The following is a 55,245-nucleotide window of genomic DNA, read 5'->3' on the forward strand; positions in this document are numbered from 1 at the left end:
AGTCGTTATCGATCACATCGGCGAGAATGAGGCGACCATAGCGGTCGAACCCGAACTCGACCTTTAAGTCGACAAGTACCATGTGGTGCTTCAACCACGCCCGCTCCAACGTTTCGAAGACCGAGGCTGCCCCGAGCCGCATCAAGTTGATGTGGTTCTCGTTGAGACCCAGCGCCTCGACTTCTCGAGGGCTGAGCTTGCCAAGTTCGGTTACGGCCGAGATCGGTTGCTTGGCATCGTGTAGTGAAAACCAAGGCTTTCCGTTTTCGCCGAACTTGCAGATCATGATCGGGTCGTGCTCGGCATCATCCTTGTAGAAGAACTCGATCACGAGGTCGGGGAACTTTGTCCCCTCGGCAACATCGGGGTTTCTTTTCAGATACGACCCGGCTACAACCCGTCGGGCGACAACCTCGATCGGGACCATCCTCGCCTTGACAGCGCGAAAAGTCCGGTCATCGTGGCGAGCAAGGAAATGGGTCGGCACGAGGCCGACGCAGTTGATGAGCTCGAAGACGTTGCAAGTTGTGGTATTTGCCGCAACGGCTTTTCCTTCGAGGATGTCGTGTTTGGCGCCATCACCGGCGGTGATGTCGTCTTTTGATTCAACGAGGACAACGTTGAGGTTAGAGGTTGGCCAAATAATCTTGGTCTTGCCCTCGGCCAACTGGTCGCCACGTTTTTCTGGGGCTGAGCTGCTCATAGTGTAATGCCTCTAGGTGAAGGGTGCGGCACAAAACAGGGGTCCTGTGCGCTCAAGGAGGGATTATAAGGTAAAGCCACCTCGATGCCAAGGTATGAAGCGAGCCCGCAGGAATTTCCTGCGGGCTCGTGATCCGTGGCACTTGGCGATTTATCGCCTTGCGCCGGTGAGTCGCTGCCAGTTTTCGGCTGGCACTTTGGGCTTGAGGCGCTCCGAGCCCTGTTTGCAGAGCGGGCAGTCCTCGGGCTCCCAGGTCTCGATGTCGTAGTGGGCCAATCGGAAAATCGGCTGGCCTTCAAACTCCTCGATAGGAGAGCGGTGGACTAGCGTCGCCACGAACGGTGCGAAGCGAACCGGTGTACTGTTGCCCGCGATGATGCCGTTACGGACAGCAACGAGAGTTTTCAGCGTTGTCATCAGCTCCTCGACTTGGATGACCGTGTCTTCGGGCCTGATTTCCAGACGCTGCCAGCGTTGAGCGTCACCGTCTTTTTCGCCACAGCCGTGACGAGCACCTAGACAGTCGGCCACGCTTTTTGAGAGATCGATAGCGGCGTACGCTGAGCCGATCACCCAGACGTCCCGACCATGTAGATTCGGATACGATTGCTCGATCTGCCGAGCGATCATCGCACCAAAAAGGTTACAGATCGGGGTGTACGATAGGGCGGGAAGAACGTTGACGAAACCGTCGCTGCACTTCCCGCTAGTCAGAATGGCGTGCGGATCCTCGGGGTTGCCCGAGTGCATCCAGAAGCAGTCAGCGAGCCTGAGGATGTGAGTCACCTCCTCCTGGCTCATAACGCCCGCGATATCGTCGGGGCGAAGGTCGAGAATCTCGTCGATCGTTTGAGCAGCGAGAATTGAGGTCATAGCAGGGTTCATCATCTCTCCTCAGGTGGTAGCGATTGGGGCTCGTGCCGCCAGGGCTTGGGCGATTTCATCAGCGATCAGCGTTACCGCCGAAGCGGAGTCGCCAATCTCAGCAGGCGGTTGGGTGATCGGCCGCCCAATCACTAGATAGTCAGCGCCGAGCGAGATTGCCTCGAACGGCGTCATCACTCGGGATTGGTCGTCCTTGCTCGCCCAATCCGGCCTAACACCGGGCGTGACGATAAGAAACCCGGGGCCACAGCATGTGCGAATAGCCTCGATTTCTTTTGGCGAAGCGACCACGCCATCAGCCCCGCTGTCTTGAGCGAGTTTAGCGAGGCTCACCACCCGTTGTCGAATCTGCTCGTCGTGCCCACCGTTGCCGCGCTCCACTTCTGTAAACATACTGATTTCGACTAGGTCGTCATAACCCAGGCTAGTCAGGATGGTTACGGCCAGAAGCTTCGGTCTGGGCGGCACACTGGTTGAGGCGTCGCGCCAACGTCGTTCGTAACCTTCGTCGATGCCCTTGCGCGCCGCTTTCATCATCTTCGACCCGCCATCGGCGTGGACGTTGAGCATTGAGATTGCGGCGTCTTGCATGAGAATCCGGCAGGCTCGTTCGACGGTGTTGGGGATGTCCTTGAACTTCCCGTCCCAGAAAACCCCAGCGTTCTGTTGAAAGGCGCGGCTGGCAACACGGTGTGCTGCTCCAGAGCTGATGAGCTCGAAACCGACCTTGAATAGCCCGAGTTGGCCGCCAAGCTTTTCGATAGGCTCGGCAGCTTCGTTGTAGGTTGAAAAGTCGAGCGGCAGCATTATTCGATCCGCTGCCTCTTTTCGAAGCTGTTTTTCCATGTAGTTCTCCGTACCGTAATGTCAGGATCAATTCCTGTGCGGTCATTGTACGGTAAACAGGACTTACAGTAAAACCTCAGACCCTGTTAAAAATGTCGAGCTTGCCGTAAAATAATCCCAACGTAATCCGGGGAGGCGGGTTACTGCCTGCACCCTACATTCTGGAGATGAACTATGATAGAACGCTACGCGCAGGAAGACATTACTGCGATTTTTTCTGACAAGACTAAGGTGAAGCGTTGGCAGGATACTGAGATCGCGGTAACCCAAGCCTACACTGAGAGCCACGAGTTCTCAGAGGCTGATTTCCGCGAATTCAAGGGCGCTTTGCTCGCCCATCCTGTCGACCTGAAGTGGTGGAAGCGCCGCGACGAAAAGATCCACCACGATCTCAATGCCTTTCTGGAGGAACGTGCGCGGCGCCTGCCGACACGCCTTCAGCCGTTGCTTCATAGCAACATGACCAGCTACGACACCCAGGAAGCGGCTTTTGCCCGGACTCTCATCGATGCGAGCCACCTGGTCCTGAAGGAACTGGCGAAACTCAAAGAGGTGTTGCAGGCCCAAGCGCTTAAACACCGCTTCTCTCTAATGGTTGGCAAAACACACGGCCAGCAAGGCGAGCTGCAGACTCACGGTAAACGCTGCATCACTTGGCTACGAGCGCTTGAGGCCGACCGTCTGCTCATTGAGCAGGCGAAAGCCAAGCTGCGCTACTCCAAGATCTCGGGGGCTGTTGGCAACTGGGGGCCAATCCATCCGGACATTGAGCGCCGGGCGTTAGAGATTCTTGGCCTGGAGCCGTATTGCGGCGCCACTCAGATCATCCCACGTGAGATCTACACGCCTCTGGCGGACGCCCTGGCACAGACAGTGTTGACGATCGACAAGATCGCTCTCGATATCCGTCTCAACGCTCGGACGCCGTTGCCGCTCTATCACGAACCGTTCGCGAAAGAGCAAAAGGGCTCTTCTGCAATGCCGCATAAGAAGAACCCGATCAACACGGAGCAGCTTGAGGGAATGGGGCGGATGGCTTCCACGTACGCCGCTGGCATCAAGCAAAACATTCGGACTTGGGAGGAGAGAGCAATCGAGCAGTCATGCGTCGAGCGTGTGTTTTGGCCGGATTTGTTCCACGTCACAATGCGCGCCGTCTCGGTGCTAACCAAGGTACTGAAGGGCCTGGTCATCTATCGGCACAACATGCTGATCGAGATCATTCTCAGCCGGGGCTGCTACGCCACGGCCGGTGCCAAAGAGGTGCTGAAGCAACTCGTCGAGCCGCATGGCTTGAAGGCCGAGGACGCTTACCGGGTAATTCAACTCGCGGCGTTCAACATCTTCGAGTACAGCGGGCCAGTGCTCAGTATGCCAAAGTCACTCGACCAGGCGGAGCAGCAACTTGCCGAGTTCACGGCGACTTGGCAGTTCGAGACTCAGCCGACGACGTTAGCCGATTATGTGATGCGCGCCGAGCTGCAGCCGTCGTCACAGCTCAAGGCCTCAGCTTGGAAGATCAAGCAGTGGAACCGAGCTCTACGCAAAGTTTTTGTCTGCCCGCAGGCGAGACTTGAGTGGACGGAAGCGTTCCGGCCGACGAACGTGCTGAAGCACGAGGCCCATCTCTTCGAACAACTCTGCGCTTAACGGCGCACACAGCCGAAAGGCGACCTTCCCAGTGGAGGTCGCCTTTTCAGTCGCCTATGGTTCTAATGAATTGATTTTAGGTCGATATGGCAGTAACCGCCGGGATGTTTCTCTAAGTAGCGCTGGTGCTCCTCTTCGGCGGGGTAGAATTTATCCAGTGGCCTGATTTGAGTCACAATCGCTTCGTCGTAAGTACCTGATTTCTCAAGGTCTTCTTTGGATTTTTCCGCGGCAATTCTCTGCGCTTCGTTGTGATAAAAGATCACTGCCTGGTACTGCGGTCCAACGTCGTTACCCTGCCGGTTTTCGAGGGTTGGGTCATGAATCTGCCAAAAAATCTCTAGCAACCGCTCGTAGGAAATCTTTTTCTGGTCGAACGTAATCTGTAGCGCTTCGACGTGGCCAGTCCGGCCGCCGCAGACTTGTGAATAAGTGGGACTATCGACATAACCGCCCGTGTAACCGGCGACAGTCCCAACTATGCCCTTCCGCATACGAAAAGCGGCTTCAACGCCCCAAAAACAACCGGCGCCAAACGTTGCTTTATCCATATTTAAATTATCGCATATCGGGGTAGTAAAACTGACGCCCCACAGATTCTGTGGGGCGTCTTTGGGGAGGGTCAGGGCGATTTAGGGTCTACTAACAACCAGCAGGCCCTCGCTCGCTCGAGAGAGTTTGGAGCCAGGTCCCACCAGGCGGCCAAGGCGGTTGGCCTCAATGAGATCAGCCTGGGTAATTGGCGGCTTGTAGTTGCCGTTCAACACCACGTAGCCGGTCTCCGTTCCCAACACTACCTCGAGACGCCAGCCCTCCTCGGCCACTAGCAGCTCGCCAAGGGCCTTGGGACCGATCTGGCTGTCGAAGAACAATGCGACCTTCGACGGCCAGCCCTCGTGCTCGGCGTAGACCGAGCAGCAGCCTCGGACCAGCTTCGGCGCCATCATGGCTAGACTGTTTGTGGGAATGTGCTCCGTAGCACGAGCCAGTAGCTGCAGCTGGAACCAGGCAGCCTCTTCCGTGCTGAAGGGCGGCTGCAAAACGGTCTCAACGGCCTTATGCAGAACCTTCCAACCCGGAGTCTTCGGCGCCTGATGGGCGTTGAGATTCCTTGATTTCGACATCGTTACGAACTCTCCTTGTCAGCTTTTTAGCTGACGGGTGGGACAATACTACTCGGTTCAGCCCCTAGAGTCAAGGAGGGCGAGGAAGTTTTTATAAAGAAGTGGGCCAGCCGGAAATCCGGCTGGCCCTGCCCTTATTAGGGGCGTAGTCGTCGAGTCTAGAAGCGGAACACGGTCGTGAAGCGGAGCTCGTCTCCCCTTCCGTTGCGAGTCCCCTTCAGAAATGCCAGTCGCAGCGTGACGTTGTCCGCGATCTGGTAGGCGGCGACGGGGCCAAGCCGAAGCTGGCTCCAATCGCTCTGGGTAACATAGGAACCTTCCAGCCCAAACCTCAAACGGCGCTCCTCTCCGAGGAACAACCGCGCGGCCGGGATAAAAAGGGTCGGCCTCGCTCCCTGCTCGCCGATCAGCGAACCAGTCACGAAAAGTGACCAGTTTTTACCGCTGCCGTCGAGGGTGAAGGCCGGGCCCGTCTGGCGAACTCCTTGGGCGAACGCCACGAAGACGCCCGGGGTGAAGTTCAGCGATCCCAACTTGAGAGGCTTCTTGAGGTAGCCCTCAAGCCAAGCCAGAGGCTGGGGTTGATTCCAGCCAAACACGTAGAGCGACAGGTCCGCGTCCCTGGTGCCAAAGTCGATCCAGCAGTGCTGAGCCGTTTGAAAACCGGGGTGGTGGAACGCTGAGAAGCCGGCACCAGTTACCTGGGCCTGGGCGAGCGAGGTCGCCGCGACGACGAATGCGATTGCGAGGTATCTATTCACGTTCTATTCCTATGGTGTGTTGCCAGGGACCAGAGGACGATGCCCTCCGATCAGACGACGAGCGTCTGAACCGTCAAGGGCACGTGGGTTATCTCGCGGATCGGGCCAGGCCGAATTTTGCGCTCAGGGTTGTAAAACAACTGAGGCGAACTTAGCGGCAAGGCGGTGATCGTTATCGAATTCTCGGCTAGTGCCATCTGGGCGATGCCGACAGGCCAAGGCGGGTCGGGGTCTGTAGTGCCGAAGGCGACCGCAAGGTTGTGGCTTGCAGTGATGCAGGCCTCACCCTTAGCGGTGTCGTTGTTGGGCGTTGACGATGCGAGGCTGAGTAGCGGTAGCAACAACAGCATGACGCTGAGCGCTGTGACTAGGCTCCAGCGCGGGATGTTGCTCTGGCGCAGTTGAGCTCGCCAGGCGCGGAAGCGTCGATGGTTGCTAGCGACTTTGCGGACGAAGAGCCGGTCTGCTCGCGAGAGCGGGCCGAACAACTTCTTCCAACTCCGGCCGCTCCGCCGGAGCTCCGCTTCCGCGATGACCTCTCGCCATGTGTCGAAAGGATAACGCCATAAGTCGATCGGCCAGCAGATGATTGCCTTGATCCAGCGTCGCAACTTCTGTAGATCGCTCAGATTTCCGTTAGAGCCAAAGGCCCGCAGTGGATAAGTTAGCGCACTCAAGAAGGCGATCTTGCCGTAGCTTGCAACCAGCCAGACGGCAAAGCCCCAGATCCACATGTACCAAGGTACTGGTGGAGACTTGGGCAACTTCGCTGCCCTAGCCGCTTCAGAAGAAGCTACTAGTTGGCTAAGTTCGGATCGTAGCTTCTGGCGGAATTGCTCGGTCTTGTCCTGCTCTTCTTTCAGAACCTTCTGGACGGCTGGATTATCCCAGCCGTTTTCGATGTTCTGTTGAGCAAGACGCTGGAGTTCCAGCATGTCACCGAACGTGGTCGCGGCTTCAAACTTGATCTCGTAAACGTATGAGTCGCGGAGATCGGAGAAGTATTCTGGAATGCTATAGGCTTGTCCAAGCTTCTTAGCCCGATCAACCTTTTGTCGTAGTAGGTTGCCCCACTCCGATTGCTTTTCGAGTCGAAGATGGGCGTTAGGGTTAGTGTCGCGGATCCATTCCGAAAAGTTCCGGCCGACCCAGCTGCCAAGCCCCGTGGCCCAAAAAATCATAAATATAAAGATCACTACTTGAGGAAGCCCGCAGAGCTCCTCACGCAGCGACCGCTTGTCGTCTAACATGATTGTCTCCTTAGGCTGCCTGAGCAGCTGGGCGCAGTCTACCGGAAAACGGTCGAAAATCAAGGTGCGGCGACTCAATTTCAAGGTGAGGCTTACATTTTTTGCTCGCGGCAAAGGGTGTACGCTGATCGTAGGCTTATCTTATGTCGCCCAGAGTTGAACGGAAGTATTTTCGGGCTACGGCTCTTATCCTGATCGGATTGGGCGTTGTTGTCCTGCCGTTAGCAACTTTTCTGCTCGGATGGTTCGAAAGCACAAGCGCTGATAAAAATCTGGAAAAGGTTCAAAATGGCATAGAAGCGGATAAGAATTTTGCCAAAGATCAGACAGCAGCAACGGTTGCTGAAGGGCGAATCCCGGAACTCATAGCTAAACAAGACGTCTTGGGTCTTGTAATGGCTCTGCAAGAAGAAGCCGCGGCGAAGCAGCTAAGCACAATGGTGGCCGTTAACGACGATGGCGTTGCCCTGGCTCGTTACCCGACCACCTCCAGTCGTGGCGACTTTGTCGCTCAAACTACACCTTGGGGGCGTTCAGCTGCTCAAGGCAAAGCATTAACGACCGTCGGTCCTGGGCGAAACTTCCCATTGATAGCTCTCTCAGCGCAGCCAATATTACGCGGCGGATCTGTTAGCGGTGCAGTTTACGGTGGCTTCTGGCTCGATGACGATTATGCGCAGCATTTTAAGCAGATTTATTTTGGTGAGGGCACTAATATTGAAGTCGCCTTTTTCACAGAGCTCGATGGCGTGGTTGGCAGCAGTTTCGCTTCTGAGAACGCGCGCGAATCTGTTGCGGCGTACATTAATAGCGGTTCCGATCTTGTTCGGGCTGCGGGTCTCCAAAAGCGCGTTAGGCTTGGCGATCGGCACTTCCTGGTTAAGAAAGTTGCGATCAAAACGGCAGAAAATGAAATATATGGTGGGGCGTTTGTCTTTGTGCCCCAGAACAGGGCGGTCCAACAATATGTCCTGTCGGTGATATTCGGCCTAGTTTTTGTCGCGATTATCCTGCACGTCCGCCGCAAACCTTTACGAACAGTGACCGTGGTTGACTGGCTCTGGTTGGTACTGGCAGGGTTCATCGTTGCCGCAATGACCTTTGCGGCCTACCGTATTGTTGCGCGCACTGTTGTTACCCCTATGGATAGTCCTAAACCGACGATCTACAATTCTGTACTCGGTCTTTCGCCAAATGCTGACATCGTCGACAAAAATTTCGAGAAACGCGTTGCGGTCAGACTAGCTTCTGGCGGCGAACCAGTGAACGCCGTCCAAATTGGCCTCTCATTCAACCCCGCTGTAGTGCAAGTCAGGGAACTGGTGACGACAAACTCCTTCTGTCGTCAGGATCTAATCACCCAAAGGATAGTTGATAACACGCTTGGCACGGTTGATTTTAGCTGTGGCTTGCCCACACCTGGCTTTGGCTACGGGGTTGGCACTATTGTTGAATTAGTCCTGAAGCCAGTCGCCGACGGCGAGACAGTGATAGGCTTCAACAAAAGTAAAACGAGGGTTCTGGCAAACGATGGTCTGGGTACAAATGTTTTACGAGCCGCGGCCAATGGCAGCTACAGGGTAGTCGATCTTGCAAGCTCGAGTAGTGAACCGAGTACCTCAGAGCAAACCTCTTCGGCACTTCCTTCGCTGGATAGTCTGGCTGCGCCTTTAGTTTTCTCCTCGACCCATCCTAATAGTGAAGTGTGGGTTGCTAGTCGGCGGGCAGAGTTTAGTTGGCAACCTCGGGAGGGTTACCAAGCAATTTATCGCTTGGATCAGAGTTCAAATGGCACTCCAGAGAGCGGGACCGTTACCGCTAGCGCCAGTACGGTCGTTGTACTCCCTGCCGACGGCGAACAATACTTCCACGTCGCCTGGTTAAAGGACGGCGTCATGGGGCAGGTTGCTCACTATCGAGTGAGAATTGATGAAACAGCGCCTGAGGCGCCTGTTGTTCGGGCTAGCCAAAACCGCGTCAAGGTTGGCGAGGTCGTTCGTTTTGAGTTTGCAAGCAGCGACGCTACAAGCGGTTTGCAGGACACCTTCTATACTAAGGTTTACTTGAAGGGCCGCGAAGAACAGCTCCGCTTGCCCTCGGCTTCAACGCTCTCGGTGCCATTTGAGCAGCCAGGGACTTATTTTGTCGAGGTCAGAGCTTTTGATAACGCCGACAACTACAGTGACACTAAGTACGTCATCCAGGTTGAATCTCCTTCGCTAATCCAGAAACTGATTGATTTTGTCCGGTCGTTAGTTTAACTCGGTGCGATAAGTTTTTTGACCCGCGCAATAATCGGTGCTTCGTTGATATCTTCACGCCCGGTAGACTTAAATTGTTGCTGCATTTTTTGCATCAAAAAGTTAGGCTCATGCCATTCTAGAGTGCTGCGAGCTTCAGCGTCGCCACGACGGCGACTGTTAAGATCGTCAGAAACGTATTGGCAAAGAAAATACAGGGTGGTTTTTTCGATCTTGGTATTTTTTTGAGTGAAGTGGCACAGAATACTGCCGATATATGTCTTTAAGGTCGTCTTCATGCCAAACTCTTCCATTAAGCCGCGGCTAAGCGCAACTTCTAGCGTCTCGTTAGGCTCAACGGTTTCGCGCATTAACAAGTAAACATCGCGCTCGTAACGGGTGCCGAAAACCTCGAACGGTAACTTAGTAAAGTGATGACTGCAGATTTTACCTTCATCATTAATGACAACAGCCCCGATGCTGAGGTGGCTCTGGCCATTGTCCTTCCAGGAAAAATAATTAGCTGCCATGAGCTCATATTAGGGTTAGCGCCATATAATGTCGAGATAAGTAAATGGGCCCGGGGTATTCCCCGGGCCCACTGATGAGGCTTTCTCACACGCAAAGCCCTCGAAGCGTCTCTTCGGTGTCGGTTAAACGCTCGTCCTGCTTCGCAATGGCAAGGTCGAGCTCCCTGACTTGCTGCAGGTGTCGATCCTTATCGCGAAGGGCGGCGTCGCGGAGCTTAACGAGCGTTGCTGCCTCCCGCTGAAGCTGTTCGATCCGTTCATGACGGCGAACTTCTTCTTGGTCCTCGACATACTCGCCGAATAGAACCGTGGGCAGGAAGACCTGGTCCTTGATTCCCGGAACAGGTTCGAGTACGCCAAGCTTGACGAGCTCGTTGACCAACGCCTGGGTGATGTTCGAGTTCTCGAACCGCACATGCATCAGTCGGCTGATTTCCTGGCAAATGGCACCGTAGCCAACGCCTGCGAGGCAGTCTGAGCGATCGTTTAACGCCGCACAGAGCTGCTGCAAGAAAGCTCGCTTCTTGACAGCCCTGACGTATTGCAGTGTCTGATCGAGCCGCTGGGCTCGTTCTCGCCGCTTCCTGCCGACAATCGCTTCGGGACCGTCGGGCACCTCTTTGGTGAGGGACGCCATTGGGTCGTGCTTGCCCAGATGTAGCTGGGCTGCCGGACGGGCGCGGACGAGAATCTCGTCGATCCGTCCAGGGTCAGGGTGAACGAGGTGGCACAGCCAGTGATAGCGGCTTTGCTCGTCGGTCACTTTCCTTCCAGGTTTTGGACGAATCCTAACCTGAAGGCTTGATTGGTTATATTCAGGGCGACAGATCACCACCAGGCCGGTGAATGATCGACTACCCGGAATGCGACGGCATTCGACTTGCAACTCAAGCTCAAGCGTCTCCTCGACGTCTGGAGCAATCGTATTCAGCCATTCTGTTGCCGTCTCCTCGAGCGCCACAAGCGGCGGCTTAATGTCGTGTTGACCTTGCGGCCGACCGTTACTCACTGTGACACGGTGTTGAGGCCTCGGCTTACGACTACGATTAAAGATAGTTAGCAACTAGGTCTTCTCCGATGAAAGGATCAGCTCCTGAGTCGAAACTCAGTAGTTGTCCGCTTCATTTTACTGCCAAACGGAAACTAAATCCACCACTTAAGGGGGCATTTTAGCTAATCTCGGCCTGGATCTAACGGCAGTAATCACTAGTTTTGCCGCTGGTAGAATCGCCGCCGGGTAAGGCTTTGAGTACTGCTGACTCAGCTGCCGGGAGCCAATCTAGCCAACAAACGGCATAGATCGCCTGGTCGCCTTCTTCTTTGTGAGCAGCAACCCATGACGAATCTTCGGAAGCCGCATTCTTCTGACGCTTGTCGTAAAGACCGAAGTCAAACGACGCGTTCGGACCCTCCGGGGCGCCGGGCGGACTATTCTCAAATCCAACCGCTGTGGCAATTATTTCGCCCGCCTCAACACTGACGTTGGAAACACGGCTGGTTCTTGAGTTATCTACCTCTGCTTCGGGCAACTTGTCGGCTGCCGCTTGAAGTTTGGGCGAGAGCGTCTTCAAATGGTCAAACCGATATTCCAGGCCACAGTCGGTCTTGAAGTCAAACATATACTGCAGCTCATCCATCTCTATGTAGCGGCTACCACCCGTGACTTTGGCTGCTAACGGTGCCACAACATTGGCCAGGTTGTTGTCGGTATTATTCAACCTGAAGCCACCGTGTGGTTTGAAGTCGCCGCCGCGTACTTGCCCTGGGTAAAGAACGCTCGTAACTAACGAAACATCCACAGGTGACTTCAAAGCAGTCGGGCTGCAGGCAGCCTGAGTATTGGTTGCGTTCGAGCTTGTCTCGGGTGAGGCAGGGGAGCTTTTATGTCCGGTACTGAGGTAGATTGCTAGCCCAGCAAACAAGATCACCAAAGGCAAAGCGATGAAAATAAACATCCGTCGCGTCGGGCTCATAAAATTATCGTAACCGGCTTATGAAAAACTGTCTATTTCGCGCTGCGGTGGGCACTGCCGACAGCTTGGCTAAGCGTGCTATAGCCGTCACGTTTCAACAAGCGCACCAGGCCGCGGTTAATCTCGCCGATAAGTTGGGGTCCGTTGTAGACCATTCCAGTAATGAGTTGAACGAGCGTCGCCCCGCGCCTAATTTTTTCATAGGCGTCCTCGGCGCTGAAAATGCCCCCAACGCCTATCAGGGCGAATCTATCGCCCGACTTTTCATAGATGTAAGACAGCAAGTCGTTAGACAACTCCTCAACGACCTTGCCGCTGATACCGCCAGGCCCAGGAATCACCTTCTCGACAATTTTTGCCCGTATTTTTTTATTGTCACGGTCCTTAGTCAGGTTGGCGCAAACTAGGCCACTGACTTGGTATTTTGTACAAATCTCTAGAATTCTATCTACTTGTTCACACGCCAAGTCCGGCGGTAGTTTGACGAAGACAGGCTTTTTAGTCGGAACGGTTCGCAGCTCGTCGAGTAAGGTCTCAAGCCGGGCGACGTCATTGAACGGTTGGCCGCCGAAAGCGTTCGGGCAACTGATGTTAACAGTGGTGTAGTCGCCGATGTCGCTGAAGGCCTTAAAGCTCTTTAAGTAGTCCTCGACGCCGGCCTTATCTTGGGCGGTCGCTTGGATATTCGCTTTGGCGACGCTCGTTCCAACGGGAAGCGTAAAACTTTTGTTTTTCAGTCGTTTGGCAACGGCGGCACTGCCCGTACTATTAAGGCCGTAATTAACGACAAGAGCCTTTGAGGCTCTCAAGCGCCACAGGCGTGGTTTGGCATTCCCTAGGCTAGGTAGACCTGTGATTGAACCGATTTCGGCGTGCCCAAAACCAACTGCTGGTAGGATGTCGACGAGCAGCCCCTCTTTGTCGAAACCCGCCGCGAGGCCAACCGGATTAGAAAACCTAATGCCGCATACAACTTGTTCCAACATCGGGTGGTCGTAACGTAAGGCGAATCTAACTATCCATCTCCAGAAAGCCGAGTGGCCAAGCTTGATGCCAACCTGGGTCATGCGGTCGTGCACTTTCTCGGCGTCGTGGGCAAAAAAATAGGGCTTCATCGCCCCTCGATATATTCCGCCAATTATTCTTGCCAAGACTGTTTGCATGATTTAATTCTATTCTCAAACCAAGCTAGCGGAAACTCTTTTTGGCTTCGCGGAGCCGCGTAGGCGAGCGGGAGCGCAAAAGCTAGCAGGGTTTTGACGCGGCCGAAAGGGTTTTCGCTGGCGTACTACCCTTCACGCTCCACACCGACAGTGCACTCGCTAACAAGCGCGGCAATGGCACCAATGGCAGCCAGTACCGGCGCAATGACGGCGCCGATCACTCCAACAGTTAAGGGCATTTGTACTAATGTCTTCCCGTCCTTGTCTTTAATAGTAATGGAACGAACATTCCCCTCTTTAATTAGCTGCTTAACTTTCTTCAGAACGTCTTCGCCGCTAACTTTGAATTCTTCATAATGTTGTTTCTTCGCCATTAAATCCTTTCGGGTACATTCCACGCCTATTAGGTATTAGTGTCAATGGATGCCTAAATAGTGAAACGCCGCCTGGTTTAACCAGACGGCGTTTGGTTTCTCGAGCTTCTTATGCCCAGGAATAGGGCATGAGTTCGCCCTTGATGGCGGCCTCGATGTTATCGATCATCATGTCGAACGATCTTTCGGCCGAAACGTCAGTGAAGTGAGCGATCTGTGGCGTTGCCAAGATCGCGGGGTGATCCTTCACCTCCAGGTAAGTGGGCGCGGTCTCGTCGCCCGGAGCGCGGTTGCCGATGTCAATGGCCGCCACGTACAGATGATTGCTATCGAGCGCGGCCAGCAGGTCGGGAATAACCCAGACCCCACCGGTCGAAGCCGGGCTGGTCATTGTGACGAAGACACTTCCCGACCGCATCGACTGAAAGAACTCAGCATTGAGCATCCCCTGGTTTTCGGGATTGCTGCTGAGGCAGTTGACCACAACATCGGCATCAGCCACCGCAAGCGTCAGGTCACTCTGACAACTTGGAGCCGAGGAGGCATCCTCTTTGTGACGACAGAAGTTTGTGACCTCCATGTCGAAAGGCTGGGCGCGTTTGATGACCTCTTTGCCGACGTGGCCGTTGCCCCCAAGGACCGTCAGCTTCTTGCCGATCAGACTGCGCTTCCTCTGTAAGATGTCCCCATCCTCGTCGTGAGGAAGGCGGTAGATGCCCAGTATCGCCAGCATCACCCACTCCGCAACAGAGCCGGCGTTGCAGCCGGGCGCGTAGCCAAGGTTTATCCCCGCTTCACGCACTCTGTCCTTTGGGAATAGATTGACGTTGACGAACGGGAACGACACGCAGCTACCTGCCTCCAGGTGGTACAGCGCATAGTCGTCCTTCGGGCCGTCGTCCTTAACTGGCCAGGTCATCCCTGACTTACCGGAGCAGACGAACTCGAAGCCTTTGCAGCGCTCTAGCCACTCGGCGGCGGTTGCTGGTTCCGAATCGTGGTAGCTGACTACCAGTTGGCGTCCCAAACGGTTCTTCTGCTCTTCGCTAAGATCCAGGGGACTAGTGACAACGATTGATTTCGAACTCATTCTTCTTCTTCCTCCTGTCGCACCAAAAACGAACCGCTAGACGGCAGTTAAGGTGCGATGATTAGAGGGATTGTAGCGGAATATTAGCCCAAACTCAATCAGTTGAGCGGTAATGTGGCGATGCCGTCGCTCGAGGGCGACGGCATCTGGATGACGGTTAGGTTGTGGCGACTCGCTCCCTGGTTCGAGCAATCTTGGTGATTGCTGCCAGGACTTCCCCATGCAGAGTAGCCACGTGAGCGAGCTGGTCCTTATTTCCCCTGGGGATTAGTACCACAACTGGTTCTTGGAAGGCGCGACGGATGGAGAAGAACTTCTCCTTGGTCACTTCCTCTTTGCGAACCCGCATACGCTTGACGACTCTGCCCATCTCATCGTCAGTCGGATGCTTGATGAGGATATCGGGGTCTGTCGCTGAATCATTCAGCACGAGGCGGATATTTCCTGGCAGGCAGTAACCCCGAGCTACCCCTCGATGGTCGTGACGCAGCCCGTGGCTTAGATCGGTGCGGAGTGTTGTGGCAAGTTTGCCGGTTACGTCGGCAAAGGCGATGACGATCATGATCGGTGATTTTTGGCTCATAGGTACTAGCTCCTGAATACTGTGGAGCTATTTTAAGCTTAAGATTGTTTAGTATCAAGGCTAGCGCCTTCATTTATAGTCAAATTTTTGCTATATTTATCCGCGTCTTTACCTTCAGCAATCAGCTAGTGGGTGGAGCGAGGAATTAGAAATTGGAAACCCAAGCATTCGCCGTTGTCTTTGCTTATGACCCCCAGAGGAACGACTACAAGAGCGCCAAGGCGATCGAAGACGAGATCGAGTCTGGCCAGCTCACCAGCGTCTACGCCGTCAGCGGTCGCAGCGCGGGTGTCTGTACCCGCAAGTCCGACAAGGCCGTTCCGGTCAAGGAGTGGTTCCCTGAGGGCGCCCAGGCCATCGAGAAAGTGAACCTCGATCGTGTTCATCTCGTCGATGAGTCGGTCGAAATGGCTGACAAGACCTGGTGCGTCAAGCTAATCGCTGATGTCAGCTACAACATCGCCGACGTCGTCACCCCACCGGCCGACTAGGCCAACTCGTCCCGCCTCCCAAGCGCCGCAGGTTCTTACACCTGCGGCGTCTTTGTGTTAGAATTTCCTCCAACCAAAGTGTGATTGGTAGAACACTAGGAGGTTCTTTCTCATGAGATTGGGTAAACAACCCAAAACCGCATCGAACTCGTCGGCTCAACCGACGACTGAGTCTAAAGAGTCGACGGAGGCTTCCTCGGCGACTAAGCCAGCCTCGAAGCAGTCGATCCTGGCTATTCTCCTCCTGCCGTTTACGCTTGTGGCGTCGGTCTTTAGCACGCTAAAGTCGTTGACGCTGACGATCGTCTGGGCGGCGCTGGCGATACTGGCGCTCCTATTCGGCTTCATCGCCATGGGGGTCGCGTCGAGCGCGCCGAGCGGTAGCCTTCAGATTGCGATTACCTGGAACACGTTTGTCGTTCTGACAGCCGGTTTCCTGGTTCTGGCACTCCTCGACCTGGCGAAAGATGGTGGCATGGCGCTGCTTGAGCGCTTTCGACGCTGATCGAGCTCGATAGCGGCGGCGTGTCCGACGCACTTCAAACAGCCGCAAGGATTTTCCTGCGGCTGTTTCTTTTATGGTAAGATTCTGCGATAGCATTGCTGTTCCCGGAGGAGCCCTTTGACAACAAACAATAACTTCGTTAAATGCCCGGCATGCAAGACGACTGACTTCAAAGGGCATCTCAAACAGAAGCTCTGGGTATGTCAACGCTGCCACTACCACTTCCCTCTGCCAGCTCGAGTGCGAGTGGCCCAACTTACTGACGAAGAGTCTTTTAACGAGCTCTTCACCGACATCACCGCTGCTGACCCACTCGGGTTCCCCGAGTACCAGGACAAGTTGTTACGCTCCAAGGAACGGACGGGCCTAAACTGCGCCGTACTCACCGGTACGGCCACGGTTACTGGCTTGCCATGCGCCTTGGCTGTTTTCGACTTCTTCTTTATCGGCGGCACGCTTGGCGGCGCTGAGGGCGAGAAGCTTTGCCGCCTCTTCGAGCACGCATGTGACAGTCAGCTGCCGATTATCGTCTTCTTGGCGAGCGGCGGTATGCGGATGCAAGAGGGGTTGAATTCGCTGATGCAGATGCCCAAAACTGTGGCGACGTTAGGTAGAGTTATCGAGCGCAAACTCCGATATTTGGTGGTCTTCACCGACCCCTCTTATGGCGGCGCTACGGCCAGCTTTGCCTCTGTCCCTTACGGCTTGAAAATCGCTGAGCCAAGGGCGCGCATCGGCTTTGCGGGACCGGAGGTGGCTAAGACCATCTATCCGCGTGACGTAGAGAAGCTGCGGCATATCCAGACTCCGGAAGCGAAGATATATCCTGCGGAAGGTATGGACACGTCGCAGATCGACTCGATCGTGCCGCGAGCCAACCTCAAGCATTTCATCGCTAGCTTCCTTAGTGGCAAGGGCACAGCCTAACCGCGATCTCGAATTGGCCGCAGGGATTTATCCCTGCGGCTGTTTCTTTTTAGCCAGCAACCAATCTGGTTCTGGAACGAAAGTTATTTCTGGCCAGTTGTCGATCTCGTGCTCAGTGAAGTCGTAGTATTTTTGGTAGGCAGTTTCGACGCTGCCGTGCATCGCCATGTCCCAATTTAAGCCAGTTTTTTCAGCCGATGTTCTCAGTAGCTCTTCGCGGGGCGCTTCTAGCTCGACGAAAGTTGGTATCCACGGCCAGGTATCAATTGTGACCTCGCAGTCGCCAAGGACCCACTTTTCTCGCCTCGTTTCCTGGTAAGAACGCTGAATCAAGCCGATCGCTTTAAGAAGCTGTCCAGTTTTTTCAAAATCTCCAACAGTGGTTTCCACCTCCTGGGTGCCGTGTAAGGAGCGGTCGTTAAGCTGTTTGTATGAAAAGGTTATCTTGTCGCCCTCGTCACGTACCCGTACCCAGCCGCCGATTTTTTCGAGACGCGAATCGGGGTAGTCGAACACCATTCGTCGCATCAGGCGCTCGGGGTGGATTTGTTTGGCACCAAGACGTTGTAAATTTTCGCGAAATTCGTCCGGATTGATGTCTAACCACTTCGCCTCAATCTCGACCTGCATTAGTTAACCTCGCCAAGGTGAGCGTGGTCGTTCCAGGTGATAAGTTTCCAACGCCCCTCTTGCTGTTCGCAGACCGTAATGCCGGTGTTATTAAGTTGAAGCAGCTTCGCCAAACCGATGTACCTATCCCAGTCAAGATCGTCGCCGTAAGCCATGGTGGCAAGTACATAGCGCAGAATCGTGCCGTGCAGGACTACGACAACGGCTTTCTCTTTCCGTCCCTCGAGAAATGTCACTAATTTTTTAGCTCGATCTTTCAAGTCGAAAAATGTCTCTTCATCTGAATGACGGAAATCGGGGTTGCGGATATTCTTCTCAATCTCGGCCTTTGCCGCGGCCAACGTCGGGTCGTCGTGCGGTTTGCCATGAAACTCTTTGGGGAGGTTACGCTCACGGGCGAGCGGTGTTATCTCTAACGGGACGCCAGTCTCCCGATGGATAATCTCTGCCGTTTCCTTAGCGCGATCCATGTCGCTAGAGATTATTTGTTCAAAAACAACGTGTTTAAGTCGTCGGGCAACGTAGCTGGCTTGTTCTTTGCCGACCGCGGAGAGGGGCGTCTCTGGTCCCTGGTGGATACCGCTTTCGTTAAGCACACTTTTACCGTGACGAATAAAATAGATCCGCATAACCTAATTCTACGTCCCTAACCTGGAGAAGTCGAGTTTAATGCTCCGTCCAAATTTCGCCCAATAAGAACACTAGCATGAAGGCACCGACGATTATGGCTATGTACACCGCCACCGAACGCTCGCCTTTAACTAGGGCGATAACTCCGCAGATGAAGGCGGCAACGGCTGACGCGGCAGCCCCAAGACCTGTCACAGCTAGACTCCAATTATCAAAAAATTCCTCGCCACCGCGCTCACCTGAAGTCACGAATAATACTTGGACAGCTACAAAGACAAAGAAAGCGATGGCTAAGGTAACCGACCATTTGCCTAAACTCGTTTTTGGCATCAGTTATATTATATACCCTCAGCCTATCCCGACGGCAGCGGATAGCGGATGCTGATAATATAGATTTAATGAAAGAGGTCGTCTCCAAGCCCTACTGGTATGTTGATCTGAAATGGTTTTTTGGCATTCTATTTACTCTCGCCCTTACTCTTACCCTCTCACTCTCATTAGCTAATCGGCTTACCGAAGAAAAAACGGCCGTTGACCTGTCGACAGTTGCCCTAGCGACGCTATTTAGCCGTGACGGTGGTGGCCTGGATGATCCGAAAGCCGTTGAAGAGTTCAAGGCGAAACTGAAAGAATCTGACGAAGAGCTCATTCGCCCAATTGAGACTATCCCGGCAATTACTATTAGTCGAGATGATGTTGAGAAGCTATCGCCTCGAGAGTTGCGCCTGAAAATCTTCCGTCAGATCACGGAGCCGCTCTACAACGAAGGTGTTGATGGCGCCGTTAAGCGCTTTACAGATAACCCTGAGGAGCAGAAAAAGTTGGCTAATGACGCCTCCCTGTTACGATTTCTAACTAAAGACACTCACGAGAAGATTTCAAGTTTTCTAACGATCGGCATTGCCGTCACGGTTTTATTTTTGATTGGCCTCGTCTTCTTTAGCTTTGGCTGGGGACGTCTCGGCAATCCAGGGCTGATCTTATTCGTTCTAGGGTTACCCGGGGCGGCGTTCGGCTTATTAATCAGTAACCCACCGTCTAACGGTGACGGAGGCGGGCTAAGTTCCCTGCCACCGGAGTTTGGGGTAGCAATTGCTCAGCAACTGAAGTCAGTCTTCGGCTTAGTCTCTCTCGGAGGTTTAACGTTACTGGTTGTGGCGCTGGTTGGCTCGATAATTAGCCGTCGCCGGCGCCGTATCGCTAAGAATTCGGCCTAGTTACCAAGGCCGGCAAACTTTTCGTTGCAGAGCGCCTGGCCGGTGGGGTTTGTGTGAGCGGGGACTATCTTGGCCCAGGCTTGTTCTATCCTTGCCTTAGAATCGGCGTCGAAGTATTCAAGCGGGCAGAGACGGCTAAAGCCGGGAAAACTATCGTAGCCAAACTCCCAGTGCAGCTGATAGTTCGTGTGCCCCTCAGGAAAACGTGTGCCATGTGGGTAGCCGAGTAAGTCGCCTTGTTTAACCTTAGTGCCACGCCGAATGCCTGACGCTACCGATTCTAGCTCTTTGTAAACTGACTTATATTCACCACTTTTGAGTGTGACGTAGAGAACCGCTGCGTCCCCGTCCTTGGCTTTAGTGACGCCGGTAATAATGCCGTCAGAAGTGGCAACAAGCTGTGCGGCGTAGGCCCATTGGAAATCGATCCCCTCGTGACCGTTAGGGTGAACTGACTCTATCTCGCCAAGCGGTCGGATTCCGGTTGGCTCGTCCTGGCTGTGGTAGGGCAAACCGATAGCGATCTCCTCGTGCCCTAGAAATGACTCGGGACGGTCTTTAAGGTAGGACCAGCTTGCTCTCAAGCCAAGAACCAGAACTAAACCGAGCAGAATATACCCGGCTAAGCGGAGTAATTTCATCTGAGCTTTTATCGGGTATAGATCTTTGCTTTGTCTGTGAAGCTCGTTATCGCGCTGCAGTTCTTACCGACGAATAATTCGAACTTGAGTTTTTGGGTCTCTATAAGCTGTCCCAGGGCACAGCCGAAGTGTTGCGAGGGATTTGGCTTCAAAGTAACTGCATCGGCCGTGAAGCCCATCTTGTCCCACTTTGAGCCATCTGTCTTAACGTAATCCCATCCACCAAGGTCGTATTTTACTAGCCCAGTATCAACACCGACACTTGCCGGGCTGGCGCTGCCAGGCAATATGGCGTACTGCATATCGTCATCGTGCTCGAGCACTTTATATAAAAATCCCATCGAGATGATTGATTGTGTTGGATCGAAATGGTCCGGCGAAATAGAAAGATGAGTTTTCCAGTAGGCACCGGCATTGCGGTTGGCTTCAGTGCCCATGTAACCATTGGAGCCCTCTTCGAACCAGTTGCCGATCATCTTGCCGTCGATGTCATAATCAATCTTACCGCTGACAGGCTCAGCTTGGCGGACGTATTTACTCAGTAAGGATGCTTTTAGCTCGTCAGTATAGTAGTTAAGCGGGTCAGCAGTGTAGAGTTTCCAGCGCTCGGCTTCATAGCTTGAGGGCTTAATGAAACCAGTCACCGGTTTGGTCGTATCCCAAACGGCAAAATCGAGCGTCCGGCCGCCGATGCGGCCGATAAGTTGGCCGGCTTTCACGACGATTGTGCCGCTGAAAAAGCCATTACGATTATTCTTGTCAAATTCAGCTTTAATCTCAGGCGCTAAGCTTGTAACGAGGTCGTAGTAGTAGAAGAAAGTGCAGCTAACGGTGAAGACCAGGCGATATTCTGTGGCTGGATGGGTTTCATTTTTTCTGGTGCCAATATCAACGATCGTTGAGTCGGCCATCGCCCGGACTTCGTACGCATCGATCGGCGATTTATAGTCGGCGGGTGAGAAATATTGATGATCAATCGGTGTCACGTGTCCGCCAACCATTAGGCCATAAGGAATGATGTGGGTAAAGTCCTCCATTTTCATCGGTGAGGCCGACAGCTTATAAGGCACGCCCTCGCCTTCGCAGTGGTTATTACTTAATGACTGACCGGCCTTGATTGCGTCCTTGGGGTTGGATTGATCGCCGATCGTATTCTGATCGTTATTCTTAGTCGCGTTCTGGGTGACGGGAGGGTTTGACCTGAGAAAGTAAACGGCAACGCTAACGAAAATGATGAGTAAAGGCACTGCAACGAAAAGAAAAACCTTTCTTACTCGACTCATTAACTTTTAGCGTAACTGCCCCCGTGCTCGTTGTCGAGCTATTTCGACTTGGGCACCTCGGCTCTGCCGTAAGGGCATTCTTTTTTCCCGACGCGGACCGCCCAGCCAGAGTCGCCGTAAGAAAAATGCCAGTACTCGTCGCGACAGTTAGAGAAACCTACACCGTACATCGCCTTAATTAGAATGGTTCGGTATTCTCGCATTTCTGGTGATAGGTGCGTGGCCCAAGTTGCTCCAAGCTTCCACTTGGTAACGTCAGATAAGGAAAGATTTTCGAAGATCCGCTGCTGTTGGTGGATGCCGGCAGTGTCTTTGCCGCAGTCAGGCAGAATATCGACAAACTGACCGTCAGTTGTTTGTAGTACGACATCAATGGCGGCACCGGTACAGTGTCCCGGCGGGGCGTAGTGGTCGCAGGGAGCAGCGTACTGATTGGCCGCTCGTCGTAAACTTGCTTCAGGCCAGTCAGGGTGAATTTTTTTGTGGAGGTCGTAATGCTGTTGCCAGAGGCTTTTTTGGCGCTCGAAACTACGCCAGGCGCTAAGCGCAAAGAGTTGAAGACCTTCTGGAAGACGGCGCGATGCCTGGTCGAGCATCGTGGCAGCAGTTTTTCTGAGGTACGGCTGCATGCCATCGGGGGTACCGGCGTCAGACGGAAAAATAACCAGCGGACAAGCGATCCGTAAATCAACCAACGGCTCGTGGTTCTCGATTATTTTTACCTTGTCGAGCGCCGCCATTGGCTCACGCACACCACCAATAACTATCGGGACGGGAAACGGTTTCATTGCTACAGATTATATTGTGCCGTACGAATTAAATAAACGTCCTTGGGATCAGAGCGTGGTGATAATACGAGGATCTCGGAATTTCCGAAGTGGAACATCGTTAGAATTTCTTGCCACGCCAAGTTGTAGTAGGCGCAGTAAATCATTTTGCCGATGTCGCCATGGCTTACAAGCAATATGTTGCCGTCCTGATGAGCGCGGCGAATCGAATTAAGCGTCAGTCTTGCTCTATCAACTAACTGGGGAAAAGTTTCCGCGCCCTCAGGGCTGAGGAAATATGTTACCGTGTCGGTTTTCAGAATATCTGGGGCGCAGAGGTTCTCGATCTCCGCCTGTGGCTTGCCGGTCATTACGCCAAAGTCACGCTCAATTAAGCCATCCAGTTTTTCAGGTTTTGAAACTCCAAGTGTCTCGGCGATTATCTCGGCAGTATGATAGGCACGCTTGAGGGGCGATGAGTATATCTTGTCAATTTTTATACCGGTCTGCTGCAGCTCCTCGGCGACGATCCCCGCCTGTTCAACGCCTTTTTCGGTTAAGGGCATATCCCGCCGGCCGTTCAGGATGCCGTTGACGTTATCTAGGTCTTGTCCGTGCCTAGCCAGGTAGATAGTTAGCATTTTCAAAATTGTACTCCCGAACCGGATAATGTCGAGCTAACCGTATGTTACTTAGGACCCATGGTGCGTTTGAGCATCTCGACTAACTTATCTCTGTCCCAAAGCTCGGTGCCGTTGTGAAAGGCCAACTCTCGGGCTTGAGCGGTGAAGAAGTTATTCGTGACCACAATCGAGTGAGTGCAATTGTATTTCGCTCGGGCCGTGACCGCTTCTTGAACTGCTTTGAGGCCAACTGGTTTGGAGTAACGTTTGGCTTGAACAACTGTTCGGATATCGTCCTTGACAACAATTAGGTCCGCGCCCCAATCGCCTCGATACGGAGTTGCCTGGACAGCGTAGCCCAAGTCTTGGAACACCAGCCAAAGCTTTTGCTCGAACGCCTCGCCGTCCATGCGATCAATCTCAAGCATGCCGCTGGCTCGCAGCCGCTCCATCCTTTGTCGGAAAAGGTATACGTAGAGAGCGGCACAAATTAATGCCGCTATGCCGATTACAATTTTCCAAATCCACGGTACGACGAGCAGAACAATGACAACCGCTAATATCGCCGCAAAGAGCGAATCGTTGAGTAGAGATTTGGAGCTCTTCCGCCGCGCCATTTCCACAATTGTAGTCTCGAACCTGGAAAAGTCGAGCTACGCCTTCTTAGCTCGTTTCTCAAGGATCCACTGCTGCGATTTGCTCAGTTGCTTGTCGGTGCGGTGCGTACAGCCGAGCCAGCAGCACGGGCGGCGTTTGCCTCCTTTGAGCTCAGGAACGACCCGGTCGATATGTTCCTGCCTAGTTTTGGCTTGTTTGACGAACTCCACCCAACAAATCCACTCATTACGAGCGAGCGGCGTCAGGCTTTCCCATTTGCCGAGCGCCGCCTTGTCGGCAGCTAAAAGTTTTTTCAGATCATCCGGTAATTTGTGCGCCGTCCCGCCTGAAATTTCTTTAGCCATTTGGATACTTCTTCTGCATATACTCCCAGGAAGCTTTGACTAAATCTTCCAGGACATTCAGGTCGATATCGGCCAGTTTGTCGATGTACAAACAGCCGACGCCCGTTTTGTGCTTGCCGAGCTTCTTTAGCAAAGGCGCGTCTTGATCACCGGTTAGGACGTATAAGGTTAGGGCAGATTTTCGCGGCGAGAAACCAATTCTTAGCCAGTCACCTTCCTGGCTACTCCGCTCGGATTTGTAGTGATAAACGCCAAACCCAACCATCGTTGGTCCCCACATTACCGGTTTTTCGCCGGCAACTTTTTTAAACAGTTCTAGGAGCATGAAGCCGTCGGCCCGTTTTTGCTCCGGCTCAACTTTATTTAAGAATTCTTCAACACTCGCACTAGTTGCTTTGGTTTTTGGCTCCGCCATTTTCCAAATTGTACTACCGAACCTGAAAAAGTCGAGCTTATACGCCTCGCTAACTAAAACAGCACCGTCGTAATGACAAGTGCTGCTTTAGTGCGGGAAGGGTTACTTCCAGCTAAAGGACTGGCTTAATATCCAGAGCGTGAATGCCGCGGAGATGAAGAACAGCCCCAATCCGATCGGGCTTCCCCAGCTGAACCACGAACCCCACGCCCGCCAATGTTTCAGGCTGTTCTCGTGGCTCCAGTCATATTCCTTCTCGTAATCCCGAGGGCTTTTGTCTTGGTTTTCCATATCACCCCTTCGTTAATTGATGAGTGCCTGTCGTGCCGGGTTCGACGATGCCCAGGTCGACGCAGACGTACTCATTCGCTCTGTCTGGTCTTGGCGTCCGCCATGTCGTTCGCCGAATGAGTGGCGCATGGTTGGAGGACGACCACAGTGATTGTATTTAACCAGTAACTAACAGGCCTGGCAAACTAGGACTTGCCGTTTAAGTACTTGCTCGCAACGCTCAAGGCAAATGATGGCAGAATGATAAAAATAGAAGTCAGGAAAAGCCTCGTGACTACTAACTTTAGGCCAGTACTGCTGTCATCTGGATCGGTTCCGGTCAGAACCATGAAGATCCCTAAGATGCCAAAAGCTATTGAGGAGTAGATAAATACTCGAGTTGCTATTTTTTGCATGCCTGAAGCGTATCACAACCAATAACTCTATTCAGCCCTGTTTGTGAAGGAGGTGGGGTTAATACTTGTCAATCACAATCTTCTTTTGCTGCATCAGGGTGGAGAAAGCATTTGGTTTCTGCATCAGTTCTTCCATATCCCTGGGCACTATTTGCCAACTTAAGCCGTACTTATCTTTGCACCAGCCACATTGCTCCGATTCTGGCACGGCTGAGAGTTTCTCCCAGTAGTAATCGATTTCTTTTTGATCTTCGCTGGCAATGGCAAAAGATACGGCTTCGTTAAACTTGAACTCGGGACCAGCGTTGATGGCGATAAAGCGCATCCCCTCAAGCTCAAACTCGACTGTTAATACTTCGCCGGCTAAGTCTTTCTGAAAATCAGCCAGACCCTCCTCGGCGCTTTTGGGATAATGCTCGGTCGATAATATTTTGCTGTTTGGGAATACCGAAACGTAAAAATCTACAGCTTCCTTTGCGTTGCCGTCAAACCATAAATTTGGGGTTATTTTTTGGGTCATTAATTTCCTTTCTTTAGACCAATAGTATCTCAAAAAGCAGCAGGGTAATTGGAAGTTTTATAAACCCGCCAACAATTTCCCAACCTGGGAATGTCGAGAAAGTATTACTCGCCGTCGCCAGCCTCGACTCTCATGATTTCACCGGTTACCGCATTAACATCAACGCGACCGCTGTCGGTGAATCGGACGCTATAAACCCCAACGCCCTCCTCGACCTCCTGCTCAATTTTCTCAATGGTTTTGCCAGGGCGGCGGTTCTGGGCGATAGTCCGAGCTTGTTCGATGGTGATATCACCGATAAATTTGTCGGGAACCTCGTCAGTTTCTTCGGACTTGGCAGAATCGCCCACACTTGGCTGGACCTCAACTTTTTCGACGCTACTATTGTTTCGGGAAGCTAAATAACCCCCGCCCAGGATAATAGCCGCAAGCACGGTTACTATTAAAATAGTTGTTGTTTTCATCTGTATTATCCTATACCTATTTCTTCCTAACTAAACTGGACGATCTGTATAAAACAAACAGCCCGCCACAAGGACTAGCTCTTCGTTCGCTCCGAATTGTGCAGGAGGTTAGGCTGCGCTTAACCTAAGCTAGAGGATCGCCACCAATACGGCTGAACTTGCTTCAACGATACTGATTGCCACTTGGTCGGATCGTTTTCTTGGGGAATTGCTACTCGAACATCCTCACCAAACCAGAAAAAGCGTTCCTGGCAAATACCGCACGGCGTATAAATGATAACCTGGCCGGTCTTATCGTTATTAGCAATACAAATCGAGGCAACTATTTTCTTCTTTAATTTTTGGGCTTCACAAATCGGCCCAGCTTCGGCACACAAGCAGACTTGATCGTGCGGACTGTCAGTCGAAACCCCCGTCAGGATTTGGCCGTCTTCGACGTAACAAGCACTAACTGCTTGATCAGGGTGCTCTTCCAATAGTGATCGGGCAGCATCGTATAGTTTCTGGTCAACTTCCATTCACTTGATTGTACCCCCGAACCTGGAAATGTCGAGCTACTTTGCCTTGGAGTAAGTAATTTGCCACAGCTGTAGGTTTCTCGCACGGAATGAGCCAGCGCAACCTTGAAGGTAGAGTTTCCACATTCTGTAGAACCTTCCCCCATACTTACTTTTGAGCTTAGGCCAATTTCTATCAAAATTATCCCACCAGGCCATTAACGTCTTGTCGTAATCAGTACCGAAGTTTTCTAGACCCTCCTCAATAAAGAGCCCTTGAGTCGCTCGATCAAGCTGTTCGAGGGAAGGAAGCATACCTCCCGGAAAGATATACTTATCAATCCAAGGGTTAGTGTGGGTTGTCGAGAAATTGCCCCCGATTGTTTGAAACACGAACAGCCCACCTTCGGGCAGACATCGATGAACGACATCCATATAGTGACGATAGTTTTTCCAGCCCACAGCTTCGAACATTTCTATCGAAACTACTGCATCAAACTTTTCGTTAACGTCACGATAATCGGCCAGCCTGTTTTCGACAGGCAATCCTTCACACAGCTCGTTAGCTAATTTAACTTGCTCTTTTGAAACCGTGATATTTACTACCGAAACCCCATACTTTCGAGCGGCATACTTTGCAAAACTGCCCCAACCGCCCCCAATATCCAACACTCTCATTTTCGGCTTGAGCTTCAACTTTTGGCATATAAGGTCGAGCTTCTGCTCCTGAGCTTCGTTTAGTGACTTTACGCCTCTCCAGTACCCGCACGTATAAACTAGCCGATGGTCGAGCATTGCCTGGAATAAATCGTTGCCAAGATCGTAGTGCTCTTTGGCAAGACGCTTAGCGTACCAGCGACTGCCAGTATTTAGTAAGTAGCCAAGCCCAGCGTGAATCAGCCAAGTAGGATGCTTATAGAGAGATTTCGCCAAGTTTGCTTTGTAGGCTCGGTACACTAGTTGGTCAATCGATTGGCAGTCCCACTGACCATCCATATAACTCTCTCCGATCCCCAAAATGCCGCCGAAGATCGTTCTTTGGAAGGCTTGCTGGTCGTTTACCTTAAGATCCCAAGCACGCTTTCCATCAAGCCGGATGTCGGCTTGAGCTAGGAGTTTTTCAATTAACATCGATCTAATTGTACAGTTGAACCTGAAATTATCGAGCTAATTCTGTCGCTTTTTGGCAGTAATGAAGAGCGTCTCCGGTATCTGCTCGGGATTTTCTGCATCGATTGAAGCGGACTCGTCTAATTCTTTGAGGTCAAAGAGCTGCATAAACTCCTCGGAAAGGTAGTCGGTTATATTATGGGGAGGGAATGTGACAGTAACCTTACCTCCGTAGAGCTTAACCGCAACCAGCGCCTCTCTTGTGCGGGAAATCGTGAATGTATCGAATATTGGGTGGCTCACGGCTAGCAGCAATTTACCGCCTGGTTTCAAAGTTCGAGCCATTTCCCGATGAGCTTTTGAAAATTTATTGAGGTAGTGCATAGAGAAGCGCCCCATAATTAGTCCAAAGAAGTTATCAGAGAACGGAATATTTTCATAACCGCCGATTTTGATATTTTCGGGGTGACCGACATTCTCTTTAGCCAGTTCGTACATTGTTTCCGAGGGTTCAATGCCAAACGCCTCAATGCCGTTACCCTCGCACCACTTAACATCGTCACCGGCACTACAGCCAATATCCAATACCGGCCCTTTGACCCTCTTCAGTTCGGCCCGAAGCTTCGTCCTGGTCCAATCCTCTTTATTGGAAAAGAATTTACGCTGGTAATTGACGTAATCTTTTCCCATCGTGTCGTACTGTTTTAGCATCTCTTCGCCGTTCATCGCTTAGATTTTACTCCCGAACCTGGGATTGTCGAGCTAGCGATCCCGGCTCTTGAGCCAAGCATTTTTCGCCCACTGCAGGGTTAGCGTTGAGATCAGAAACCCTATCGAAGGAATAATCGCATTGCCCCACGGCCTATTTATCCCCATCAGTTGCATATAAGCGCCAATTAATAAGTACGTTGTAATAAGCAGGATAATTTTACGAATCAGGCTAGTCTCCCACTCTTTATCGGAGGCCACTTTTGCGTTGCGAGCTTCGATCGCAGACACGCGTTTTTCGAGATCTTTCATCTGCTCCGGAGGTCGGATTCGAACCGACGACCAATGCGTTAACAGCGCACTGCTCTACCGCTGAGCTACTCCGGAATACGTTCGTACTTTTTAGCGAAAGACGGCTCAAAATCCCCAGCGAGGATTTTGTCCTTCCGCTCGGACTCGCTCTGCCGCTACGCGGCAACCATGCCCGCTCGTCCTGCGCGAGACTTTCTTATAAAAAGTACTCACTCAAACAATAAGGTACTGGCATATTTTACCGCAGCGGCACTCTCGAAACAATCAGGACAGCCGCCTTTACGAAACGTCTACGTCCAGGTTAAATGTTTAGTAGGAGGGGAAATTCAACAGATTATTCGTATCACTCATATCTGTCACATCGTTACTAATATAGTTCGGGGTGAGGTATAAGATGCAACAGATCAAAGTAGGAGTTTCTGGTTCAGCGGTCATTTCGGGCAAGGAAGCAGCGCGCAAAGCTGAACTTATCGGTTACTACCTGGCACGCGCTGGGGCGATTGTTGTAACCGGAGACACGACCGGCATACCCAACGAAGCGGCCCGCGGCGCCAAACGCGCACGCGGTTTTACCTTAGGCATCTCGCCGGCCTCTAGCTTTCACGACCACGTTCGGCGCTATAAACTACCGTACAAATACACTGATTTTGCGATATACACTGGGTTTGGATACTCCGGACGCAATCTATTATTCATTCGCGCAACTGATGCGGTGATTTTCATCCATGGCCGTATTGGAACCTTGAACGAGTTCACGATTGCCTTTGAAGATAAAAAGCCGATCGGCATCCTGACAGACTCCGGCGGCATCTCTGATGAATTGGACCATTTGCTGACCGTGGCTCATCGTGGCCGCAACCTGATTGTGTTCGACGAGGATCCGAAACGCTTAGTCCAGAAAGTTCTCAAGATGGCCCACGAAGACCTGCGACGAGTTGCCCGCGGTGCTGATGGTTAAACTTGGTTTCTACGGCGCGGCCGGTGAGGTAACTGGTTCGAATTTTCTTATTGACACCGGTGAGCATAAATACATTGTCGACTGCGGCCTGTTTCAGGGAGCGGACGAGATTACCGAGCACAACGACGAGCCGTTTGCCTATAATCCCTCCGAAGTTGAAGCGGTCGTGGTGACACACGCTCACCTCGATCACATCGGTCGCCTACCGATGCTGGTGCGAGGCGGTTATAAAGGCCCCATTTTTACTACTGAAGCAACTATCGAACTAGCTGGTTTGGTTCTGCAGGACGCGCTTGATTTGGCGACGCATCGCCACGAGCGAACTGGTAAGCCGCTATTGTTTGAACGAGTTGATTTACAGCGCACACTGGAGATGTTTCAGGCGGTACCATATCACCAACGGCACGCACTGCTCGGTAGCGACGGGTTCACGCTTTACGACGCCGGCCATATTTTGGGGTCGGCTGCAATTAGCGTTGAAGCAGGCGGTAAACGCATTGTGTTTTCCGGTGACGTCGGTCACGCCCCGAACGTTCTGCTGCCTCAGCCGGAAACTGGCTTCGCGGCCGACGTTGTCGTCACCGAAGGCACATATGGTGGCCGAGAGCGAGAAGACAAACTGGATCGCTTGGCGGTCATCAGGGAAGCGGTGGATTGGGTTACCGAGCGCAAAGGCGTACTGCTCGTACCGGCGTTTTCCGTAGAGCGTAGCCAAGAGCTCCTCTACCTCTTAAACACCTTGTTTAACAAACACCAATTGCCGAAAATCCCGATATTTCTTGATAGCCCGCTCGCCATCGAGGCGCTTCAAGTTTTTGAACGCCACCAAGAGCTTTACCGCAAGGACGTCCAACAAGTCCGTCGAGTTGACGACGATATTTTCTCGTTTAAGGGTCTGGCGCTGGCGACGTCCGTCGATGAGTCAAAAGCCATTAATGAGCAGGCGCCGCCAAAAATAATTATCGCTGGCTCGGGCATGATGGAAGGCGGCCGCATTCATCACCATCTGAAACGCTATCTTGGTTGGCCCAATACCTACCTGCTGGTTGTCGGCTTCCAGGCTCCAGGCACGCTTGGCGACCATATCCTAAGCGGCGCGTCTACCGTCAACATTCTCGGCGAGCGAATACCGATTAGAGCTAAGGTAGTGCGCGCGGATGTCTTTTCTGGCCACGCGGATAACTCGGAGCTGTTAGACTGGCTCCACGGTCTCCGTTATGCCGATAACGCCAAGGTCTTCGTGGTGCATGCTGATGCCGATAAAACCGCACTTTTCGAAGAAAATATAAAGCGCGCCATACCGCACGTCAGTGTTGTTGCACCCGAACTCGGCCAAGTTACAGAACTGTAGACAGCACGTAGCTGATACTTCGCAATTCACATATCCACATCTTTAATAATACCCAGGGTAGGTATATAAAAATCTAAAGGGGTAATGTGGATAAACAAACGCAACAGCAATTAATAGCCCGTCTGCGTCGTATAGAGGGCCAGGTTAGGGCTCTCGAGACTTCAGTCGGTCACGATTCGGCTGATAAAGTAGTCACCCAGCTTCAGGCAATAATCGCGGCCAATCGCGCGGCGCTACGCTTCTATCTGCAAGAGAAACTACTGGTCCAAGAAAAGTTGAGTACGGAGGACAGGCGGTTGCTAGCCCGCATCATCGATAGAGGTGCCTGAATTCCCTAGAGGTGAATGTTGACCAGGGTGCCTACGGGAGCATTGTCGTAAACCCAGTCAGCGCCAGAGTCCTCGATACGGACGCAGCCGTGCGATACTGGCCGACCCAAGTGGCTCGATGGTTCTCGCGAATTACACGCTGAATCGAAACAAGGGACTCGGTGCAGCCCATAGCCTTCATAGCCGGAGCCGTCAGAGTTCTTGGCCAGAGCGTTCCATTTTTCCATCCAGATGCCGGGGAAAAGCCTTGATTGAGCTAGGGCGATCTTATTCTTAATGTAGAACCGTCCGACGGGGGTAGGCGTGCCGCGTTTACCACTAGAAATGAGGTATTGGGCAACTTTAGTCGTGCCGTTCATGATGAAGAGGCGCTGCTTTGACAGGTTGACGTCTATGTAGAGTCCTTCTACTAAGCCGGGCACGTAGTCTGGTTCAACTGTCTTTTGGGTGAAGGCGGTCGTAACGACACCTATCTGAATCGGCGCGTCTTTGGTCGGGGTTTGTTCGGTAATTGTTCGCTTAACTGCGGAGATTAAGGTATTCATATCAACCGATTTGCCGTCACGCCCTTCTTGGGTAACCTGTTGAGTATCTGACTGGATGAGCTTTTCGACCATCTTCAGATTGATCCGGCCGGCGATTTTACTCGCAAGATAACCCTGTAGCTTGTCGTTGTTGATCGACCAGAGCAATTGACCGTTACTGGTTTGGTAATCAATTAGGTCGTATAGATGAGCTTCGGGAATCATGAAGTTTCGTCCATCACCCGCTAAATAAATCGGTTGAAGGGCGGCTTCAATTTCGGTTTTTGTACGGTTTACGACCTCGGTCGTGACAGAAGGAGCGACTTCAGCTGCCGCCAAAGGTACAGCGTCGGCCGAGCCGGTCCTGAGTAATTGTCCAACGGCGGCGACAACTAAATCTAGGCCGATAGACTCGCCAACCCGACTTGGTACCACCTCGAGAAGGCCGTTGTTAACGGCGAGTGCGGCGCTCTGGGCGGTGCTGGTAACGCCGAAGACGGTTTCGATTTTCTTCTGTGCCACGTCCTTGTCTATCTCGTAGAGCAGGCCGATCTCCTTTTTACCGAAGAAATTGCTCCAGTAGTTTAAGTCGAGCCAGTCCCACTGGTTATTAGGAGCGAGAAGAACGTTTAATTCTGGACCAGCAATAACCACGCCGAGTTCCGTTAGCGGAACGGCCTCAGTTTTGTCGTTGTAAGTGAGGGTAAGCGTGGCCGCGGTAAGGCTATTTTGTTTGGCGGCAATTATTCTTTCTGCCTCGGCAGTAGACATATTGCCGACTGATTCGCCGGCGATTATCGTGCGGGGCGAGAGTCGGTTCTGGTAGGCAAAGGCAGTAACAGCAGCCACGCCGGCAACGAGCGCTACAGCGCAGGTAAGACACAAGCCAACAATGATTGCCAGGCGTTTAACGTCTTTCATCTATTAATATTAGCGTTTCTTGATGCCTTTGTGACGTATTTATCGGGCCGATGCAAGGAGATTTCTAATAAAATCATCGAAATTTATTCCGGCGGCAGATAATTCTTTATTAATCAGCGAAGTTGGGGTCATGCCAGGTAGGGTGTTTATCTCTAGAAAATATGGTTGGCCGTCGCGTAAAATCCAGTCCAGGCGACCGTAGGACCGTGCGCCCATCTTCTTATATATGGACACAGATTTCTCCTGAATTTCTTCGGTGAGTTTGGCTTCAATCCGGGCGGGACAGATTTCTTCGCAACCACTCTCGTTACTGTACTTGGCCTGATAATCAAAAAACGACGCCTTAGGAACGATCTCAACGAGCGGCAAAGCTTGCAATGACCCGAAAACGTCAATAACGCCGCAAGTCAGCTCTGTCCCCGGGATTAACTCCTCGATAATAAACTTGCTATCCTCGTCGTATTTCTGGGCCAGCTCTAGGGCGACCGATAGCTCGCTAGCTTTGCTGACAATTGATACGCCGTAACTTGAGCCCTGCTTGTTAGGCTTCACGACGACGGGAAAGTTGAGAGAATCGTTGGCTGACAGGGTTTTGGGAACGGCCACACCAAGAGAGGCCACTAAATCTTTCGTTCTTAGCTTATCGAAAGCGAGCGCTGAGACTGTCGCGCCCGATCCGGTATGAGGGAGATTATTCTCTTGAAGAATATGTTGTACCTTGCCGTCTTCGCCGAAAGTTCCGTGTAGCGCGAGCACGACTTTCTCAGGTTTGGCGGCAACGAGCTCCTCGAGCCAAGTTGGTTTCGCTGGATCAATAACGACGAACTTGACGCCTTGTCGTTGCAGGGAATCTTGAATAGTTTTTGCCGTCGCAAAAGATACCTCGCGCTCGGCCGATGGTCCACCGGCAAGAATTACTAACATGTGGAGACGCCTGAACGCCATTCGCACCCAGATCATATCTGGAAAACACTACTTCGGAAAGTTGCGTCTACCGAACGAATCTCCGAACCTTGTCGTACGAAAGCAATGAAAGTATTCCAGCAACATTAGTTCCTAGTCACAACGCGCGCAACAACGGCTTGTGCGCCAAAGAAGTTCTTAGTGAACTCTTCGGCAACCTTGGGATCAAATTCTTTACAGGAGAATATGTTGACGAGGGAGAGCTTCATCAGCTTCATGCAATGGATCACGAGGGTGCTTGTCTTTATAAACTGCATAGCCGACACTCCGTCAAGATGAGGGATCCCACTGTTGTCTTCCCAGAAGACTGGTTCGCCGTGGCGTTCCATCTGAATGAGCTCCAGTACTTCGGAAATGTACTTACCTAAATTCTCCTTGGTGAACATTTCCGGGTTACAGCCATGCATGTCGAGCATTAGCTCGGTGCCGTAGGGTCTTGTCTGAATCTCCATTTGCCAAATTCTAACAAGTGTATGGCCGTTTTCAAGGATGAGGTGAGATTCGAACTCTTGTCAGGCGACTTTTGGCGTGTAAACAAAACACGTTTGAACCAAGAACAGGTTCACTTATGAACCGTCTGGCTTGGCGGGAGCACAAGGATTCGAACCTAGGACCACCAAGGTATCTGCTGACGCAGCTGCTGAAAACTGTGGGCGGACCAGGGCTCGAACCTGGAACCACCAAGGTATAAGCTTGGCGCTCTACCATTGAGCTATCCGCCCACAGTTCCCAGCAGTAAGCTTGGCGCTCTGCAACCCTTCACTATACTCCCGAACCAGTTGATTTTACTCTATCAGCCGGTCAGACTCAATCCGCTACACCCAGGTTTGACAAGGTGAACCAATGCGGTATCTTGTTGACTAGATCCTTAGGGGACCACTTCTAGGGTTTAAAGAGGGGAAAATATAAGGAGGGGCCGTTTCGCCCTTTTTTAGGTGCGACAAGGCTCTTTAACAACTAGAAGGAGAAAAATGCAGAGATTGAAAAAACTCTTTGTCCGCTTTCTCGTTGTCCTTCTGGCTGTTCAGGGACAGGCGGCCGTATGGCTGTTCTCCCCTAGCGCCGCACACGCGGCCGGAACACAAGAAGTGGTCATTAACGAGATTATGTGGATGGGCTCGGAAGCAAGCGCTGCTGACGAGTGGATAGAGCTACGTAATAACAGTGAGACCAATACAGTGGACTTAACTAACTGGAAATTGACTAACGTTTCCAGTGGCGGTGATTTAGTGATTCCCGCAGGGACGATTGCGCCGGGCGGTTACTTTCTAATCAGTAATTACGACAAGACTAGCGCTAGTTCAGTGCTAAACGTAACGCCTGATTATGTAACAACGACACTGCAGGTCGGTAATAGCTGTCTGCCGATTGTTCTACAGGACGCGGCGTCAACCCAGGTTGACGAAATGGGTTGTAACGTCGCTGATTACTTTGGCGGCACCAACACCGCTACGAAAGCGGCTTTGGAACGCAACGCGGTAATCGAAGATGGGGCGCTAGCTAGTAGCTGGCACACTGGTGTTGGCAACGCGAATTTGGATGCTACGGCGACAAACACCCTAGCGACGCCAAAATTCGTAAACGACGTGACCGTAGCCACTGCTGGCACAGTCATGGACGGAGGCGACTTTACTGCTGTCCCGACAGCACTTAGCGCCAGCTGGTCTGGCTTTGCTGACCCTGAATCAGGGGTTATAAGTTATCTTGCCGGCGTAGGAACTACTGCCGGGGTTAATAACACCTTGGCGCTGACGAATGTCGGCAATGTTCTGAGCTATAACTTTGACTTCACCGGCTCCCCGTTAAGCGAGAACGAGACTTACTTCATTAACGTCATTGCCGTCAACGGAGTTAACCTACTGAGCAACACGGCATCAAGTAATGGAATCACGGTCAATACATCGGCGCCGAACGCGCCAGTGCCACTAATGGCGATCGACACGCCGAACGATAACGGCGGCTCGGTAACCGTATACTGGCAGGCCGGTGGCTCACCGGACGTCACGAGCTATCAGGTCAACTACCGTAAGCTTGGAGATGTCGGCTTCTTGAACACTAATGCTGGGCTGAATCTAAGCGCTGTTCTAACAGGCTTACTGAATGCCCCAGCGACTTACGAAGTGACAATTGAGTCGATCGACTTCAACAATCAGCACTCGGTCCCAACAGGGATTCTGCAAGTTCAGGCTCTCGATAACTTGGCGCCGATCCTCGACGTCAATAAAGTCGTGATCGCGCAGAATAAGCCGGGCAATAGCGACACGATCGGCGGTAACGCCGGCGCCTCAAACGAGGCTGGCGTGACAGTTTATGTTTTCGATCGCAATCCGGCCGAAACAACTAAAGTCCTCATCAACTCGGTAATGGCTAACGCCGACGGTAGCTTCAGTGTCATGGGTCTTGGCGACAACCGTTACGCCCAAGTTTGGGTGCAGCTGGTTGATGCCGCGGGTAACTCAAGTGAGGCGAAGGCCTTCACTAACGATACCGTTGCTCCGAACGCTCCAACGCTCAATAAATCAGTCGCAGTCTGTCCGGACAGGCCATGTCGGGTAACTCTTGAGTGGACGGATAACGGTCCGGACACGGCGTACTACAAGGTCAGCTATGTCGCGGGTGGAGTAGAAAAGCTTTCAATGGAATTTACTTCCACCACAGCTGCGCTCGATCTTGAGGGATGCGCGACGTACGGTTTCAAGGTCTTGGCTTTTGACAAATACGGCAACGAATCGTCTTCGAGCAATGCCTTTGAGTTCCGCTTGACCCCTGGCGTCAAAACAACTGTAGAGTTCGTTGACGGCAAGCAGGTCACTAAGACGGAGGCACTAGGCGGGACGCGACAAGTCCGACGCGCTTCTGTCCCTAGCGGATTTAGCGCCGAGATCATTCCCCCAGTTCAGGCGAGCGAACCTGAAGCCGACAAGGCGCCACTCGGCGATGACAGTGCCGACGGCGCAGCTTCAGACCAAGACTGGGTTCGAATCGGGGTTGTGATTGCCCTACTCTTGATAATTGCTGGCAGTTTTTACGCCTTATCGCGCTCAATGCGTGATGGCAACGGCGGGACGAGCAAGCAAGTAGTGAAAGATGTAAAAACGCCCGTGGCAGCTGGAACAAAGCGACCTCGCACGAAGCGTCGTGGTCGACCGGCCAGACGTAAGTAGTTAGGGTAGGCGCGTTTTAAGCGACAAAAACGATCCCTTCGGGGATCGTTTTTGTTATCTCTAGATGCTAGAGTGTTGGTGGCAATGGTTCTCGCTAACACGCAAAAACTTCTGGGGAGAATTTTAGTAATTCTACTGGTAGTTTTTGCGTTATATTCCAATGTTCGTTTGATAATCCGTAACAATAAATTGCACGAGCGTCTTTCCGAAGTGCAAACAGAACTCACAAATAAAGAGCTACGTAATAAAAAAATGTCGCTGTTGATCGCTTACTACCAGAGCCCGTCGTACCAAGATGTGGAGGCTAGGCGACGTTTGGGCCTGAAGCTACCCGATGAGACGGTGATGCAAGTTCGTGGCGTCGAATATAGTAAAGACGGTACCACTCTTGAAGACACTATCTATGAAAACACCGAAGTCGCCTCGCCTACTCCGCCGACAAACTTCTCGCGTTGGTGGGGGTACTTTTTCGGTAGCTAAATATAAGGAAGAGGCGCGCCCGTTTGGGCGCGCCTCAAGTTCTTGGCCGTTATGACGGCCTAGTGGAACCGGAACATCCGGTAGTATTCGTCAGGCCCCCAGCCGAGCTTGACGCCGTGCTCTTGGCAGACGCGCAAAGTCTCGGGATCGCCACCGCCTTTGGCTTTCGAGCCGCTGGTGGCAAAGATCACGTTGACCTTGGCGTCGGCGCACAATAGCGTCGGGCCGTCTGGGAACGGGAAGAAGGAGTCGCTGACAGCGACCGCTCCCCTCAGGTCGTGTCCGGCGTCGCGAGCGATCATCATCGCCAGCTTCGCCGCCGTCACCCGATCGGTCTGACCAGCACCGTTGCCGAGCAACATCCCGCCGCGCACAAGCGTGACGGTGTTGCTGACGCCGCACTCGCAGATTGTCGCCCCGAGGACGACGTCGTAGACCTCGTCCTGTGATGGGTCACCGAGCGGCCACTCCACCAGATGCGAGAAGAGGTCGAACGGCGGTAGCGGCTGCTGAACGATTTCGCCGCCGCGAAGCGGGCGGCGATCCGGCTCTTGTTTCATCATGCCCAATCCAGCGTTCTCGAGGGCCGGGTTGCCATAAAGGACGATGTCCTTCTTCACCTTCAAGCTAGCGATCGCCTCGTCGCTGAAAGAGGGCGCTACCACCTGGTGGATTAACCGTCGATTGGACGGCTCACCTTCTTCGGCAGGCTCCATCATGTAGTAAACGAGGTCGTGGGCGTCGGGTGCGCCAAGCCGGAATGAAGTAGTGACCGTCGCCCCAAAGATGGCCTGGGTGTTACTGGCGATCATCTTACGAATCGCGTCCTGCGTCGATTCGAAGCTAATGCCAACGCCGCACGGCTGCCCGTGCTTCATCGCTGCGGCAACGAATGGCTTGGCAAGAGCGTTCTTCTCGAAGTTGGCCCCAACCCGAACGACGAAGTCCGCACCGCGATCCAGGTCTGTCGTGTTAACAGAGCCGGGGTCGCCGTTTAGGAGTTGAAAGGCATGAGTTGCCAGCGGGTCGCTCGTCTGTGCACGATACTGACGCGCTTTGCCCTGCTGCGGGTTTTCTGCCCGTCGCAACGTGCGGTGAAGCTCACCGAAGTTCGCGAAGTAACGACCGTCGCCGTAGTGAACCGCGGCTACACCGCGATGTCTGGCTACGGTCATGAAGCCTTCGGCGACCATTTCATGAACGATCTCGTCGTCAAACGGCGTTCCGGACTCGAGGCGATCGAGAATCTTGTCGCACATCTCGGGGGAGGTGGCGACAAACGTCCCGTAGTGGCCGTCGCAAGCGTTGAGCTCCGCGGCTTTGGCGAATGAGCCAATCATTCCCGGGCCGCCCATGTCCTGCTTCTCGGCGATTTGGCGCCGCGTGCTATTGGGGTCAGCGATGGCGCCCGCGCCATCATAGATCGTGACGTAGCCACCGACGATTCGGTCGATGCCAAGCTCCTTGAGCTTCTCGCTCGCTTCCAAGGTTTGCGGTGCAAGAATGCCCGCATGGACCTTGTGGTGAAGCGTTTTGACGAGGTCGTTGAAGAGTTCCGGGAAGTCGATGATGTCACTTAAGTCCGTGACCTCGACCTCCGCTACTTTGAGGCACTTGGCCGTCCCGCCCGTTGAGGCGATTGAGTAGCCAAGAGCAAGAAGACGCTTCGCCTTGTCCGGTAAAGCGGGCTTGTCTCGATTGTCGACAGACATCAAGACCCAGCCCTTCGTTGAAGATTCGTTCATTATGGTTTCTCCGTCCTGCAAGTTTAGGTACGACAAAACCGAATCCCTCCAGATTCGTTTCGTGCCTGTGCCGGGGGAGAGAATTGAACTCTCGACCTCCACTTTATGAGTGTGGCGCTCTAACCGACTGAGCTACCCCGGCGCGTAAAAGTTCTCGCGTAATTGTATCAAGGTTAGACGTATATATGAAGGAGAAGGGGATGGTGGGGGATGAAGGCGCGGGGGCAGGAAAGTGTGTTTCTAAGACAGGAAGTCTCGCAGCTAGCGCTGCTCGGAAAGCTCCTTCGTCCAGGAAGGAACCCGCCTCACTTCGTTCGGCAATTCTCGCATACTAAAAGTATGCTCGAATCCGAACCACGCCAGCTGAAGCTGGCTGTTCGCCTCCTTCACGCCAGCAAAACAAAACACTAGCCATTGAGGCTAGTGTTTTGTTCTAGTAGCGGGGACAGGATTCGAACCTGTACCTGTTGGTTATGAGCCAACCGGGGTGCCATTCCCCTACCCCGCTAATATCGGATTATATCTAAAAATCAAGGTTGAATCTAGTCGGAGGTGAGCTGACTTTTCTGGAATATCTAATGCATCTCGGGCTACCCACTTGATACGGATCTACCTGGATATTTGATTTCTACCGGTATAATCTGCCGTTTCAGATTTACCTCAGCACTTCGTGCCAATCGGTATAATCTGCCGGTTGCAGATTTACCTCGATATTTCATATCTTTCGGTATAAAATATGGAACATGCCGCAGCGTAACCGCGTCACGCGTCAGATCGTCTCTATTGTCACAGTATTATTTCTAGCCCTAATCGGCTGGGTAATTTTGCTTGGGCCAAATTCCAAAAAAACCGAAGACGTCGGCATCTCCCAAATTGCCCAGGAGGTTCAAGAGGGAAAGGTCGAGCTTATCCGCGTTGAAGGTAATAAAGTGATTGCTATCACCAAGGACCAGCGTGAGCTAGTAGCTTTCAAAGAGGCGAGCCAGGGCCTTAAAGACTACGGCATCACTGGCGACAAAGTTAAGCTCCAGATCGATAATCCTGATTCTGGTGCCCTTTGGACGACGTTGCTTTCGGTGATGCTGCCATTTGCCCTATTGATACTGATTCTGTGGCTCATGAGTCGGCAGGCACGAGCTGGCAACATGCAAGCGCTTTCCTTTGGACGCTCAACTGCCAAAATCGCCGATCCACGAAAACGAACAACCTTTAAAGATGTTGCGGGGCTAAAAGGCGCCAAACAAGAATTAGTCGAAATCGTCGACTTTTTGAAGAGCCCGGGTAAGTTCAAAGCGCTTGGCGCGGAAATCCCCCGAGGTGTTTTGCTGTACGGTCCGGCAGGCGTTGGTAAAACCTTGCTCGCCAAGGCCGTGGCTGGTGAAGCCGAGGTTCCCTTCTTCACCTTGTCTGCTTCAGAATTCGTAGAGATGTTCGTCGGCGTCGGCGCCTCAAGAGTCCGCGATCTTTTCGCTAAGGCTAAACGCGTCGGGCCGGCAGTAATCTTCATAGATGAGCTAGATGCTGTTGGCCGTCAGCGCGGCACTGGCTTGGGTGGCTCGCATGACGAACGCGAGCAGACTTTGAACCAAATTCTTGTCGAGATGGACGGGTTCGACACTGATACTAATGTCATCATACTCGCCGCGACTAACCGGCCAGACGTGCTCGACCCGGCCCTGCTACGCCCCGGTCGATTCGATCGTAAAGTTGCCCTTGATATTCCTGACCGACAAGAGCGCAAAGAAATTATTGAAGTTCATGCTCGAAATAAGCCGATTGCTAAAGGCGTTGATTTTAATGAAGTCGCCAAAACCACACCAGGACTAGCCGGTGCGGATCTGCGCAACATCGTTAACGAAGCAGCAATTTTGGCCGCCCGGGAAAATCGCAAGCAAATTGAGCAGAAAGATTTTCGTAACGCCATCGAAAAAGTCATGCTCGGCCCGGAACGTACCAGCCATATTATGCTTGGTAAAGAACGAGAAATTGTTGCCTACCACGAGTCGGGGCACGCGATCATCGGTCATATTCTTTCCGAATTGGATGATGTTCATAAAGTCTCAATCGTCTCGCGTGGCATGGCCTTAGGGTTCACCTTGTCGCTACCAAGTGAAGATCGCCGCTTAGTGCCAAAAACCAAATTTGAGCAACAGATCGTTCAGCTTCTAGGCGGTCGCGCGGCGGAGCAATTGATATTCAACGAAGTTACGACCGGTGCCTCAAATGATCTAGAGCAGGCAACTTCAATCGCCCGCAATATGGTGACAATCTTTGGCATGAGCGAACTTGGGCCAATTAAACTTGGCGAACGCGAAGAGATGGTGTTCCTCGGCCGGGAAATGGGCATGCATAAAGTTCACTCGGAGAAAGTCGCCTCAGAAATTGATGAGCAAATTCACACCATTATTAACCGTGCCTGGAAGCAGGCTCTGGAAATTCTCAAGAAGGAGATGAAAACGCTCCATGAGATGTCGAAATTACTACTCGACAAAGAAACGCTTGAAGACGACGATCTGCGTACCATACTCGGGACACTGAAAACCGCTCCGGTGAGCAACTAGCCAGCGCCTCGTAATAAAGGCAAACTAAAGCTATGGAGGGCATTACTGTTGCAGGGAGTAGGCAAGCGCCATTTTCGGAGCGACTTTATTGGGTTACAGGCTGGGTTTATGATTTCTCAAAGGTAGCCACAATTTTCCTACTTGTGGGGCTGGTCGTACACTACTTTTTCTATACGGCGCTTATAGTTCGTGGCAAGAGCATGGTACCGACATTCGCTGACGGACAAATCCTGACCGTTAACAAGATCGCTTACGTTACCGGTGCGCCGGAGCGCGGCGATGTTGTGGCCATGTTCTTTCCTGGCGAGACGGAGAAGCGGTTTATCAAGCGGATTGTTGCGCTGCCCGGAGAAACCATTTCCATAAAACAGGGCAAAACCTACATTAACGGCGTCCTGCTAAAAGAGCCTTATCTTAAAAAAAGTGTCATCACGGTGCCGGAAATGGAGCGAACGCTGGTTGGGGGCGAGTACTTCGTGATGGGTGATAATCGAGGCAACTCAAGTGACTCCAGGGCATGGGGGCCAGTGCCAGAGTCGTTCGTTATAGGCAAAGTTATGGCCAAGGTGGGCTCGCTCTAGTTAACCAGCGGGCCGCGCATTTCGGTGAGCATTGTGGAGATAGTTTTACTAAATTGCTCAATCTCTCTGGCGAATTGGCTGGTGCTAGTTTCTTCGTAGCTGATGAACCAGTCGGGCTTAATGATAATCATTTCCGAGATATCGAAACGGCCGGCCCAGTTTTTAGTTTTGCCTAAGGCGATGGCATATCCCAGATATTTTTCGAACACTCGATTACGGGCTGCTTCAAGTGAGAGCGGCTGAGCTTCTGAGAGGTAGTTAGCAAAGGCTAGCCACTCCGCCCGCTCGTTTAACCCAAGTTGGGTGTAGCGCACTAGACCTGGGGTTAGCCTTAATATCAGTCGACAGAAGATCATCGTGCCGGCGACCGGTAGCAGCAAGTACGGCGACGTGCCGGTTACGGCAATCCAGATTGCGCCTATCACGCTCAAGTAATAAAGCGACAAGGCAAAAAGTTTGTATCGGACGCGTGTACGGTGCGGGTTCTCGGCGAAATATTGTTTGCGAGTCACGATCTCGTAGATATCGTCAAACGCCCGACGAACTTTCGGATTAAAAAGCGACTGACGGTTGAGCGCACGCATTTCGCTTTCGGTCAGTTTTGTATTAGCGACGGGGAAGAGCGCTTCTAGGATGCCTTGCTCCCAAGGCTCTAGCCGATCATCAAATTGTCGGCGTTGGCTCAAGTAATACTGCCCGCTTTTTTTAACGATAACGATATAGCCGCGTTGGCAGAGGTCGATTAACATGGCCACGATTTCTTTCGGGTAGACTTTCTTATCTACGAGCGTGCCAACCACGAGCGGCGATAGCGCACTTGGCACTGTGGTGCGCAGGCGTTTGTTCGGTTTCTCGATAGCTTTTTGCCTAGCCAAGAGTCGTAGCAGCACCGCCAATCCAAGCAACGGCAAGAGTATCCCAAGTACAAGAAAGGGTACGATCTCCAGATTTTCTAAGGCCAAACGTAGTTCTTCAATCAAACTGAGGTGAAGAACGCTTTTAGGCCAGTGCGCGTTAATGGTTAGTATCGCGTTCGGGCCCATGAATGAGGCTTGATAAGTCAGGGTCTGACTATCGGGCCGCTCAACGCGGGTTTGTCCGACGCCACCGATAGCGTAAATATTTCCCGTTAGTCCGTCCCCGGAGGCCTCGGCCGGCAATTTGAAAGTAGTGCGCAGTTGTTTAACCGAGAAACCTGACTCTCTTAAGACTTGGAAATATAGCTGATCTCGCTCTTTAGACCGGATCAGTTTTGATGAGGCCCGGTAGGTTAAACTCCAAAGCTGGTGAGGCGTCTCGGCGATCAGGTTAACTTGATCGCCAGTTCGCTGCTGTTTGATCTCGCTGGGCTGTATCGGCACACCGTCACCACTCAACGAGAGCTTGGTTAACTCGCCGTAGATAGGCCAATTCAAACTGGTCGGAGAGGCGAATATCAGCTCCTGCACAACCTCCAAAGACCCGTCCTGCCGAAGTTCTAGGTTCAGTGTCGCGAGATCAACGCTCTGCTCGACCTTAGCGGCGACACCGGAGGGCAAGAAAAGTAAAACGGCTGCTTGTAGGGTCAGTATAATGACCTTAAGATAAAGTCGAGACGACATGCTTTTATCATATCCTAGAACTAAGGGCTGTGGCTGATGCGACGCTTAGGCAGAGTCTTTTTGACAACCTCAGCCGTTCTAGTGCTACTGGTGAACCTAATAATGATCCTGCTATACGGCAAACAGTTCTACGCTTGTTCGGAGAGCTTTGTCGTCGAGAACTTCTGCGGTGGCCCCGGGGTAGCGTCGCCGTACCTGCCAATTCTACTTCTTAACCTGGTTGTCATCGGGACGATAATTCTGTGTTGGCTGGCAGTCCATTACTACGTCAAAACACACCGTTAGTAATCGTAGTACTGATATAACGGGTGTGGTAGGCTGAAACTAATGCGCCGAATTGTCTGGATAGTTATTATCGCTCTCTTGGTCGTCACCCCAATTTTTATCTGGTGGCAGGGACAGAGGCAGCGCAACAATCTCGAAACAGCCTACGGAATTATGCTAGCTAATCGGCCAACTAAATTTTGCCCACCATCAGCCGAGGTTGTCATAACACGAGGCGATGAGGAGAAGATTATTTTTGACGCTGAAGTAATAGTTAAAAATTGCGAGTTAATTCCGCTCGATAGATCACAGCTTAACGAGGCTACGAGCTACTATATTTACGCTCGCCTAAATGAAGTGCGCGCCTTTAGAATAGTTGCGACGGGTCCGATTACATCGGGCATGGAGTACCCAATTATGCTGGGCGATTTGAATAACGATAACGCCATCGACCCACAAGACAAGCTTGTAGTTGAAGAAGCCATGAAAGTAGGCGGCTACTCGAAGTCAGCCGACGTTGATAAGGACGGTAATGTCGGGATTATCGACTATTCACTCGTGACATTGAATCAAGGCGCTGGCGCCAGTCGCCCTGATGGCGTTGCCTGGAAGGCGCGGCAATGAAGCTGATATCGACGCGAGCAACATTTATTATTGTCAGTCTAGTGACAATTGCGTTATTGGCCGGATCTGTAATATTGCAGCAAATCGTATTTCGCGCCGAGCAAGAGTTCTCAGCGTTGACGCTTAGTCCCACCACCTTTCGTGTCGCCCAAGGTCAGCCAGTGGATTTAAGCCTCAACTCTATCTCCGTTAACCAAGTAATTGTTTCGGGACTTCAAGTTAAGTTAGGCTACGAGGCCGCTAAACTTACATTCAAAGAAGCGGTGCCACCGATCGGTTGGCAGACGCTGCGGCTTGCGTCGACGACTGATACTGTCGATTGGATTCTCGCACCGATTACGAGCTCGACGTCGCTCGTTACATTGCAGGGCGAGGTGAAGTTAGGGACGGTGCGTTTTCTAGCGACTGGTGCGGGTGTGACAAATGTTACAGTCGCACAGGAATCAACAGTGCTCTCGGCGGTTGACCAAGTCAGGGGCAGCTTCGTCTATAACGCGGCTGAAAGCGTTCAGGACAGTGCTGGTACAATCACGGCAGGTAACGTGGGGGAAATAACTTTCCCAGAAGCCAAGTTGCCGGTAATAGTGCCTGAAGAAACCGATGATTCTGCTAAGTTCGGCACTCAGCGCATCGTCTCTAGCTACGTCGAGACAAGCGCTCGAGCGGGACTGGTCTTTGTCACCCTCGCTTCCAGCGGCAAAGTCACGGTGGAATTTGGCCCCACCCCAGCACTTGGTAATAAAGCGGAAACGACGCGGGAGAGTGCCACGCACGTTATTAATCTGTCTAGCCTCGACCCTAATCAACAATATTACTATCGAGTACTTGGCGAGGAAACGCAGCAACGTTCCAGGGTTGTTGGTGCGCTGAAAACATTTAAAACAACTGCAGAGGGAACAGGAACGCTCTCGGCTGGCCGCTCTAAGGTAGTGGCCTTTCCCGCCAAATCCAAACAGACCTCTACACTCTTTATCTTTCCACGCGACGACGAGGGCAAAACTGTCGAGTCAGCTGGTCTTACCGTTGAACACGAGGGCGACGCTACTCTAGGCCAAGTAAGTACTCTCGGAGGTTACTATGTTGTTGAAGTGACAACGGCTACGGACAAGAAGCAGGCCGTGAAGCTGACCCCTAAGGTAGGCGAAACTGCCCTTGAGGCGCGCACGGTTGTTTTGGACCCTGAGTATAAAGAGCCGACAGTGACCTTGAACAAGTCGGAGCTTGTCCTGGCATGGAACGACAAAACGATGGCTTTCCTATTCGGAGGCGCTATCTTACTTTTCCTACTGCTCTATTTCTTTGTCAGGTTAGCGCGGAGCCGTTGATGCTACCGACAGCGAGTAGCACTAACGCAGGCCTTCTGGATAGATGATTAAACGTCTCGGAGGCCTCTTTTATCAGAGCAGCAACCTTAAACAAGCGGTCGGGATTCTATTCGTAACGGTGCTAATTAGTAACGTCCTTGGCCTGCTACGAAACGTTATTATTGCCAATCGTGTTGGTGTTGCCTTTGGGACCTTCGGGCCGCTCGACAACTATTACGCTGCCTTCGTACTGCCGGACCTTCTCTATAACATTATTATTGTTGGCGCCCTTTCCTCGGCAATCCTGCCGTTGCTAGTAACGATTGATTCGGAAGGTGACAACGCTAGATTCTGGAAAACATTCAACGTTCTGCTCTCGACCGGATTCACGGCGATCGTTGTAGGGCTCGTCTTTTTATATTTATTGCTGCCAGTGCTTATTCCAATAATCTATCCTGGCTTCACACTGAGTGAACAGGAATTTACCTTATCGTTGTCGAGGGTACTACTGTTGAGTCCGCTATTCTTCACTATCTCCCAGCTATCTACCTCAGCCCTGCAGGCGAAGAAATTCTTCTTCGCGCCGGCTGTAGCGCCGTTGATCTACAACTTATCGATAATCGCTTCGGCATTATTAATACCGGACTTTGGCCTGTCAGTTTTGGTCTTTGGAGTAATCTTGGGCGCTGCCGGGCACTTCTTAGTGCAGCTACCCACGCTAATTCGTCTGGGCTGGCGTTTCAATTTTGAAACCAGTTTCGGCAACGAAACCGTACGGAAAGTTTTCAGATTGATGATCCCGAGAACGATCGCCCTCACCGGTACCCAGCTTCTCCTCCTGGCTTTCTATCGAATCGGCTCACATCTGACCGACGGCTCAATTGCTATCTACAAGCTGACAGACGACTTACAAACGGCACCAGTCTTATTACTAGCCAATACTCTAGCAATGGCAATCCTGCCCGATTTTGCCCGGCATATCGCCAAAGACAACAACGCTCAGTTTGAAGAATTGATCGGTAAGGCGATCAGGCTGCTGATCTTTATTTTCCTACCGGTGACAATGTTCCTGCTCATTTTCCGTTGGCAAATCATCAGCCTTTACTTGGAAGTTGGGCACAGCGTTGACGCGGTAGAGACTGCCCTTGCCGTCGCAACGTTTACAAACTTTGTTGTCTCACTATTCTTTCAGGGCGCCGTCCTCTTACTCGCCCGAGCGTACTTCGCCCGCTCAGATACCCGGCGCCCAACGATATATAGCATTGTCTCTATCCTCGTCGCGCTGGTCGCAGCGTGGACGTTTGCTGTTAGGGGCGACTACGGTGTCAGTGGCCTATCGCTCGCCTTCTCCATCGGTTCGGCACTTAATGCTGCGTTGCTTTGGTTTAACTTACGTCTTCCAGCACGGGTACTGTTGCTCGACTACCAGCGACGCTACAATTTCATCCCTGTAGTGGTTGGGACGCTCTGTACAGCGCTAGTTTTTATCATTCTAAGACAACTTGGTCCGTCAATCGCTGCGGGCTTTGCCGCCAGACCGTCAATGGCTAACCTAATTACACTCGCGATTGGTTTTGCCGGCGGTTTAGTGTTTTACTGGGCTTGGAGTCGAGCATTTCGTCTAGAGCAGTGGCAACTCATCGCTCGGCGATCCAATAACGATGAAACATAAATCAGATCAAGATTTTTATGGAGACGTGGACCGCTCAAGGTATCGAGCTAATTGGGGCTGCCTAATTTGGTTCTTTGTCATAGGGGTCGCCCTAATCGGCGCGGCGTGGTGGTTATTCAAGTATTCGGGGTATCTGTAGAGACTTTGAACCTGTTTTCCGCTACAATTTGCCTGTTATGAATATCCGTAATTTCGCAATAGTTTCAAGTAAAGCGAGAAAATGAGCAAAGTAAAATGAATATCCGTAACTTTGCGACTACTTCGAGTGAAACGAGAAGGAGTGCGAAGTTGCAATAATGGCGATTCGCAATTTCGCAATCATCGCTCATATCGATCACGGCAAATCGACACTTGCCGATCGTCTGCTGGAAAAAACCGGAACGGTCAAAGTTGGTAGCGGAGATCAGCTGCTCGATACGATGGAATTAGAGCGGGAAAAAGGCATTACGATTAAGCTGAACCCGGCTCGGATGTTTTACGAGCATGACGGCGAGAAGTACCAGTTAAACCTAATCGATACCCCGGGGCACGTAGATTTCGGCTATGAAGTTTCCCGTTCTCTGGCTGCGGTCGAAGGCGTCCTCTTGTTGGTCGATGCCAGCCAAGGCATCCAGGCCCAGACCCTAACCAACCTTCATCTAGCCGAAGATAGTCACTTAGTTATTATTCCAGTGGTTAATAAAATAGATCTGCCGCACGCTCAAAGCGAAGAAACTGCCGAGCAACTTGTGAAGGCGTTGAAGTGCGCGGAAGACGATATCTGTTTCGTTTCAGGCAAAACAGGTGAGGGCGTGGAAGAGTTACTGGAGGCGATCGCCAAAAGAATTCCGCCACCTAGACCAAATCCAGACGAACCGCTTCAAGCTCTAGTTTTTGATTCCTTTTTCGACGTTTTTCTTGGTGTGGTAGCGTACGTGAAAGTTGTCAGCGGCAATTTAAAGAAGAATCAGCCGCTATTAATGAAGGCGACTGGCGCCGCCTTTGATTGCTTACAGTCTGGCTACTTACAAATAAAAAGAATCGACAACGGTCATTTAGATAGCGGCGAGATCGGTTATGTCGCTACGGGCTTAAAGACGGTTCATGACTGCCGGGTTGGAGACACGATTGTTGCCTCTGGTACGACGAGCGCCCTGCCGGGCTACAAGACGTCAAAACCAATGATTTATGCTTCGTTTTTCCCAGAGCCTGGCAAAGAGCGGGAACTAACGGTGGCGCTAGATAAACTTAAGCTTTCCGATGCGTCGCTTTCCTACGAGCCAGTTAGCTCAAAAGCCTTGGGTCCGGGCTACAGCATCGGGTTCTTGGGGTTGCTTCACTTGGAAATAATAAAAGAAAGACTAAACAGAGAGTTTGACATCGATATCCTCGTTACGACACCCTCAGTAGCCTACAAACAGGAAGAAGGGCAATGGATGGAGCCGTGGGTGGAGCTTGAAGTTGTTTGTCCCCGGGAGCATTACGGTGCCGTAAGCGACCTTGTCGCCCAAAGCCGAGCCGTATTCGTCGACGTTGAATACGTTGCCGACAGAGTCGTCTGTCGTTACGAGACGCCGCTCTCAGAGGTGATCAGCGATTTCTACGACAAACTTAAATCGGTCACTTCTGGCTACGCCTCGATGGATTACCAGCTAAAAGACTATCGCGCGGCGGATCTCGTCGCTGTTGATTTACTTGTTGCGGGTGACAAGATCGATGCCTTAACTCAGTACATGGTTCGTTCCAAGGCCGAATCCTATGGTCGAAATCTTGTCCAAAAACTGAAAGAGCTAATTCCCCGCCAGAATTTTGAGGTCACTTTGCAGGCAGCAATTGGCGGCAAAATAATTGCCCGCAGCGATATATCGGCCGTTCGCAAAGACGTGACTGCCAAACTCTACGGCGGCGACGTGACACGTAAAAACAAGCTATTAGACAAGCAAAAGAAAGGTAAGAAACGACTGCGGACTCTGGGACGGGTCGAAGTGCCGAGCGAAGTTTTCGTTGAATTGTTGCGTAAGTAAACAGTGGCCCGTCCCTTGCGGGGACGGGCCAAGTCGGACTCTAAAGGCGAAATGCCTTCTTCGGGTGATCGATTGTTACGATCCTGGAGGGTGGGATCAGGTAGCGAATGCCGTCTTCGCAACCCATCGCCGACCAGTGAATGACGTGTCCGTGGCTAAAGCGTTTGACCGCTTCTCCGCGTAATACGCCGTGTGTGACGTGGGCGATGGCGACTACAATCCGTTGGCTAGGCGCGAGTTCGTTCGTCGTGTAGTAACGGTTAAACTCGATACCCATTTCAAGCATTCGGTCGCAGTAGTTGTCGGAGAGCTTGCCTCGATCCTTGGGGAATTCGGCCAACTCGTCAGGATGAAGGTAGCGTCCCCAATGAGAGCCGCCCATACACTTGGCGACGCAGGCGCCGATATGCCCTTCGGGAGATCCGCCGCTGCCCATGACCGCATCAGTGTCGTGACCGGCCACCATTGCGTTGATGACCTCGGACAGGTCACCGTCGGTGATCAGCGTCACTCGTGCCCTGGTCTTCCGAATCTGGTCGATGGTGGATTGGTTGCGCATGCGATCGAGGACGGCGACAGTAATGCCGCGAGTTTCTCGGTCGAGACGTTGGGCCATCGCTTCGATGTTCTCGGCGATTGTTGCAGTCGGATTGACGACATCAACAAGATCAGGCCCAACGGCAAGCTTGTCCATGTAGCCATCGGCTGCCCCGATGATGCCATCCGCATCGCCACAAGCCAAAATACAGATTGCCCCTCGTTGGCCTTTGGCACATGGCCCAGTACCCTCAAGTGGGTCGATGGCGATGCTGACCTTGGGGCCAGAACCGGTACCGACCTTTTGGCCAATGTAGAGCATTGGCGCGTTGTCGCGCTCACCCTCTCCGATGACGATTTGGCCGTCCATCTCAATCCCATCCATCACCGCGTTGATTGCCTCAACGGCGAGGTGGTCTGAGTTCTCTTTGTCGCCGTCACCGATACTGTCGGCGGTGGCCAGTGCTCCAGCGTTGACGGCACCGATGAGTTGTGGCCAAAGGCTGATGATTGGATCTTTACTATTAAACAACGAAACTTCCTCCTGCGCCGTCGAGACGGTGCTGGAAAATTATACCCTGTTTAGGGGTGGTTAATCTAGGGTTCTGTCCGGAAAACTTATTCGCTAGATAGCGCTTGTTGGCCTAGTTTTTCAAGTTTGTACTGCGCCGCACGCTCCGCGGCCAAGCGGGTCAGCTCCGGATCTTCGCGACTATTAATAAATTTCATCGCCTTGGCGATCCGCGGATAAACTTTGGCGAATTGCTCGTACATTTTTAAGCAAATACGGCGATAGCCGGGGTGACCGTCGGGACCGGTGCGGAGTTCTAAGAAGTGAAATAGCGCCCGAGCGTTGAAGATATAGCGATAGCGCATTTTATGTCCAAGTAGGGTTGCGTACTGCGCCTCGGCTTCAAAACCAGATGACCTTAAACGCTGATAGAGCTCGTAAGACAGCTCGAAACATTTTGTAAACTCTTCTTCGTAGCCGCCTTCTTTCACGAGCGCGGGAATATGATAACCGTAGTCAGGCGTGAGGCGCTGCCACTCCTCGCCGTCGACAACGCGGTGGCGCTGCAGATCGCGAAAAGTCCCGTAGTCATTTAAGATCTCCCATTCAAAATGAGCTTTCTCAAACGCCCGGCCTGGCTTATGTCGGCGGTTCAAGCGCTCGCCACAATACAACTTAAATAGCTGGTCAACTTTTTTCTGCGGCCATTTTTGCACTTGGCGTCGGATCTCTTTTTGCGGTAAGTCTGAGTACGCGAAAAGCATTTCTGCTAGTAGTTCCTCCTCATTTTTTGGCCAGTGATCAAGGAGCATCACGTCGCCATCGCTGGTGCGGAGCTTGTCGTTGCTTGTGAGGTTGCGCTCGGCGAATTGCCTTAAATTAGTACGAGTGTTGGAGAGGAAGGCGGTGATCGCCCCACCACGTTCCGGCACATCGGCCCGTTTCAAAAATGGCCGTATTACTTTACGACACTCGGCCAGGGTTTTAGTACCGACTGTGCGGAACTCCTCTAAATCTTCGCTCAACAGGCGCATCACGAGGTACTCAATCGCTTGGGCGCTGGCAAAAATCCCCACGGTTGATTTTGTAGCTGCCGGCAATACTGTCCGGATAGCGTCACAGGCCGTAGCGCGGGTAGAGTTTAGCCAGGCGGTACGTTCTTTGCGATCCGCCGGCTCGGGATTCTTGACGCGTAAATGAGCCGCTAGTCCTCGGACCATCGATGAATAAAGATTGAAGATCTCATCCATCGTCTGGTTATAATCCTGAGCAATTTCGCTTGGCAGATTGGTCGGCGTGAAATACAGGTAGCGGCCATTGATGTCACGTGAGTCAAAGAAAATGTAGCGCGTTGATTGTTCGAGTGGCGAAGTAAATCGACCCCATTCCAAGGCTTTGGTCAGTAAGTTCGAAGCGCCCTCAACCACGAAGTACGCGCCCGCAAGCTGCTGAACGGAGTCATCACCGTAAGCGGTAATAACGCGATCAAACAGTGCCTCCGCGTCTTCCTCGCCGGTTTGTGAAAATTCCTCAATCAGCGTCATCCGCAGGTCGCCTGCTCTTCGGCTAAGCCTGGCCATAGCGGCGCCAATGATCGCTGGCGAGAGTTTGTCGGTGAACGAATAGACTTGGTCTCGCGTGTTAGTGACGATGGCGTCTAAGTAGGCGTAACCCTCGTCGCTAATTACTGGAACAAATTTTACGAACGGATTTTCTGTTTCGGAGGATTTGGCCATCAGCCTTGTGGTAACAGGCGACAATAGTATATGTCAAGCAAAGTGATACTTCTTGGATACAATACGCCAAACTTTATCGCTAATTTCCTCACGGCTCAGTTGCTCACCGTTCTTAGAACAATCTACAATTGGCCAATTGAAACGCCTAGCTAACTTCGGGTAATAACTATTAACGCTCTCCATGTAAGCTAAGTCTTGCTCGTGTCGGTCGCGTTCGGCGACCTGAGCATGCGTCTTGCCTCCACTTTTGGCCATGAATTCTCGTCTTCGTTTTTCGGTTTGTTCAGCGCGCACCGCTGCCGGTAGTGTCAAGATCAAAACCAAATCTGGCTTAGGCAGCTCGAAATACTCGTGCTGCAAATAGGTTAGAACTTTAATGAAGTGCTCCTGTTCCTTCTTGTTTTTAAACTTGACCGTTTGATGCGCCAAATTGGATTCGACGTAACGATCACAAACCACCCAATTGCCTTTCTTTAATTCAGGGATCATTGAGTTGACGGCAACAACACGGCGGTCGAGCTCATAGAGCATACTTGCCTGCAGCGGATCGCCGGCGATGACTTCATCCAGCGCTTCGCCTCTCCCCAAATAACGGCTTACTAGACCGCCCCAAAAGCTATCGTAATCGGGGAAGGTGTAGAAAATTGCCTTGGCGGGCGAAATCCGTCCCGACTTATTCAGTCTTTCAACGAAGAGTTGAGTTTGCGTCCGTTTGCCAACCCCATCATTGCCGCCGAAAACGATCACTTTACCTTTAGCCATAACTCACATATAGCCGAGTTTTGCATTTAAACGAAGCCCCGCCTTCCTTGCGGTTGGCGGGGTTCGGATTCATCTGCTTCGGCTGCGCCGTCTTTGCGACAGTTTCTCCTTGACGAAGCTTTCGATCATCCGTTTCAGGCGAGCGGAGCGACGGGGCGGTTTCGGGTCTTTGGCCGGTTTCATCCATTTGATACTCCGGCCGATCGGCTCGATGGCCGGATCAGGGTACGGTACGCCATGCGAATCACAAAGGCTGCGGTAACCGGCTTCGTTGACCACGGCGCTGTGGCGATCGTCGCCGTCCCTTTTCCAACGAGGGGCAAGCGAGTTGATCATGCCCATCAGTTCCGATAGTTCTTCAGGACTGCCGTAAAAGGCACTGAGCTGGATCGTTACCCGGTGGGCAAAGTAGGACTGGTCGCGAGCGATTTGATGGACCTCGGGACCAGTTATTTGCTCGGCCAGTTCCGGGTTGATTGCCAGTTCTTCTAGATCGAAGGCCGCCTCGCCCCCGAGGTCTGGAAGTCGGGCACTCTCGACGTAGAGACCCTGAATTTCTAGTATTCGTTTCAGGATTGTTGCCTTCTCATCGGCGCAGTCTTTGGATTTCTCGTTGACGAGGGAGTGACGTCGCAATAGGTAACGTAACTCCCGCATTTCCCTTCTCGTCCTTGCTGGCCTGTCCCGGCCGGGCATTACGCGAAGGAAAAGTTGACCTCGTTCACTATTACGATCATTACTCACGGTTTTCTCCTATATGAAGTACTCCTCGGCACAGCCGAGGCTAAGGTCGAATCACTTCGGCCCTAGCCGAGTTGAGCCTTAGTTGGCGTAAGCTTCAGCGTAAGCGTTGCCGTATTGGTCGACACCGGCGGTTGCCCAGGCGTTGGCGTCCGCGGTTGCCCGAGTCTCGTAGCTGATAGTAACGACCGCTTGATCGGCAATTACGGCACTACGACTAGCAGGCTTGGCTTGTCGTCTTTTTGGCGTGGCGGGCTTAGCAGGTTTCTGTGGCGCAGGGGGCGTTGGAGTAACTTGTAGGGTAGGCGTCGGAGCCGGTATAGCTTGCTCAACTTTTTTATCGTCAGTTTTTTTGACAATTTCATTAGGTCGTTTTATCGCGACGGCAATTGCCCAGACGAACCCAACTACAAAAATCGCGAAGGCGATAGCGAGAATTACTTTAACCACATTAGTCATTGTGACTGGAGTTTAACGAAAATTACCCGAGCTGTCCAGAGTAACGATCGTAAAAATAAAGGAACGACCGCTGCCGCGGTCGAACCAAATTCAACATTATTTTATGCAGCCATTGTCCTACCCGAAGTCCAAAATTAATATGGCAATTCTTATAAAAAGAGCCCTCGCGCGTAATATTAAAGAAGTTGAGCGAGTGCGATTAAGGCGATTAGCGCCCAGATGATATTTAGGGCCGCCGGCTGGTAGTCCTTTTTGGCTACAGAATGGAAGATTATCCCAATAGCCCCAATAAAGTTGAGGATCTGATAGGTGCTTGTTTGGCTAGCGAAAACATCGAAGCTCACCATCGCATATGCCAGGATAATTAAGGCAACGCTGAGCCAGCCGATAATCTCTATTATTAGATGGGTTTTTTGACGTGACGAAGACAGCTTCATCGTTTCCAGTCCCCAGAGTTGTGGCGGTTTCGCGCTTGGAAATGCCAAGCGTGCGGATCGGCGTTCTCGATCTCGTCCCAAAGAGTCTTAGCGGTTTTAGTATAGAGTTTGTGTCCTTTAACTTGTTGTCGTCGTCGCGCACCCCACAACTTTTTTAGAGGGCTACCGTGGACTTGTTGCTCCCGGAGTTCGAGTTCAACGTCCAAGGTGTCAGCGTCTTTGACAATTTTCGCTTCGATGCAATCGAACCGTTCGTATTCTTCCCAGATATCGACGAACTCTTTAAGCGAAGTAGAGGCCAGCATATCGTTAATAGCCAATTGCTCGTTTCGCGTTGTGTAGAGCCGAGAAACGTAATGTACGTCCCCCGTGCGAGACTCGGGGAGATCGTGCACTAGAGCCATTTTCAAGAGCTTCTCGCCGTTTACTTCTTTTTCCTTGGACGCAATGAGCAGAG

62 protein-coding genes and 4 tRNA genes (2 of these 66 running past the window's edge) are annotated in these 55,245 nt (G+C 52.1%); 18 read left to right on the plus strand and 48 right to left on the minus strand.

The features are described from left to right. The 3 genes from HY845_00280 to pyrF all read right to left on the minus strand — a co-directional run. Positions 1–703, minus strand: partial view of a phosphoribosylaminoimidazolesuccinocarboxamide synthase gene (locus HY845_00280; GenBank protein ID QQG51781.1) — the 5' portion only. 158 nt of this gene lie to the left of the window's left edge; only the first 703 of its 861 coding nucleotides appear in the window; it begins with the start codon at positions 701–703; its stop codon lies off the left edge, out of view. Between the two features lie 150 nt (positions 704–853). Further along, entirely contained in the window at positions 854–1,591 is a 738-nt protein-coding gene (locus HY845_00285) for a hypothetical protein (GenBank protein QQG51782.1), read from the minus strand. A gap of 6 nt (positions 1,592–1,597) precedes the next feature. Continuing rightward, positions 1,598–2,434 (minus strand): orotidine-5'-phosphate decarboxylase, encoded by an 837-nt coding sequence (gene pyrF, locus HY845_00290; protein ID QQG51783.1) that lies wholly within the window; start codon positions 2,432–2,434, stop codon positions 1,598–1,600. A 174-nt stretch (positions 2,435–2,608) separates the two neighbouring features. On the opposite strand from pyrF, the gene HY845_00295 reads away from it, so the two are divergent. Then, a complete protein-coding gene (locus tag HY845_00295; protein QQG51784.1) occupies positions 2,609–4,084 on the plus strand; it encodes a hypothetical protein in 1,476 nt (491 codons plus the stop codon). Between the two features lie 62 nt (positions 4,085–4,146). On the opposite strand, the gene msrA is transcribed toward HY845_00295, so the two are convergent. From msrA to HY845_00315, 4 genes are all read right to left on the minus strand, one after another. Further along, positions 4,147–4,635, minus strand: coding sequence for a peptide-methionine (S)-S-oxide reductase MsrA (gene msrA, locus HY845_00300; protein QQG51785.1), 489 nt, complete (start codon positions 4,633–4,635; stop codon positions 4,147–4,149). 81 nt (positions 4,636–4,716) lie between these two features. Beyond that, positions 4,717–5,208: a hypothetical protein gene (locus tag HY845_00305; protein QQG51786.1), complete on the minus strand. Its 492-nt coding sequence runs from the start codon at positions 5,206–5,208 to the stop codon at positions 4,717–4,719. A gap of 158 nt (positions 5,209–5,366) precedes the next feature. Next, complete coding sequence (locus HY845_00310; protein ID QQG51787.1) at positions 5,367–5,969, minus strand: hypothetical protein; 603 nt, start codon at positions 5,967–5,969, stop codon at positions 5,367–5,369. A gap of 50 nt (positions 5,970–6,019) precedes the next feature. Further along, complete coding sequence (locus HY845_00315; GenBank protein ID QQG51788.1) at positions 6,020–7,219, minus strand: hypothetical protein; 1,200 nt, start codon at positions 7,217–7,219, stop codon at positions 6,020–6,022. 143 nt (positions 7,220–7,362) lie between these two features. Here HY845_00315 and HY845_00320 point away from each other — a divergent pair, with 143 nt between their 5' ends. After that, positions 7,363–9,480: a hypothetical protein gene (locus tag HY845_00320; protein QQG51789.1), complete on the plus strand. Its 2,118-nt coding sequence runs from the start codon at positions 7,363–7,365 to the stop codon at positions 9,478–9,480. Here the strand turns inward: HY845_00320 and HY845_00325 are convergent. From HY845_00325 to HY845_00355, 7 genes are all read right to left on the minus strand, one after another. Further along, on the minus strand, positions 9,477–9,989 hold the full coding sequence (locus HY845_00325; protein QQG51790.1) for an NUDIX domain-containing protein: 513 nt from the start codon (positions 9,987–9,989) through the stop codon (positions 9,477–9,479). The genes HY845_00320 and HY845_00325 overlap by 4 nt on opposite strands. An 85-nt stretch (positions 9,990–10,074) precedes the next feature. Next, a complete protein-coding gene (locus HY845_00330) occupies positions 10,075–11,052 on the minus strand; it encodes a hypothetical protein (GenBank protein ID QQG51791.1) in 978 nt (325 codons plus the stop codon). Between the two features lie 127 nt (positions 11,053–11,179). Then, complete coding sequence (locus HY845_00335; protein ID QQG51792.1) at positions 11,180–11,962, minus strand: hypothetical protein; 783 nt, start codon at positions 11,960–11,962, stop codon at positions 11,180–11,182. Between the two features lie 32 nt (positions 11,963–11,994). After that, entirely contained in the window at positions 11,995–13,125 is a 1,131-nt protein-coding gene (locus HY845_00340) for a quinone-dependent dihydroorotate dehydrogenase (protein ID QQG51793.1), read from the minus strand. A gap of 125 nt (positions 13,126–13,250) precedes the next feature. Next, positions 13,251–13,499 (minus strand): DUF4342 domain-containing protein, encoded by a 249-nt coding sequence (locus HY845_00345; GenBank protein QQG51794.1) that lies wholly within the window; start codon positions 13,497–13,499, stop codon positions 13,251–13,253. A 109-nt stretch (positions 13,500–13,608) separates the two neighbouring features. After that, entirely contained in the window at positions 13,609–14,589 is a 981-nt protein-coding gene (locus tag HY845_00350; GenBank protein ID QQG51795.1) for a hypothetical protein, read from the minus strand. 157 nt (positions 14,590–14,746) lie between these two features. Then, complete coding sequence (locus HY845_00355; protein QQG51796.1) at positions 14,747–15,172, minus strand: hypothetical protein; 426 nt, start codon at positions 15,170–15,172, stop codon at positions 14,747–14,749. A gap of 152 nt (positions 15,173–15,324) precedes the next feature. Between HY845_00355 and HY845_00360 the strand changes: the two genes are divergently transcribed. From HY845_00360 to HY845_00370, 3 genes are all read left to right on the plus strand, one after another. Further along, positions 15,325–15,663, plus strand: coding sequence for a hypothetical protein (locus tag HY845_00360; protein QQG51797.1), 339 nt, complete (start codon positions 15,325–15,327; stop codon positions 15,661–15,663). Positions 15,664–15,775: 112 nt separating this feature from the next. Next, positions 15,776–16,168 (plus strand): hypothetical protein, encoded by a 393-nt coding sequence (locus HY845_00365; protein QQG51798.1) that lies wholly within the window; start codon positions 15,776–15,778, stop codon positions 16,166–16,168. Between the two features lie 246 nt (positions 16,169–16,414). Next, positions 16,415–17,095: an acetyl-CoA carboxylase carboxyl transferase subunit beta gene (locus HY845_00370; protein QQG51799.1), complete on the plus strand. Its 681-nt coding sequence runs from the start codon at positions 16,415–16,417 to the stop codon at positions 17,093–17,095. A 27-nt stretch (positions 17,096–17,122) separates the two neighbouring features. On the opposite strand, the gene HY845_00375 is transcribed toward HY845_00370, so the two are convergent. From HY845_00375 to HY845_00385, 3 genes are read right to left on the minus strand one after another with little or no spacing between them, the layout of a single operon-like run. Beyond that, entirely contained in the window at positions 17,123–17,725 is a 603-nt protein-coding gene (locus HY845_00375; GenBank protein QQG51800.1) for a class IV adenylate cyclase, read from the minus strand. Continuing rightward, positions 17,725–18,354 (minus strand): histidine phosphatase family protein, encoded by a 630-nt coding sequence (locus HY845_00380; GenBank protein QQG51801.1) that lies wholly within the window; start codon positions 18,352–18,354, stop codon positions 17,725–17,727. Before HY845_00380 ends, HY845_00375 begins: the two co-directional genes overlap by 1 nt. A 37-nt stretch (positions 18,355–18,391) precedes the next feature. Further along, a complete protein-coding gene (locus HY845_00385; protein ID QQG51802.1) occupies positions 18,392–18,685 on the minus strand; it encodes a hypothetical protein in 294 nt (97 codons plus the stop codon). A gap of 68 nt (positions 18,686–18,753) precedes the next feature. Between HY845_00385 and HY845_00390 the strand changes: the two genes are divergently transcribed. Continuing rightward, a complete protein-coding gene (locus HY845_00390; GenBank protein QQG51803.1) occupies positions 18,754–19,572 on the plus strand; it encodes a hypothetical protein in 819 nt (272 codons plus the stop codon). On the opposite strand, the gene HY845_00395 is transcribed toward HY845_00390, so the two are convergent. The 16 genes from HY845_00395 to HY845_00470 form a co-directional block, all read right to left on the minus strand. Next, the gene (locus HY845_00395; GenBank protein QQG51804.1) at positions 19,569–20,213 is read right to left on the minus strand and encodes a peptidoglycan DD-metalloendopeptidase family protein; all 645 of its coding nucleotides are present in this window, start codon (positions 20,211–20,213) and stop codon (positions 19,569–19,571) included. The two genes, HY845_00390 and HY845_00395, sit on opposite strands and share 4 nt — an antisense overlap. Positions 20,214–20,221: 8 nt before the next feature. Continuing rightward, positions 20,222–21,496: a hypothetical protein gene (locus HY845_00400; protein ID QQG51805.1), complete on the minus strand. Its 1,275-nt coding sequence runs from the start codon at positions 21,494–21,496 to the stop codon at positions 20,222–20,224. A gap of 38 nt (positions 21,497–21,534) precedes the next feature. Further along, on the minus strand, positions 21,535–22,284 hold the full coding sequence (locus tag HY845_00405) for a D-alanyl-D-alanine carboxypeptidase family protein (GenBank protein ID QQG51806.1): 750 nt from the start codon (positions 22,282–22,284) through the stop codon (positions 21,535–21,537). 2 nt (positions 22,285–22,286) lie between these two features. Further along, a complete protein-coding gene (locus HY845_00410) occupies positions 22,287–22,904 on the minus strand; it encodes a histidine phosphatase family protein (protein QQG51807.1) in 618 nt (205 codons plus the stop codon). Between the two features lie 47 nt (positions 22,905–22,951). Then, complete coding sequence (locus HY845_00415; GenBank protein QQG51808.1) at positions 22,952–23,503, minus strand: restriction endonuclease; 552 nt, start codon at positions 23,501–23,503, stop codon at positions 22,952–22,954. A 36-nt stretch (positions 23,504–23,539) separates the two neighbouring features. After that, on the minus strand, positions 23,540–23,848 hold the full coding sequence (locus HY845_00420) for a YdeI/OmpD-associated family protein (GenBank protein ID QQG51809.1): 309 nt from the start codon (positions 23,846–23,848) through the stop codon (positions 23,540–23,542). Continuing rightward, a complete protein-coding gene (locus tag HY845_00425; GenBank protein ID QQG51810.1) occupies positions 23,841–24,263 on the minus strand; it encodes a DUF1801 domain-containing protein in 423 nt (140 codons plus the stop codon). Before HY845_00425 ends, HY845_00420 begins: the two co-directional genes overlap by 8 nt. Positions 24,264–24,365: 102 nt before the next feature. Further along, positions 24,366–24,554 (minus strand): hypothetical protein, encoded by a 189-nt coding sequence (locus tag HY845_00430; protein ID QQG52160.1) that lies wholly within the window; start codon positions 24,552–24,554, stop codon positions 24,366–24,368. Between the two features lie 185 nt (positions 24,555–24,739). Further along, positions 24,740–24,949, minus strand: a complete 210-nt coding sequence (locus tag HY845_00435; GenBank protein ID QQG51811.1) for a hypothetical protein — start codon at positions 24,947–24,949, stop codon at positions 24,740–24,742. Positions 24,950–25,007: 58 nt separating this feature from the next. Further along, positions 25,008–25,469 carry a VOC family protein gene (locus HY845_00440; GenBank protein ID QQG51812.1) on the minus strand — a complete coding sequence of 154 codons (462 nt, stop codon included), beginning with the start codon at positions 25,467–25,469 and terminating at the stop codon, positions 25,008–25,010. 104 nt (positions 25,470–25,573) lie between these two features. Next, the gene (locus tag HY845_00445; protein ID QQG51813.1) at positions 25,574–25,933 is read right to left on the minus strand and encodes a PepSY domain-containing protein; all 360 of its coding nucleotides are present in this window, start codon (positions 25,931–25,933) and stop codon (positions 25,574–25,576) included. 119 nt (positions 25,934–26,052) lie between these two features. Continuing rightward, complete coding sequence (locus HY845_00450) at positions 26,053–26,451, minus strand: cytidine deaminase (protein QQG51814.1); 399 nt, start codon at positions 26,449–26,451, stop codon at positions 26,053–26,055. A 36-nt stretch (positions 26,452–26,487) separates the two neighbouring features. Further along, on the minus strand, positions 26,488–27,561 hold the full coding sequence (gene cfa, locus HY845_00455) for a cyclopropane fatty acyl phospholipid synthase (protein QQG51815.1): 1,074 nt from the start codon (positions 27,559–27,561) through the stop codon (positions 26,488–26,490). 36 nt (positions 27,562–27,597) lie between these two features. Beyond that, the gene (locus HY845_00460) at positions 27,598–28,266 is read right to left on the minus strand and encodes a class I SAM-dependent methyltransferase (GenBank protein QQG51816.1); all 669 of its coding nucleotides are present in this window, start codon (positions 28,264–28,266) and stop codon (positions 27,598–27,600) included. Positions 28,267–28,302: 36 nt separating this feature from the next. After that, positions 28,303–28,560, minus strand: a complete 258-nt coding sequence (locus tag HY845_00465) for a hypothetical protein (protein ID QQG51817.1) — start codon at positions 28,558–28,560, stop codon at positions 28,303–28,305. 3 nt (positions 28,561–28,563) lie between these two features. Next, positions 28,564–28,635 (minus strand) — tRNA-Asn (locus HY845_00470). 319 nt (positions 28,636–28,954) lie between these two features. Between HY845_00470 and HY845_00475 the strand changes: the two genes are divergently transcribed. The 3 genes from HY845_00475 to HY845_00485 all read left to right on the plus strand — a co-directional run bounded on the left by HY845_00475 (position 28,955) and on the right by HY845_00485 (position 31,198). Then, complete coding sequence (locus HY845_00475; protein ID QQG51818.1) at positions 28,955–29,518, plus strand: hypothetical protein; 564 nt, start codon at positions 28,955–28,957, stop codon at positions 29,516–29,518. Then, entirely contained in the window at positions 29,511–30,869 is a 1,359-nt protein-coding gene (locus HY845_00480) for an MBL fold metallo-hydrolase (protein ID QQG51819.1), read from the plus strand. The genes HY845_00475 and HY845_00480 overlap by 8 nt, the downstream gene beginning before the upstream one ends. An 86-nt stretch (positions 30,870–30,955) precedes the next feature. Then, the gene (locus tag HY845_00485; protein ID QQG51820.1) at positions 30,956–31,198 is read left to right on the plus strand and encodes a metal-sensing transcriptional repressor; all 243 of its coding nucleotides are present in this window, start codon (positions 30,956–30,958) and stop codon (positions 31,196–31,198) included. Between the two features lie 5 nt (positions 31,199–31,203). Here HY845_00485 and HY845_00490 read toward each other — a convergent pair whose 3' ends face one another. From HY845_00490 to HY845_00505, 4 genes are all read right to left on the minus strand, one after another. Next, the gene (locus HY845_00490; GenBank protein ID QQG51821.1) at positions 31,204–32,643 is read right to left on the minus strand and encodes a L,D-transpeptidase; all 1,440 of its coding nucleotides are present in this window, start codon (positions 32,641–32,643) and stop codon (positions 31,204–31,206) included. Between the two features lie 39 nt (positions 32,644–32,682). Beyond that, positions 32,683–33,603 (minus strand): D-alanine--D-alanine ligase, encoded by a 921-nt coding sequence (locus tag HY845_00495; protein QQG51822.1) that lies wholly within the window; start codon positions 33,601–33,603, stop codon positions 32,683–32,685. Between the two features lie 89 nt (positions 33,604–33,692). Then, the gene (locus HY845_00500) at positions 33,693–34,058 is read right to left on the minus strand and encodes an S-adenosylmethionine decarboxylase (protein QQG51823.1); all 366 of its coding nucleotides are present in this window, start codon (positions 34,056–34,058) and stop codon (positions 33,693–33,695) included. Positions 34,059–34,256: 198 nt separating this feature from the next. After that, a tRNA-Ile gene (locus tag HY845_00505) sits at positions 34,257–34,328 on the minus strand. 249 nt (positions 34,329–34,577) lie between these two features. On the opposite strand from HY845_00505, the gene HY845_00510 reads away from it, so the two are divergent. Both HY845_00510 and HY845_00515 read left to right on the plus strand, forming a co-directional pair. Then, positions 34,578–36,770: a lamin tail domain-containing protein gene (locus tag HY845_00510; protein ID QQG51824.1), complete on the plus strand. Its 2,193-nt coding sequence runs from the start codon at positions 34,578–34,580 to the stop codon at positions 36,768–36,770. 84 nt (positions 36,771–36,854) lie between these two features. Next, positions 36,855–37,250 (plus strand): septum formation initiator family protein, encoded by a 396-nt coding sequence (locus HY845_00515; protein ID QQG51825.1) that lies wholly within the window; start codon positions 36,855–36,857, stop codon positions 37,248–37,250. A 59-nt stretch (positions 37,251–37,309) separates the two neighbouring features. Here HY845_00515 and HY845_00520 read toward each other — a convergent pair whose 3' ends face one another. From HY845_00520 to HY845_00530, 3 genes are all read right to left on the minus strand, one after another. Next, complete coding sequence (locus HY845_00520) at positions 37,310–38,995, minus strand: hypothetical protein (GenBank protein ID QQG51826.1); 1,686 nt, start codon at positions 38,993–38,995, stop codon at positions 37,310–37,312. Positions 38,996–39,063: 68 nt separating this feature from the next. Continuing rightward, positions 39,064–39,137 (minus strand) — tRNA-Met (locus tag HY845_00525). 295 nt (positions 39,138–39,432) lie between these two features. Further along, positions 39,433–39,503 (minus strand) — tRNA-Met (locus HY845_00530). Positions 39,504–39,738: 235 nt separating this feature from the next. Here HY845_00530 and ftsH point away from each other — a divergent pair. Further along, entirely contained in the window at positions 39,739–41,556 is a 1,818-nt protein-coding gene (gene ftsH, locus HY845_00535; protein ID QQG51827.1) for an ATP-dependent zinc metalloprotease FtsH, read from the plus strand. Between the two features lie 32 nt (positions 41,557–41,588). Further along, on the plus strand, positions 41,589–42,137 hold the full coding sequence (gene lepB, locus HY845_00540; protein QQG51828.1) for a signal peptidase I: 549 nt from the start codon (positions 41,589–41,591) through the stop codon (positions 42,135–42,137). Here the strand turns inward: lepB and HY845_00545 are convergent. Beyond that, positions 42,134–43,738 carry a DUF2207 domain-containing protein gene (locus HY845_00545; GenBank protein QQG51829.1) on the minus strand — a complete coding sequence of 535 codons (1,605 nt, stop codon included), beginning with the start codon at positions 43,736–43,738 and terminating at the stop codon, positions 42,134–42,136. The two genes, lepB and HY845_00545, sit on opposite strands and share 4 nt — an antisense overlap. Positions 43,739–43,774: 36 nt before the next feature. Between HY845_00545 and HY845_00550 the strand changes: the two genes are divergently transcribed. The 5 genes from HY845_00550 to lepA all read left to right on the plus strand — a co-directional run bounded on the left by HY845_00550 (position 43,775) and on the right by lepA (position 49,605). Further along, entirely contained in the window at positions 43,775–44,023 is a 249-nt protein-coding gene (locus HY845_00550; GenBank protein QQG51830.1) for a hypothetical protein, read from the plus strand. 42 nt (positions 44,024–44,065) lie between these two features. Continuing rightward, positions 44,066–44,626 carry a hypothetical protein gene (locus tag HY845_00555; GenBank protein ID QQG51831.1) on the plus strand — a complete coding sequence of 187 codons (561 nt, stop codon included), beginning with the start codon at positions 44,066–44,068 and terminating at the stop codon, positions 44,624–44,626. Beyond that, positions 44,623–45,951, plus strand: coding sequence for a hypothetical protein (locus tag HY845_00560; GenBank protein QQG51832.1), 1,329 nt, complete (start codon positions 44,623–44,625; stop codon positions 45,949–45,951). The genes HY845_00555 and HY845_00560 overlap by 4 nt, the downstream gene beginning before the upstream one ends. Before the next feature lie 43 nt (positions 45,952–45,994). Further along, entirely contained in the window at positions 45,995–47,602 is a 1,608-nt protein-coding gene (locus tag HY845_00565) for an oligosaccharide flippase family protein (protein QQG51833.1), read from the plus strand. 296 nt (positions 47,603–47,898) lie between these two features. Continuing rightward, positions 47,899–49,605: an elongation factor 4 gene (gene lepA / locus HY845_00570; GenBank protein ID QQG51834.1), complete on the plus strand. Its 1,707-nt coding sequence runs from the start codon at positions 47,899–47,901 to the stop codon at positions 49,603–49,605. A 40-nt stretch (positions 49,606–49,645) separates the two neighbouring features. On the opposite strand, the gene HY845_00575 is transcribed toward lepA, so the two are convergent. The 7 genes from HY845_00575 to HY845_00605 form a co-directional block, all read right to left on the minus strand. After that, complete coding sequence (locus HY845_00575) at positions 49,646–50,674, minus strand: fructose-bisphosphatase class II (GenBank protein ID QQG51835.1); 1,029 nt, start codon at positions 50,672–50,674, stop codon at positions 49,646–49,648. A gap of 86 nt (positions 50,675–50,760) precedes the next feature. Next, positions 50,761–52,389: an FAD-dependent thymidylate synthase gene (locus HY845_00580; GenBank protein QQG51836.1), complete on the minus strand. Its 1,629-nt coding sequence runs from the start codon at positions 52,387–52,389 to the stop codon at positions 50,761–50,763. A 33-nt stretch (positions 52,390–52,422) separates the two neighbouring features. After that, positions 52,423–53,151, minus strand: a complete 729-nt coding sequence (locus tag HY845_00585; GenBank protein QQG51837.1) for a thymidylate kinase — start codon at positions 53,149–53,151, stop codon at positions 52,423–52,425. Between the two features lie 69 nt (positions 53,152–53,220). Beyond that, on the minus strand, positions 53,221–53,808 hold the full coding sequence (locus HY845_00590) for a hypothetical protein (protein QQG51838.1): 588 nt from the start codon (positions 53,806–53,808) through the stop codon (positions 53,221–53,223). Between the two features lie 165 nt (positions 53,809–53,973). Continuing rightward, complete coding sequence (locus tag HY845_00595; protein QQG51839.1) at positions 53,974–54,351, minus strand: hypothetical protein; 378 nt, start codon at positions 54,349–54,351, stop codon at positions 53,974–53,976. A 176-nt stretch (positions 54,352–54,527) separates the two neighbouring features. Continuing rightward, entirely contained in the window at positions 54,528–54,788 is a 261-nt protein-coding gene (locus tag HY845_00600) for a hypothetical protein (GenBank protein QQG51840.1), read from the minus strand. After that, a protein-coding gene (locus tag HY845_00605; protein ID QQG51841.1) for an HD domain-containing protein crosses the window boundary here: on the minus strand, positions 54,785–55,245 show its 3' portion. It continues 133 nt past the right edge of the window; the window shows 461 of its 594 coding nt (coding positions 134–594); its start codon lies off the right edge, out of view — the gene reads right to left on this strand; it ends in the stop codon at positions 54,785–54,787. Before HY845_00605 ends, HY845_00600 begins: the two co-directional genes overlap by 4 nt.

The sequence above is a fragment of the Candidatus Berkelbacteria bacterium genome (assembly GCA_016432625.1).
Lineage (GTDB): Bacteria > Patescibacteriota > UBA1384 > 2-12-FULL-50-11 > 2-12-FULL-50-11.

Coding starts and splice junctions, on each gene's coding strand:
- HY845_00285 (QQG51782.1), bottom strand. CDS start 1,591: ATGATGAACCCTGCTATGACCTCAATTCTCGCTGCTCAAACGATCGAC.
- pyrF (QQG51783.1), bottom strand. CDS start 2,434: ATGGAAAAACAGCTTCGAAAAGAGGCAGCGGATCGAATAATGCTGCCG.
- HY845_00295 (QQG51784.1), top strand. CDS start 2,609: ATGATAGAACGCTACGCGCAGGAAGACATTACTGCGATTTTTTCTGAC.
- msrA (QQG51785.1), bottom strand. CDS start 4,635: ATGGATAAAGCAACGTTTGGCGCCGGTTGTTTTTGGGGCGTTGAAGCC.
- HY845_00305 (QQG51786.1), bottom strand. CDS start 5,208: ATGTCGAAATCAAGGAATCTCAACGCCCATCAGGCGCCGAAGACTCCG.
- HY845_00315 (QQG51788.1), bottom strand. CDS start 7,219: ATGTTAGACGACAAGCGGTCGCTGCGTGAGGAGCTCTGCGGGCTTCCT.
- HY845_00320 (QQG51789.1), top strand. CDS start 7,363: ATGTCGCCCAGAGTTGAACGGAAGTATTTTCGGGCTACGGCTCTTATC.
- HY845_00325 (QQG51790.1), bottom strand. CDS start 9,989: ATGGCAGCTAATTATTTTTCCTGGAAGGACAATGGCCAGAGCCACCTC.
- HY845_00335 (QQG51792.1), bottom strand. CDS start 11,962: ATGAGCCCGACGCGACGGATGTTTATTTTCATCGCTTTGCCTTTGGTG.
- HY845_00340 (QQG51793.1), bottom strand. CDS start 13,125: ATGCAAACAGTCTTGGCAAGAATAATTGGCGGAATATATCGAGGGGCG.
- HY845_00345 (QQG51794.1), bottom strand. CDS start 13,499: ATGGCGAAGAAACAACATTATGAAGAATTCAAAGTTAGCGGCGAAGAC.
- HY845_00350 (QQG51795.1), bottom strand. CDS start 14,589: ATGAGTTCGAAATCAATCGTTGTCACTAGTCCCCTGGATCTTAGCGAA.
- HY845_00355 (QQG51796.1), bottom strand. CDS start 15,172: ATGAGCCAAAAATCACCGATCATGATCGTCATCGCCTTTGCCGACGTA.
- HY845_00365 (QQG51798.1), top strand. CDS start 15,776: ATGAGATTGGGTAAACAACCCAAAACCGCATCGAACTCGTCGGCTCAA.
- HY845_00375 (QQG51800.1), bottom strand. CDS start 17,725: ATGCAGGTCGAGATTGAGGCGAAGTGGTTAGACATCAATCCGGACGAA.
- HY845_00380 (QQG51801.1), bottom strand. CDS start 18,354: ATGCGGATCTATTTTATTCGTCACGGTAAAAGTGTGCTTAACGAAAGC.
- HY845_00385 (QQG51802.1), bottom strand. CDS start 18,685: ATGCCAAAAACGAGTTTAGGCAAATGGTCGGTTACCTTAGCCATCGCT.
- HY845_00390 (QQG51803.1), top strand. CDS start 18,754: ATGAAAGAGGTCGTCTCCAAGCCCTACTGGTATGTTGATCTGAAATGG.
- HY845_00395 (QQG51804.1), bottom strand. CDS start 20,213: ATGAAATTACTCCGCTTAGCCGGGTATATTCTGCTCGGTTTAGTTCTG.
- HY845_00400 (QQG51805.1), bottom strand. CDS start 21,496: ATGAGTCGAGTAAGAAAGGTTTTTCTTTTCGTTGCAGTGCCTTTACTC.
- HY845_00405 (QQG51806.1), bottom strand. CDS start 22,284: ATGAAACCGTTTCCCGTCCCGATAGTTATTGGTGGTGTGCGTGAGCCA.
- HY845_00410 (QQG51807.1), bottom strand. CDS start 22,904: ATGCTAACTATCTACCTGGCTAGGCACGGACAAGACCTAGATAACGTC.
- HY845_00415 (QQG51808.1), bottom strand. CDS start 23,503: ATGGCGCGGCGGAAGAGCTCCAAATCTCTACTCAACGATTCGCTCTTT.
- HY845_00420 (QQG51809.1), bottom strand. CDS start 23,848: ATGGCTAAAGAAATTTCAGGCGGGACGGCGCACAAATTACCGGATGAT.
- HY845_00425 (QQG51810.1), bottom strand. CDS start 24,263: ATGGCGGAGCCAAAAACCAAAGCAACTAGTGCGAGTGTTGAAGAATTC.
- HY845_00430 (QQG52160.1), bottom strand. CDS start 24,554: ATGGAAAACCAAGACAAAAGCCCTCGGGATTACGAGAAGGAATATGAC.
- HY845_00435 (QQG51811.1), bottom strand. CDS start 24,949: ATGCAAAAAATAGCAACTCGAGTATTTATCTACTCCTCAATAGCTTTT.
- HY845_00440 (QQG51812.1), bottom strand. CDS start 25,469: ATGACCCAAAAAATAACCCCAAATTTATGGTTTGACGGCAACGCAAAG.
- HY845_00445 (QQG51813.1), bottom strand. CDS start 25,933: ATGAAAACAACAACTATTTTAATAGTAACCGTGCTTGCGGCTATTATC.
- HY845_00450 (QQG51814.1), bottom strand. CDS start 26,451: ATGGAAGTTGACCAGAAACTATACGATGCTGCCCGATCACTATTGGAA.
- cfa (QQG51815.1), bottom strand. CDS start 27,561: ATGTTAATTGAAAAACTCCTAGCTCAAGCCGACATCCGGCTTGATGGA.
- HY845_00460 (QQG51816.1), bottom strand. CDS start 28,266: ATGAACGGCGAAGAGATGCTAAAACAGTACGACACGATGGGAAAAGAT.
- HY845_00465 (QQG51817.1), bottom strand. CDS start 28,560: ATGAAAGATCTCGAAAAACGCGTGTCTGCGATCGAAGCTCGCAACGCA.
- HY845_00475 (QQG51818.1), top strand. CDS start 28,955: ATGCAACAGATCAAAGTAGGAGTTTCTGGTTCAGCGGTCATTTCGGGC.
- HY845_00480 (QQG51819.1), top strand. CDS start 29,511: ATGGTTAAACTTGGTTTCTACGGCGCGGCCGGTGAGGTAACTGGTTCG.
- HY845_00490 (QQG51821.1), bottom strand. CDS start 32,643: ATGAAAGACGTTAAACGCCTGGCAATCATTGTTGGCTTGTGTCTTACC.
- HY845_00495 (QQG51822.1), bottom strand. CDS start 33,603: ATGATCTGGGTGCGAATGGCGTTCAGGCGTCTCCACATGTTAGTAATT.
- HY845_00500 (QQG51823.1), bottom strand. CDS start 34,058: ATGGAGATTCAGACAAGACCCTACGGCACCGAGCTAATGCTCGACATG.
- HY845_00510 (QQG51824.1), top strand. CDS start 34,578: ATGCAGAGATTGAAAAAACTCTTTGTCCGCTTTCTCGTTGTCCTTCTG.
- HY845_00515 (QQG51825.1), top strand. CDS start 36,855: ATGGTTCTCGCTAACACGCAAAAACTTCTGGGGAGAATTTTAGTAATT.
- HY845_00520 (QQG51826.1), bottom strand. CDS start 38,995: ATGAACGAATCTTCAACGAAGGGCTGGGTCTTGATGTCTGTCGACAAT.
- ftsH (QQG51827.1), top strand. CDS start 39,739: ATGCCGCAGCGTAACCGCGTCACGCGTCAGATCGTCTCTATTGTCACA.
- lepB (QQG51828.1), top strand. CDS start 41,589: ATGGAGGGCATTACTGTTGCAGGGAGTAGGCAAGCGCCATTTTCGGAG.
- HY845_00545 (QQG51829.1), bottom strand. CDS start 43,738: ATGTCGTCTCGACTTTATCTTAAGGTCATTATACTGACCCTACAAGCA.
- HY845_00550 (QQG51830.1), top strand. CDS start 43,775: ATGCGACGCTTAGGCAGAGTCTTTTTGACAACCTCAGCCGTTCTAGTG.
- HY845_00555 (QQG51831.1), top strand. CDS start 44,066: ATGCGCCGAATTGTCTGGATAGTTATTATCGCTCTCTTGGTCGTCACC.
- HY845_00560 (QQG51832.1), top strand. CDS start 44,623: ATGAAGCTGATATCGACGCGAGCAACATTTATTATTGTCAGTCTAGTG.
- HY845_00565 (QQG51833.1), top strand. CDS start 45,995: ATGATTAAACGTCTCGGAGGCCTCTTTTATCAGAGCAGCAACCTTAAA.
- lepA (QQG51834.1), top strand. CDS start 47,899: ATGGCGATTCGCAATTTCGCAATCATCGCTCATATCGATCACGGCAAA.
- HY845_00580 (QQG51836.1), bottom strand. CDS start 52,389: ATGGCCAAATCCTCCGAAACAGAAAATCCGTTCGTAAAATTTGTTCCA.
- HY845_00585 (QQG51837.1), bottom strand. CDS start 53,151: ATGGCTAAAGGTAAAGTGATCGTTTTCGGCGGCAATGATGGGGTTGGC.
- HY845_00590 (QQG51838.1), bottom strand. CDS start 53,808: ATGCGGGAGTTACGTTACCTATTGCGACGTCACTCCCTCGTCAACGAG.
- HY845_00595 (QQG51839.1), bottom strand. CDS start 54,351: ATGACTAATGTGGTTAAAGTAATTCTCGCTATCGCCTTCGCGATTTTT.
- HY845_00600 (QQG51840.1), bottom strand. CDS start 54,788: ATGAAGCTGTCTTCGTCACGTCAAAAAACCCATCTAATAATAGAGATT.